This window comes from Amycolatopsis sp. NPDC114503 (genome assembly GCF_055633655.1).
Genome location: NZ_JBVKDT010000020.1, coordinates 1 through 57,671, shown reverse-complemented (window position 1 = coordinate 57,671; position 57,671 = coordinate 1). Strand labels below are relative to the sequence as shown.

The 57,671-nt window shown below is 70.4% G+C and carries 46 protein-coding genes and 1 rRNA gene (1 of these 47 running past the window's edge); 14 read left to right on the top strand and 33 right to left on the bottom strand.

Annotated features, from left to right (window positions below; translation table 11 throughout):
* The 4 genes from ACZ7OI_RS45980 to ACZ7OI_RS45965 form a co-directional block, all read right to left on the bottom strand.
* Positions 1-80: the 5' portion of a hypothetical protein gene (locus ACZ7OI_RS45980; RefSeq protein ID WP_470270414.1), read on the bottom strand. 46 nt of this gene lie to the left of the window's left edge; 80 of the gene's 126 nt are visible here — the first part of the coding sequence; the start codon lies at positions 78-80; its stop codon lies beyond the left edge, outside the window.
* A gap of 151 nt (positions 81-231) precedes the next feature.
* A complete protein-coding gene (locus tag ACZ7OI_RS45975) occupies positions 232-1,380 on the bottom strand; it encodes a cupin domain-containing protein (RefSeq protein ID WP_470270413.1) in 1,149 nt (382 codons plus the stop codon).
* A 4-nt stretch (positions 1,381-1,384) separates the two neighbouring features.
* The gene (locus ACZ7OI_RS45970) at positions 1,385-2,641 is read right to left on the bottom strand and encodes a glucarate dehydratase family protein (RefSeq protein WP_470270412.1); all 1,257 of its coding nucleotides are present in this window, start codon (positions 2,639-2,641) and stop codon (positions 1,385-1,387) included.
* Positions 2,641-3,573 (bottom strand): 5-dehydro-4-deoxyglucarate dehydratase, encoded by a 933-nt coding sequence (locus tag ACZ7OI_RS45965; protein WP_470270411.1) that lies wholly within the window; start codon positions 3,571-3,573, stop codon positions 2,641-2,643. Before ACZ7OI_RS45965 ends, ACZ7OI_RS45970 begins: the two co-directional genes overlap by 1 nt.
* A 129-nt stretch (positions 3,574-3,702) precedes the next feature.
* On the opposite strand from ACZ7OI_RS45965, the gene ACZ7OI_RS45960 reads away from it, so the two are divergent.
* The 5 genes from ACZ7OI_RS45960 to ACZ7OI_RS45940 all read left to right on the top strand — a co-directional run bounded on the left by ACZ7OI_RS45960 (position 3,703) and on the right by ACZ7OI_RS45940 (position 10,071).
* Complete coding sequence (locus tag ACZ7OI_RS45960) at positions 3,703-4,500, top strand: IclR family transcriptional regulator (protein WP_116199354.1); 798 nt, start codon at positions 3,703-3,705, stop codon at positions 4,498-4,500.
* Positions 4,501-4,584: 84 nt separating this feature from the next.
* Positions 4,585-5,409 (top strand): NAD-dependent epimerase/dehydratase family protein, encoded by an 825-nt coding sequence (locus tag ACZ7OI_RS45955; protein WP_470270410.1) that lies wholly within the window; start codon positions 4,585-4,587, stop codon positions 5,407-5,409.
* Between the two features lie 42 nt (positions 5,410-5,451).
* Positions 5,452-6,333 (top strand): AraC family transcriptional regulator, encoded by an 882-nt coding sequence (locus tag ACZ7OI_RS45950; RefSeq protein ID WP_470270409.1) that lies wholly within the window; start codon positions 5,452-5,454, stop codon positions 6,331-6,333.
* Between the two features lie 94 nt (positions 6,334-6,427).
* Positions 6,428-8,344, top strand: a complete 1,917-nt coding sequence (locus ACZ7OI_RS45945; RefSeq protein ID WP_470270408.1) for a maleylacetate reductase and hydroxyquinol 1,2-dioxygenase domain-containing protein — start codon at positions 6,428-6,430, stop codon at positions 8,342-8,344.
* Positions 8,341-10,071, top strand: coding sequence for an FAD-dependent oxidoreductase (locus tag ACZ7OI_RS45940; RefSeq protein WP_470270407.1), 1,731 nt, complete (start codon positions 8,341-8,343; stop codon positions 10,069-10,071). Before ACZ7OI_RS45945 ends, ACZ7OI_RS45940 begins: the two co-directional genes overlap by 4 nt.
* A gap of 1 nt (position 10,072) precedes the next feature.
* Here the strand turns inward: ACZ7OI_RS45940 and ACZ7OI_RS45935 are convergent, their stop codons facing one another.
* Together ACZ7OI_RS45935 and ACZ7OI_RS45930 are read right to left on the bottom strand one after the other, a co-directional pair.
* Complete coding sequence (locus ACZ7OI_RS45935; RefSeq protein ID WP_470270406.1) at positions 10,073-12,361, bottom strand: glycosyl hydrolase family 95 catalytic domain-containing protein; 2,289 nt, start codon at positions 12,359-12,361, stop codon at positions 10,073-10,075.
* A gap of 20 nt (positions 12,362-12,381) precedes the next feature.
* The gene (locus ACZ7OI_RS45930; protein WP_470270405.1) at positions 12,382-14,676 is read right to left on the bottom strand and encodes a glycosyl hydrolase family 95 catalytic domain-containing protein; all 2,295 of its coding nucleotides are present in this window, start codon (positions 14,674-14,676) and stop codon (positions 12,382-12,384) included.
* A gap of 224 nt (positions 14,677-14,900) precedes the next feature.
* Between ACZ7OI_RS45930 and ACZ7OI_RS45925 the strand changes: the two genes are divergently transcribed.
* Together ACZ7OI_RS45925 and ACZ7OI_RS45920 are read left to right on the top strand one after the other, a co-directional pair.
* The gene (locus ACZ7OI_RS45925; RefSeq protein ID WP_470270404.1) at positions 14,901-15,647 is read left to right on the top strand and encodes a hypothetical protein; all 747 of its coding nucleotides are present in this window, start codon (positions 14,901-14,903) and stop codon (positions 15,645-15,647) included.
* A gap of 94 nt (positions 15,648-15,741) precedes the next feature.
* Positions 15,742-16,923 carry a glycosyltransferase gene (locus ACZ7OI_RS45920; RefSeq protein WP_470270403.1) on the top strand — a complete coding sequence of 394 codons (1,182 nt, stop codon included), beginning with the start codon at positions 15,742-15,744 and terminating at the stop codon, positions 16,921-16,923.
* Between the two features lie 10 nt (positions 16,924-16,933).
* Here the strand turns inward: ACZ7OI_RS45920 and ACZ7OI_RS45915 are convergent, their stop codons facing one another.
* From ACZ7OI_RS45915 to cmk, 5 genes are all read right to left on the bottom strand, one after another.
* Positions 16,934-18,289 (bottom strand): M1 family metallopeptidase, encoded by a 1,356-nt coding sequence (locus tag ACZ7OI_RS45915; protein WP_470270465.1) that lies wholly within the window; start codon positions 18,287-18,289, stop codon positions 16,934-16,936.
* An 82-nt stretch (positions 18,290-18,371) separates the two neighbouring features.
* The gene (locus ACZ7OI_RS45910; protein WP_470270402.1) at positions 18,372-22,259 is read right to left on the bottom strand and encodes a Pls/PosA family non-ribosomal peptide synthetase; all 3,888 of its coding nucleotides are present in this window, start codon (positions 22,257-22,259) and stop codon (positions 18,372-18,374) included.
* Between the two features lie 273 nt (positions 22,260-22,532).
* A complete protein-coding gene (gene der / locus ACZ7OI_RS45905) occupies positions 22,533-24,053 on the bottom strand; it encodes a ribosome biogenesis GTPase Der (RefSeq protein ID WP_470270401.1) in 1,521 nt (506 codons plus the stop codon).
* A 16-nt stretch (positions 24,054-24,069) separates the two neighbouring features.
* Positions 24,070-24,726 (bottom strand): lysophospholipid acyltransferase family protein, encoded by a 657-nt coding sequence (locus ACZ7OI_RS45900; RefSeq protein ID WP_470270400.1) that lies wholly within the window; start codon positions 24,724-24,726, stop codon positions 24,070-24,072.
* Entirely contained in the window at positions 24,723-25,448 is a 726-nt protein-coding gene (gene cmk, locus ACZ7OI_RS45895) for a (d)CMP kinase (protein ID WP_470270464.1), read from the bottom strand. The genes ACZ7OI_RS45900 and cmk overlap by 4 nt, the downstream gene beginning before the upstream one ends.
* A 196-nt stretch (positions 25,449-25,644) precedes the next feature.
* On the opposite strand from cmk, the gene ACZ7OI_RS45890 reads away from it, so the two are divergent.
* From ACZ7OI_RS45890 to ACZ7OI_RS45880, 3 genes are read left to right on the top strand one after another with little or no spacing between them, the layout of a single operon-like run.
* Entirely contained in the window at positions 25,645-26,013 is a 369-nt protein-coding gene (locus ACZ7OI_RS45890) for a DUF4267 domain-containing protein (protein WP_470270399.1), read from the top strand.
* Positions 26,014-26,049: 36 nt separating this feature from the next.
* Positions 26,050-26,532: a cation:proton antiporter regulatory subunit gene (locus tag ACZ7OI_RS45885; RefSeq protein WP_009079551.1), complete on the top strand. Its 483-nt coding sequence runs from the start codon at positions 26,050-26,052 to the stop codon at positions 26,530-26,532.
* Complete coding sequence (locus ACZ7OI_RS45880) at positions 26,532-27,722, top strand: cation:proton antiporter (protein WP_470270398.1); 1,191 nt, start codon at positions 26,532-26,534, stop codon at positions 27,720-27,722. Before ACZ7OI_RS45885 ends, ACZ7OI_RS45880 begins: the two co-directional genes overlap by 1 nt.
* A gap of 289 nt (positions 27,723-28,011) precedes the next feature.
* Here the strand turns inward: ACZ7OI_RS45880 and ACZ7OI_RS45875 are convergent, their stop codons facing one another.
* The 9 genes from ACZ7OI_RS45875 to ACZ7OI_RS45835 form a co-directional block, all read right to left on the bottom strand.
* The gene (locus ACZ7OI_RS45875; protein ID WP_470270397.1) at positions 28,012-29,913 is read right to left on the bottom strand and encodes a Xaa-Pro dipeptidyl-peptidase; all 1,902 of its coding nucleotides are present in this window, start codon (positions 29,911-29,913) and stop codon (positions 28,012-28,014) included.
* Between the two features lie 87 nt (positions 29,914-30,000).
* Positions 30,001-30,753: a pseudouridine synthase gene (locus ACZ7OI_RS45870; protein ID WP_182896874.1), complete on the bottom strand. Its 753-nt coding sequence runs from the start codon at positions 30,751-30,753 to the stop codon at positions 30,001-30,003.
* The gene (scpB, locus tag ACZ7OI_RS45865; RefSeq protein WP_470270396.1) at positions 30,743-31,558 is read right to left on the bottom strand and encodes an SMC-Scp complex subunit ScpB; all 816 of its coding nucleotides are present in this window, start codon (positions 31,556-31,558) and stop codon (positions 30,743-30,745) included. Before scpB ends, ACZ7OI_RS45870 begins: the two co-directional genes overlap by 11 nt.
* Complete coding sequence (locus tag ACZ7OI_RS45860; RefSeq protein ID WP_470270395.1) at positions 31,555-32,556, bottom strand: segregation and condensation protein A; 1,002 nt, start codon at positions 32,554-32,556, stop codon at positions 31,555-31,557. The genes scpB and ACZ7OI_RS45860 overlap by 4 nt, the downstream gene beginning before the upstream one ends.
* Positions 32,556-32,972 carry a cobyrinic acid a,c-diamide synthase gene (locus ACZ7OI_RS45855; RefSeq protein WP_470270394.1) on the bottom strand — a complete coding sequence of 139 codons (417 nt, stop codon included), beginning with the start codon at positions 32,970-32,972 and terminating at the stop codon, positions 32,556-32,558. The genes ACZ7OI_RS45860 and ACZ7OI_RS45855 overlap by 1 nt, the downstream gene beginning before the upstream one ends.
* Positions 32,969-34,027 (bottom strand): ParA family protein, encoded by a 1,059-nt coding sequence (locus ACZ7OI_RS45850; protein WP_470270393.1) that lies wholly within the window; start codon positions 34,025-34,027, stop codon positions 32,969-32,971. The genes ACZ7OI_RS45855 and ACZ7OI_RS45850 overlap by 4 nt, the downstream gene beginning before the upstream one ends.
* A 132-nt stretch (positions 34,028-34,159) precedes the next feature.
* Positions 34,160-35,092 carry a site-specific tyrosine recombinase XerD gene (gene xerD / locus ACZ7OI_RS45845; RefSeq protein WP_470270392.1) on the bottom strand — a complete coding sequence of 311 codons (933 nt, stop codon included), beginning with the start codon at positions 35,090-35,092 and terminating at the stop codon, positions 34,160-34,162.
* Positions 35,093-35,132: 40 nt separating this feature from the next.
* Positions 35,133-35,765: an NUDIX domain-containing protein gene (locus tag ACZ7OI_RS45840; protein WP_470270391.1), complete on the bottom strand. Its 633-nt coding sequence runs from the start codon at positions 35,763-35,765 to the stop codon at positions 35,133-35,135.
* Positions 35,762-37,462: a CTP synthase gene (locus ACZ7OI_RS45835; RefSeq protein ID WP_470270390.1), complete on the bottom strand. Its 1,701-nt coding sequence runs from the start codon at positions 37,460-37,462 to the stop codon at positions 35,762-35,764. The genes ACZ7OI_RS45840 and ACZ7OI_RS45835 overlap by 4 nt, the downstream gene beginning before the upstream one ends.
* A gap of 97 nt (positions 37,463-37,559) precedes the next feature.
* Here ACZ7OI_RS45835 and aroA point away from each other — a divergent pair, with 97 nt between their 5' ends.
* Positions 37,560-38,846 carry a 3-phosphoshikimate 1-carboxyvinyltransferase gene (gene aroA, locus ACZ7OI_RS45830; RefSeq protein ID WP_470270389.1) on the top strand — a complete coding sequence of 429 codons (1,287 nt, stop codon included), beginning with the start codon at positions 37,560-37,562 and terminating at the stop codon, positions 38,844-38,846.
* Here the strand turns inward: aroA and ACZ7OI_RS45825 are convergent.
* Together ACZ7OI_RS45825 and ACZ7OI_RS45820 are read right to left on the bottom strand one after the other, a co-directional pair.
* Positions 38,839-39,684, bottom strand: a complete 846-nt coding sequence (locus ACZ7OI_RS45825) for an alpha/beta fold hydrolase (RefSeq protein WP_470270388.1) — start codon at positions 39,682-39,684, stop codon at positions 38,839-38,841. The two genes, aroA and ACZ7OI_RS45825, sit on opposite strands and share 8 nt — an antisense overlap.
* Before the next feature lie 153 nt (positions 39,685-39,837).
* The gene (locus ACZ7OI_RS45820; RefSeq protein WP_470270387.1) at positions 39,838-40,518 is read right to left on the bottom strand and encodes a GntR family transcriptional regulator; all 681 of its coding nucleotides are present in this window, start codon (positions 40,516-40,518) and stop codon (positions 39,838-39,840) included.
* 147 nt (positions 40,519-40,665) lie between these two features.
* On the opposite strand from ACZ7OI_RS45820, the gene ACZ7OI_RS45815 reads away from it, so the two are divergent.
* Together ACZ7OI_RS45815 and ACZ7OI_RS45810 are read left to right on the top strand one after the other, a co-directional pair.
* Positions 40,666-42,093, top strand: a complete 1,428-nt coding sequence (locus ACZ7OI_RS45815) for an NCS1 family nucleobase:cation symporter-1 (RefSeq protein ID WP_470270386.1) — start codon at positions 40,666-40,668, stop codon at positions 42,091-42,093.
* Complete coding sequence (locus tag ACZ7OI_RS45810; RefSeq protein ID WP_470270385.1) at positions 42,093-42,803, top strand: aspartate/glutamate racemase family protein; 711 nt, start codon at positions 42,093-42,095, stop codon at positions 42,801-42,803. The genes ACZ7OI_RS45815 and ACZ7OI_RS45810 overlap by 1 nt, the downstream gene beginning before the upstream one ends.
* An 87-nt stretch (positions 42,804-42,890) precedes the next feature.
* On the opposite strand, the gene ACZ7OI_RS45805 is transcribed toward ACZ7OI_RS45810, so the two are convergent.
* Complete coding sequence (locus ACZ7OI_RS45805; protein ID WP_470270384.1) at positions 42,891-44,027, bottom strand: acyltransferase; 1,137 nt, start codon at positions 44,025-44,027, stop codon at positions 42,891-42,893.
* Between the two features lie 393 nt (positions 44,028-44,420).
* Here ACZ7OI_RS45805 and ACZ7OI_RS45800 point away from each other — a divergent pair, with 393 nt between their 5' ends.
* Positions 44,421-46,322 (top strand): glycosyl hydrolase family 18 protein, encoded by a 1,902-nt coding sequence (locus ACZ7OI_RS45800; RefSeq protein WP_470270383.1) that lies wholly within the window; start codon positions 44,421-44,423, stop codon positions 46,320-46,322.
* A gap of 211 nt (positions 46,323-46,533) precedes the next feature.
* On the opposite strand, the gene ACZ7OI_RS45795 is transcribed toward ACZ7OI_RS45800, so the two are convergent.
* The 10 genes from ACZ7OI_RS45795 to rrf form a co-directional block, all read right to left on the bottom strand.
* Positions 46,534-47,481 carry a copper transporter gene (locus ACZ7OI_RS45795; protein WP_470270382.1) on the bottom strand — a complete coding sequence of 316 codons (948 nt, stop codon included), beginning with the start codon at positions 47,479-47,481 and terminating at the stop codon, positions 46,534-46,536.
* Complete coding sequence (gene steA / locus ACZ7OI_RS45790; protein ID WP_370936331.1) at positions 47,478-48,662, bottom strand: putative cytokinetic ring protein SteA; 1,185 nt, start codon at positions 48,660-48,662, stop codon at positions 47,478-47,480. The genes ACZ7OI_RS45795 and steA overlap by 4 nt, the downstream gene beginning before the upstream one ends.
* Before the next feature lie 102 nt (positions 48,663-48,764).
* The gene (locus ACZ7OI_RS45785; protein ID WP_470270381.1) at positions 48,765-49,913 is read right to left on the bottom strand and encodes a DUF1266 domain-containing protein; all 1,149 of its coding nucleotides are present in this window, start codon (positions 49,911-49,913) and stop codon (positions 48,765-48,767) included.
* 10 nt (positions 49,914-49,923) lie between these two features.
* Positions 49,924-51,708 carry a DNA repair protein RecN gene (gene recN, locus ACZ7OI_RS45780; protein WP_470270380.1) on the bottom strand — a complete coding sequence of 595 codons (1,785 nt, stop codon included), beginning with the start codon at positions 51,706-51,708 and terminating at the stop codon, positions 49,924-49,926.
* Positions 51,709-51,805: 97 nt separating this feature from the next.
* Positions 51,806-52,735: an NAD kinase gene (locus ACZ7OI_RS45775; protein ID WP_470270379.1), complete on the bottom strand. Its 930-nt coding sequence runs from the start codon at positions 52,733-52,735 to the stop codon at positions 51,806-51,808.
* Complete coding sequence (locus ACZ7OI_RS45770) at positions 52,732-53,559, bottom strand: TlyA family RNA methyltransferase (RefSeq protein ID WP_470270378.1); 828 nt, start codon at positions 53,557-53,559, stop codon at positions 52,732-52,734. Before ACZ7OI_RS45770 ends, ACZ7OI_RS45775 begins: the two co-directional genes overlap by 4 nt.
* A gap of 5 nt (positions 53,560-53,564) precedes the next feature.
* Positions 53,565-53,771 (bottom strand): hypothetical protein, encoded by a 207-nt coding sequence (locus tag ACZ7OI_RS45765; RefSeq protein WP_009079580.1) that lies wholly within the window; start codon positions 53,769-53,771, stop codon positions 53,565-53,567.
* A gap of 16 nt (positions 53,772-53,787) precedes the next feature.
* On the bottom strand, positions 53,788-54,765 hold the full coding sequence (locus ACZ7OI_RS45760) for an HAD-IIA family hydrolase (protein ID WP_470270377.1): 978 nt from the start codon (positions 54,763-54,765) through the stop codon (positions 53,788-53,790).
* On the bottom strand, positions 54,758-57,373 hold the full coding sequence (locus tag ACZ7OI_RS45755) for a tetratricopeptide repeat protein (RefSeq protein WP_470270376.1): 2,616 nt from the start codon (positions 57,371-57,373) through the stop codon (positions 54,758-54,760). Before ACZ7OI_RS45755 ends, ACZ7OI_RS45760 begins: the two co-directional genes overlap by 8 nt.
* Positions 57,374-57,579: 206 nt before the next feature.
* Positions 57,580-57,671: ribosomal RNA gene (gene rrf / locus ACZ7OI_RS45750) — 5S ribosomal RNA — on the bottom strand; the annotation flags it as partial.

Here is a 57,671-nt window from a genome sequence, read left to right as displayed (position 1 = left end):
TCAGCCGGAGTGCTTTCGACGATCCGCCGGGCGGCCGCCAGCACGCTTGCCCCTTCCGGGACAGAGATTTCGCGGCTCAATGCGTCTCCTACTCAAACAGGTTCAGGACACCGCGTGCACGGCAACGGCCAGCCACTCGCCCGATCCGGCCAACGACCCGGCAGCCGCCAGCACGCTTTCCAGTTCCATAGCGGAAGTTTCGCGGCTCAATGGATCTCCTCGTCAAACAGTTCAGGACGCCGAGTGCGCGGCGGCGGTGGCGGCGTGCAGGTCCGGCCAGCGTGCAGGCCCGGCGAGGCCCAGGTGGTACAGGTGCAGTTCGGTCGCGCCGGCCTTGGCCAGCTCGAGCACGTACGCCTCGATGTCCGGCACCGCGCTCGCCGCGACCGCGGTGATGTAGCTGCCGATCGCGACCCGTTCCGGCAACGCCTGCCGAGCGGCGGCAACCGCGTCGACACTGCCCTGACCGGGTGCCCAGTTCTGCAGCACCACCGTCTCGGCGTCGTCGGCGGCCGTCGGGGTCAGGCCGGGCAGCGCGCCGGTGACCCACGGGTCGAGCGCGCCGTGCAGCACGATCCGCGTCCCCGGCTCCAGCACCGCCAGAACCGCAGCACGCAACGCATCGGTCGCGTGCTGCCGCCCGGAAAGCAGCTTTTCCTTCAACTCAGCCGGAAGTCTATCCTCGGCCACCGACAAATCCGCCGTCGCGATCAGCCGCTGCACCTCGGCACGCAGGGTCTCGCGGACGTCCGACGGGTCGAGACCGGTCCAGCCCTCCGTGCAAGCGTCACAGCAGCAGATCGACAACAGTCGTGCGGTCGCAGGAGCCCACACGCCGTCGGTCTTCTCGTGCTGGTGCTGGTGCACGCTGCCGAGCGGGCCGCACGCCTCCAGCAGCACCGACGAAAGCTTCAGCCCCGCAACGGATTCCGCAGTCAGCGTCGCCGCGTACTCGCGTACCGCGGGCTGCGCCGGACACAGCGCCCACGGGTACGTCTCGCCGAAGCAGTTGCGCACGGCGTACTGCGGGAATTCGGTGCCCAGCTGAGAGTTATGCGTGAGCACGATCCACGCAGCAGCCGGGATTCCGGCGTCGTTGAGCCGCCGGGCCGCCTCGCCGCCGCTGTCCTCCCCCGAGACCCAGTCCGGCGTGGCCGGGACAAGCTCGCGGCCCTCCCACGCCTCCGCGCGGACGGGCCGGTAGAGCGCGGCCGTCCGCGCCACGACCGACGTCTGGTCCGTCGACCACGGCGTCGCGGCGCGGGCGCTGTGGTAGGCCAAAGCCACCGCGACCTCGTCCACGCCGAGGTCCCGCACCCGCTCCGCGAACGCGGTCTCGCCGAGCACGTCCCACGGATACGCGTATCCGGTCACCTTCACCGGCTCACCACCTCGCCGTGTTCGGCTCGAAGCCCGGCGTGTACTTGCGCATGTACGTCACATCGTCCCGTTTGGTCAGTCCACATCGGACATAGTCCTCGTGCGCCCTGGCGAGCGCGTCCTGGTCCAGCGCGATCCCGAGCCCGGGCCGGTCCGGCACCGCCACCGCTCCGTCGACGAAGTTCAGCACGCCCGGCTCGATCACGTCGGCAGTCTTCCACGGCCAGTGCGTGTCGCAGGCGTACGTCAGGTGCGGGGTCGCCGCGGCGACGTGCACCATCGCGGCGAGGCTGATGCCGAGGTGGCTGTTGGAGTGCATGGACAGCCCGACGCCGAAGCTCGCGCAGGCCACCGACAACGCCTGGGTGTCGCGCATTCCGCCCCAGAAGTGGTGGTCGGACAACAGAACGCCGATCGCGCGCGCCCGGAAGGCGGGCTCCACGTCGCCGAAGTTCACGACGCACATGTTGGTGGCCAACGGCATGCTCGCCTCGCGTGCGACCTGCGCCATGCCCTCGATGCCCGGCGTCGGGTCTTCGAGGTACTCCAGCACGCCGTCGAGTTCGGCGGCGACGCGGATGCTCGTCTCGGGCGTCCAGGCCGCGTTCGGGTCGATGCGCAGCGGATGCCCGGGGAAAGCTTCGGCGAGCGCGCGAATCCCCCAGATCTCTTGCTCCGGCGCGAAAACCCCGCCCTTGAGCTTGATCGAGCGAAACCCGTACTCGTCGACCATCCGCTTCGCCGAGCCGACCAGCGCTTGCGGGGTGAGGATGTCGCCCCAGCTGTCCTCCTCGGCCCCGATGTGCGCGCCGTACTTGTAGAACAGGTACGCGGAGAAGTCGACCGCATCGCGGGCTTTGCCGCCGAGCAGGTCGGCGACCGGACGGCCGAGGAGGTGTCCTTGCGCGTCCAGGCAGGCGACCTCGAACAGCGAGTACACGCTGGCGATTGTCTTGCGGATGGAGAACCCGCCGATCAGGCCGTGCTCGTCGGTCAGCACCGTTCCGGCCAGCGTTCGCGCGACGATCCGTTTGAGGCCCGGCAGGTCGAAAATGTCGTGTCCGGCCAGTTCCGGCAGCACCTTGCGCACCTCGCCGAGGAACGCCGCGTCGCCGTACGACTCGCCGAGGCCGACCACGCCGTCGTCGCACACCACTTGCACGACGCTGCGCAACGCGAACGGCTCGTGCACGCCCATCACGTTGAGCAGCGGCGCGTCCGCGAAGGCGACCGGGGTCAGCACCACGTCCCGGATCTTCATCAGAGGCCTTTCAGCACGGCGAAACCGTTCTCGACGACCTTGCCCAGCCGGTCGATCTGCTCGGGCGTCGGCTCGATCAGCGGCGGCCGGACGGTGCCGACCTTGTCGCCGCGCAGCCGGGCAGCGGCCTTGACCAGCGACACCGCGAAGCCGGGCGTCTCGTCGCGCAACGCCACCAGCGGCAGGTAGAACCCGGCGAGCAGCGCATCCATCGTCGCGTTGTCTTCCTCCGCGAGCGCGCGGTGGAATCGGTGCGCGATCTCCGGCGCGAAGCAGTGCACCGCCGAGGAGTAGCGCGCGACGCCGACCGCCGCGTACGCCTTCGCGGACACCTCGGCGGTCGGCAAACCGTTGAAGAACAAGAAGTCCGCGGAACGCTGCGTGCCGAGCGCGCGGATCGTGGTGACGATCCGGGTCATCGCTTCGACGTCGCCGTAGCCGTCCTTGATCCCGACCACCGACGGGATGTCCAGCAGCTTCGCCGCCGCCGGCGCGGTGAAGACGCCGGTGCTGCGGTGGTAGACGATCACCGGCACGGAAGTGTCGCCGACCGCGTAGCGCACGTAGTCGACCAGCCCCTCCTGCGGCCCGGTGACCAGGTACGGCGGAAGCAGCAGCACGCCGTCGGCTTTCCCCGCCTGCGCCGCCGCGACGCCCGCGCGCGCAGTGGCCGCGCCGCCGCCCGCGCCCACCCACACCGGCACGCGACCGTTCGCGACCTCGCGCGCCTTCGCCAGCAGCGCGGCGACCTCGTCGACCGACAGCGAGCTGAACTCCCCGGTGCCGCACGCGACGAACAGCGCGCCCGCACCGGCGGCGATGTGGCTCTCCACGTTCTCCGCGAACCCGTCGAGGTTGAGCTCGAGGTCTTCGGTGAAGGGGGTCAGCGGGAACGCCAGCAAGCCGTCCAGCTCGATTTCGGTCTGTGCCATCAGTTTCTGCTCCAATGTTCACATTCTTGAATGGAGTCTGTTATCGTGACTATGTTCACCCACAAGAACGCTGTTCGGGACGCTAATATGGCCGGACTCACAAGTCAACGGCCCGGTTGGAGGACGCGCATGGCGCAGAAGACAGACCCCGCCACCGCTCCCGCGGAGTCCGCGGGCGTGAAGTCGGCGCGGCGCGCCATCGACCTGATCGAGACGTTCGCCGCGAACGACGTGTGGCTGTCGCTGTCTGATCTCCATGCGCGCACCGGATTCCCTCGCTCCAGTCTGCACGGACTCCTGCGCACTCTGCTGGACGCGGGCTGGCTGGAGGCCGACGCGAACTCCGCGCGCTACCGGCTCGGCGTGCGCGCGCTGATCTGCGGCACGGCGTACCTCGACCGCGACGCGATCGTCCCCTACGCCACCGAAGCTTTAGAGCGCATCCGCGAGAAGACGGGCTTCACCGCACATTTCGCGCGCCGCAACCGCACCGAGGTCGTCTACCTGGAGACGCGCGAATCGCAGCACTCCACGCACCTGATCTCGCGCGTCGGCCGCACCCTGCCCACGCACGCGACCGCGCTGGGTAAGGCGCTGCTCGCCGAGCTGACCCACGAAGAGGTCGAGGCGCTCATGCCCGAGGAACTGGTCGCGCTCACCCCGAACACCATCACCACGCTCGACGCGCTGCACGCCGACCTCGCGCGCACCCGGGAACGCGGGTACGCCGCCGAGATCGAAGAGGGCACCCTCGGCGTGCGCTGCGTGGCCGCGGTGATCCCGTACCGCATTCCCGGCACCGACGCGATGAGCTGCTCGATGCCGCTGGGCAAGGTCACCGACGCCGACGTCGAACGCGTCGGCGAACTGCTGGCCGAGACCACCGCCGAGCTCGGCCAGCAGCTGCGCCGCGCCGGAATCCGCTGACCGCCGCCACCCGTGCGTCTCGTGAGTGTTCGTGCCGGTTAGAACCGGCATCGGCACGCACGAGGCTTTCGTGAGAGGAAATCCATGCCAGACCAGCGTGTGCTGATCACCGGATCGGCCGGCGTCGTCGGCACCCTGATGCGGCCGCGGCTGCGCCGTGAAGGCCGAGTGCTGCGGCTGCTCGACCTCGCCGAGCAGCCCGCCGCCGAGGACGGCGAAGCGGTCGAAATCGTGACCGGCTCGGTCACCGACCCCGAAGCGATGGCCGGGGCCTGCGCGGGCGCGGACGCGGTGATCCACCTGGGCGGGCTCAGCCGCGAAGCGTCGTGGGACGCCACCCTCGACGTCAACATCAACGGCACCCACACCGTCCTCGAAGCCGCCCGCGAAGCCGGCGTCCGCCGGGTCGTGCTCGCGTCGAGCAACCACGCCGTCGGCTTCCGCCGGAACGCCGACGCGGGCGAGAGCGGGCTGCCCGCCGATTCCAGCACCCGCCCGGACACTTATTACGGCGTAAGCAAAGCCGCCATCGAAGCGCTGGGCAGCCTGTACGCCTCGCGGTTCGGCATGGACGTGATCGTCATCCGCATCGGCTCGTGCTTCGAGACCCCGCTGCCGCTGGGCATCCGCGGCCTGACCAGCTGGTTGTCGCCGGACGACGGGGCCCGGCTTTTCGAAGCGTGCCTGAGCGCGCCGTCGCCGGGCTACCGGATGATCTGGGGCGTCTCGGACAACACCCGCCGCGTCTACTCGCTAGCCGAGGCCGAGGCGCTCGGCTACAAGTCCCACGACAACGCCGAGGTCTACGCCGACCAGCTGGCGGACAAGCCCGCGCCGACCGGGGCGGCCGCCGAGTACGTCGGCGGGCCGTTCTGCACCGCGCCGCTGGGCGTGTTCAACCCGCTCTGAGAGGTACCCTCGCCCACGGGGACCCTCGAAGAGGAGGAAGCCGTGGGCGAGCTGGGGCGTGGCGACACGAACGGCATCCTTTCCCTGCCGTGGATCCGCCCGGAACGCACCAGCGCGGGTCTCGGCTGGGACCGGATCTACCTGTCCAAACAGCGCGAACGGCCGTACCGCGCGGAGTTCGGGCCTGCCCGCACGCACCAGCTGATCCTGCACCTGGCCGGTCCGGTCACCGTCCGCCGCGGCGTCGGATCGCCCGGCGAGCGCAGCAGGCGGATCCCGGCGGGCGGGCTCTTTCTCCAGCCGTCGCACCAGGAACTGTCGGTGGAACTCGGCGGCGAACTGGACACGCTGCACGTCTACCTGCCGGATTCGGCGGTGCAGGAGGCCGCCGGGTCGGACGCTCCGATCCAGCTGGCCGACGAACTCGGCTGTGTTGATCCCCTGCTCGAACAGCTCGTTCTCACGCTCGACCGCGTCGTGCGGGACTGGGAGCCCGGCGCTCGCGCGTACGCCGACCAGCTCAGCACTCTCGTCGCCGCGCAGCTCGCGCGGCAGCACCGTTCTGGGCGGAGCGTGCCCGCAGCGGCGCGGCCGGTCGAGGCTTTGACGGACCGGCAGTTCGCCCAGGTGCGCGAGCTGATGGACGAACGCCTGGCCGAACCGCTCGGGCTGGCCGAACTGGCCGCGGCGGCCGGGTTGAGCGTCAGCCGGTTCGCCCGCCGTTTCAAGGCGCGCACCGGCCTTCCGCCGCACCGGTATCTCCTGCGGCTGCGCGTCGATCAGGCCGGGTTGCTGCTGCGGACCGGCACCGAACCGATCGCGGACATCGCCGTGCGCTGCGGTTTCTCCCATCAGGAACACCTCACCCGAGTGCTGCGCGCGCACCTGGGCACCACGCCCGCCGCGCTTCGCCGGGACGGCTGACGCGCGCGTTTCGTGCAGCCCGCTCAGCACGTCTGTGCAGGCGCGGTCTCCCCTCCGCCCGGATACTCGACGTACTCGCGTGGAAGGACCGTCGATGTTCACCTACACCGCCAACCCGGCCCGGGTCGTGTTCGGCAGCGGCACGCTCGCCGTCGTCCCCGACGAGGTGCAGCGGCTCGATGCCAGGCGTGTGCTGCTGGTAGCCGGAAAGTCCGCGACCGCCGCTGCCGACCGGACCGCCGCCGCCCTCGGCCCGCTGCTCGCCTCCCGCTTCGGCGAGCCCGCCATGCACACCCCGGTCGAGGTCACCGAACGCGCGCTCGCCCTGGTCACTGAGCATTCCGTGGACTGTGTCGTCGCGATCGGCGGCGGGTCCGCGACGGGGCTCGCCAAGGCGCTCGCACTGCGCACCGACCTCCCGCAGATCATCGTGCCGACCACCTACGCCGGGTCGGAGATGACGCCGGTGGTCGGCCAAACCGAGAACGGCCGCAAGACCACCCAGTCGTCGCCGAAGGTGCTGCCCGAGGTGGTCGTGTACGACGTCGACCTCACGCTCGGCCTGCCCGTACCGACTTCGCTGACCAGCGGCGTCAACGCGATGGCGCACGCGGTCGAGGCGCTCTATTCGGCGCAGGCCAACCCGATCGTCGACCAGTTCGCGCTGGAAGCCATCCGGCTGCTCGCGGCCGCGCTGCCGAAAATCGCCGCTGATCCGTCCGATGTGGACGCTAGGACCGACGCGTTGCGCGCCGCCTGGCTGGCCGGTTCGTGCCTCGGTTCGGTCGGGATGGGCCTGCACCACAAGCTCTGCCACACGCTCGGCGGCAGTTTCGGTTTGCCGCACGCGGAAACGCACACGATCGTCCTCCCGCACGCCATGGCGTACAACGCGCCGAACGCCGCCGACGCGATGCGGCGGATCTCCGAAGCACTCGGTGCCCCGGACGCTCCGACTGCGGTGTTCGACCTGATCGCCAGCCTGCCGGTACCGCGTTCGCTGGCCGAAATCGGTCTTGCCGAAGGAGATCTCGCCAAGGCCGCCGAGCTGGCCACCGCCGCGCCGTATCCGAATCCGCGCGAGCTCACTCGCGAAGGCATCGAAGACTTGCTGCGGCACGCGTGGTCCGGCACCCGCCCGACAGCCGTTGAAGGCACGCCACCTGATCTGCGCGGGCTCACGCAGGAAGTGGTGGACAGCTTCGCCAGCACACCGGACCCTCGGTTGCGCGAGCTGCTGTCCGAGCTGGTCCGCACGCTGCATTCCTATGTCGTGCGCACCGATCTCACTCAGGAGGAGTGGGAGTACGCGATCGGATTCCTCACCCGCACCGGGCAGATCAGCTCGGACACGCGGCAGGAGTTCATTCTGCTGTCGGACACCCTCGGCGTTTCGAGCGTGGTCGACGTGCTCACGAACTCACGCACGCCGGACACCACGCCGTCGGCCGTGCTGGGCCCGTTCTACGTCGAGGGCCCGCCGGAAACCGAGCAGGGCGCGGATCTCGCCGAAGGACTGCCGGGGACTCCACTGTGGACGGATGTCCAGGTGACTGAACCGGACGGAACCCCGGTGCCGGACGCGGTCGTGGACGTCTGGCAGTCCAATGAGGACGGTTTCTACGACGTCCAGCTGCCCGATCTGGACGGTCCGGTGCTGCGCGCCCGGTTCCGCACCGACGCCGAAGGCAGGCTGCGGTTCTGGACGATCGTGCCGTCGGCGTACCCGATCCCGGACGACGGCCCGGTCGGCCAGATGCTCGCCGCCGTCGAGCGGCATCCGTTCCGCGCTCCGCACGTGCATTTCATGATCGCCAAACCCGGCTACCGCACGCTCGTGACGCAGCTGTTCGTGCGCGGCGGCGACTACCTCGACTCGGACACCGTGTTCGGCGTGAAGGACGGCCTCATCGTCGACTTCGCCGAGCAGACCGGACCCGCGCCGGACGGGCGCGAACCCTGGCGCCGTCTCGATTTCGCCTTCCGCATCTCCCCCGGGAACCCGGCATGACCGGTTATGACACCGATGTCCTCGTGGTCGGCAGCGGCCCGGCAGGCGGTTCCGCCGCGCTGCTGCTCGCGACCTACGGCGTCCGCACCGTGCTCGCGACCAAATACGGCTGGACGGCGCACACCCCGCGCGCGCACATCACCAACCAGCGGACGATGGAGGTCCTGCGCGACCTCGGCATCGAAGACCAAGCGCTCGCGCAAGGCACTCCCCCGGAACTCATGGGCGACACCGTGCTGTGCACGTCGCTCGCCGGGGAAGAAATCGGCCGGATCTCCAGCTGGGGCACCGCCGATCGCTCCGCGACCGAGTACGCCGCGGCGAGCCCCTGCCACATGATCGACCTGCCGCAGACCTATCTGGAACCGATCCTGGTCACGAACGCCGCCGCTCGCGGGGCGAAACTGCGCCTGGACACGGAATTCCTCGACTTCACCCAGGACGCGGACGGCGTGACCGCGCGCTTGCTGGACCGGGTTCGCGGCGACGAGTTCACGCTTCGCGCCCGCTATCTGATCGGCGCGGACGGCGCCCGCAGCCGCGTCGCCGAGCAGGCCGGGCTGCCGATCGACGGCCAGTCCGGCAAGGCCGGCAGCATGAACATCACCTTCACCGCCGATCTCGCCGAGCACGTCGCGCACCGGCCGAGCGTGCTGTATTGGGTGATGCGGCCGGGCGCGCATCTCGGCGGCATCGGGATGGGCCTGGTGCGGATGGTCCGGCCGTGGAACGAATGGCTGCTGACCTGGGGTTACGACATCGCGCAGCCGCCGCCCGACGTCGATGGCGCGGAGGCGGCGCGGATCGTCCGGGACCTCGTCGGCGATCCGCGCCTGCCGGTGGAGATCACCTCGACTTCACTGTGGACGGTCAACCACAGCTACGCCACGCAGTACTCGTCCGGCCGCGTTTTCTGCGCGGGCGACGCGGTGCACCGGCATCCGCCGTCCAACGGGCTCGGGTCGAACACGTCGGTACAGGACGCGTACAACTTGGCGTGGAAGCTCGCGATGGTCGTCCGCGGCGAGGCGGGCGAAGGACTTCTCGACAGCTACAGCGCCGAACGCGCCCCGGTCGGCAAGCAGATCGTGGACCGGGCGAACCTCAGCCGCGACCAGTTCGGGCCGATCTTCGCCGCGCTCGGCGTCGACGGCGACACCGACTCGGACGCCATCACCGCCGGTCTCGCCGCTTGTACCGCCGCGACCGAGGACGGGTCGTTGCGGCGGAAGCAGTTGCGGGCGGCGATCGAGCTGAAGAACTACGAGTTCAACGCGCACGGCGTGGAGATGGATCAGCGATACGTCTCTGCAGCGGTGCTCCCGGATGGCGCCGAGCCCGGGGTGGAACGAGATCCCGAGCTGTACCACCGGCCGACGACCACGCCTGGCGCGAAACTGCCGCATGTCTGGCTTGTCAACGAAGACGGTCGCCGAGTGTCCACACTGGACCTTGTCGGCCGCGGCCGGTGGACTGTCCTCACTGGACTCACCGGCGACGCCTGGCGTGACGCCGCCGCGAAAGCAGCTGCGGACCTCGGACTGGACTTGAGGGTCGTCACCATCGGTTCGCCCGAGGCCCGCGATTCCTACGGAGACTGGGCGCGGATCAGCGGTGTCGAGGAAGGCGGCTGCCTCCTGATCCGTCCGGACGGCTACATCGCCTGGCGTCACGCCACCTCCGGAACCGGATTGCCGGACGCACTCCGCAGCCTCCTCGACCGTTAGCTCACGGCATCCCCCACGGATCGCTCGCCCCGCCCGGCGCGACCGGTCGGACCGTAAAGTCCGGCCTGTCGCCGCGGCGGTACACATACGCGTCCTGACCACGCCCAAGGTCAACCTGCACATCTCCATTGGCCAACCGCCGCCACCGTCGAGGACGGCCATAAGCGTCCGTCACGGTCAGCTCGCCGTCGATCCCCGGCCGCACGACACACGGCGCTCCAGCCTCGCTGTGCACCTTCAGCCAGCGCGTTTTCCCGCCGGCGCGGGAGGCGCTCAGCAGGAACGCGCCTTCGGTCCGGAAGTCGCGCAGCGCGATGTCGCCCCACGCGGCCGGTACCGCCGGGAACAGCCGGAGCACGCCGCCCCAGCTCTGCACCAGCATGTCCTGCACGGATTTCGCCGCCGACAACGGCGTTTCGATGACCGGGCCGGATTCCTTGTACATCGTATTCGGCTGGATGTAACGCTTCTGCAGTTCGCCGAGGTAATACGCGGCTTTCTCGCCTCGGAGCATCTGGGCGGAGATCGATGCGGCGCCGGTGAAGGTGTAGCCCTGCAACGCGCCTTCGAAGCCGACCCAGTGGTTGAGCGAGGTTTCGATGATCTCGCGATGCTCCGGCTGTTCCCAGGTGATCTCGTACAGCGGATAGATCTGCAGCAGATGCGAGTAATGCCGGTGCGATTTCGCGAACGGGACGCCCGCGCCGATCATGTAGCCGTTCTCGTCGGCCGGGTAGTCGGTGAGCGTCGCGAGGACCTGCTGCCACTTTCCCGCGAGCGGATCGGCGATGCGCAACTCGCGCGCGGTGTCCAGCAACGTCTTGCAGCCCCAGCGGATCAGGGCGAGGTCGTAGTTGGTGTCCGGTGCGTTCACGCCGTACTCGGGCGAGAAGGTCGCGGGGAGATGCAGTCGCCCGTCGGGGCCTGGGGCGAGGAAGTGGAGGTAGTAGTTGATTGCCTTGCGCAGCAACGGGAACAACGTGTCGCGCAGCAGCTGGCGATCCATGGTGTGCCGGTAGGTCAGCCAGACGTTGTGCAGCGCCCAGGTGAGGTTGCCGACCTCGGGCGTCGGGGTGTCCTGGCCGGGAATGCCGACCGGGTAGCCGCTGGTCGAATCGGCGAGTCCGTTGAGCAGCGTCATGTCGGTCGTGCGCGGGATGCCCGCGGAATCGGACTGGTAGGGCTTCGCGACCTGGCTGGTCAAGCGATCCCGGTACTTGCCGAGCGCGTAGCTGACCGCGTCGAGTTCGAGATGGTTGGAGCCCTGGATGAGCCAGTACTCCAGTTGCACGTTGAGGTTCCACCACGTCGCGGGCCACGGCGTGTTTTCCAGCCAGGGACCGGAGGTCGCCATCACCGGCGCTTCCCGGCGGGCCGCCGACGCCACTTTGTACAGCTGGATCCAGTAGAAGCTCTGCAACCGGGTGTCCGGAATGGACAGGAAGCTGCGCCGGTAGTAGTCGTGCCACCAACGGCGGTGGTCCCAGGCCAGCACGTCCAGCGCGGGGGCTCGCCGCACCGTGTGCAATGCCCGGGCCGTCGAGGTCTTCTCCGGATGCGACCACGCGACCGACGTGTACAGCGTCCGCGCGCTGCCCCGGGCGACCTCACGCCACGCCGTCACGTGCTCGCCGCCAGCCAGCAGCGGCTGTACCGCGAGATGCGCGTCGCCTGCCTGCTGCAATTGGACCGGCGGATTCTCCAGATATCCGTCCGGCGGCGGTTTCTTCCACACCGGATCAGCTCGCGGGCTGATCGCCTTCGCCGGATGGAACACCCACTGGAACCCGCGCTCGCCCTCCGACGGCCGCACCTCCACCGCCAGCAACGACTGTCCGGTGTGGACGATCGCGCGCAGCTCCAGGCTGCCCGCCGCAGTGGTGATCGTGCCGGCCAGTTCGGCGTTCCAGACGTCGAGCCGCCAGTCGAGACCGGTGATCGCGCCGACCGGTTCGAGCGTGAAGTACCCGATCGGCAGCCGCGCCAGGCCGAACAGCGACCCGAACTGCGGCCGGTGGTCCTGGACCTGACTGTGCTGGACGTTGAAGCGGACCGCGTTGCGGCCGGGTTCGGCGTAGATGCCGGAGCCGAGGAAACCGTTGCCCAGGAACGGTCCCTCGTACCAGGTCTTCGGCATCCGCCGCCAGCGCAGGTCCGCGGTCGCCAGGAAACCCGCCCAGTCGACGCTGTCGCCGCTCGTCTCCGCCGCGCCGGCCGGGGACAGCCCGACCGCTCCGGCGGCGATCCCCGCGAGTGCTCCGCCGAGCACTGTCCGGCGCGAGATGTCCATGTCCGCCAACCTCCTCGTTTCTAGTCAGGCAAACCCCACGCCGGAACGGTGCCGAGTGAGGGAACGTCACGCGGCCCGAAGTCCGGCCGGGCGCCGCGCGGGGTGACGGTGACCGTGCCGCCCCTCCGCAACGCCAGCGTGATCCGCCGCGGCCCCACCGGACGCCACGACAACCGCCGGCCCCATTCGTCGCGCACGTCGATGTCCCCGTCGATACCGTGGTCCAGCACCAGCGGCGCACCCGCTTCGCTGTGCACCCGCACGAACTCCGTCGCTCCCCGCCGCCGCGACGCGTCCACCAGGAACGCGCCCTCGGTGCGCAGCCCGGCGATCGACGCGTCAGGCCACTTCGCCGACACCGACGGGAACGCCTTCACCACTCCCCCGGAACCCTGCAGCACCATGTCCACAACGGACTGTGCCGCGGTGATCGGGCTTTCGATGGCGAAGTTCGATCCCTCGCGGTACATCGTGTTCGCGGTCAGCTCGGTGTCCGCGACGACGTTCCGGTCGAGGAAGAACTTCAGGTACCGCAACGCTTCCTCGGGCTGGTCCATCACCGAGTTCATCGACGACGCGGCCGCGTAGCTGTAGCCGTGCCAGGCCGACTGGTCCGCTGACCAATGCCGGAAGGTGCGGGTCATGATGTCCCGGTCGGCAGGCCGCTCCCAGTTCCGCTCCCGCAACGGGTACAGCCAGAGCAGATGCGAGAAATGCCGGTGCGAATCAGCGAGCCGCACACCGTCGCCGATCAGCACGCCGTCGGCCGGATCCTCGTGGTAAGGAACGAGTTTCGCCGCGATCTCCCGCCACATCGGCACCCGCGGCTCGTTCAGCCGCAGGATCCGCGCGGAGTCGACCAACGTCGTCGCGGCCCAGCGGATCAACGACAGGTCATAGGTGCAGTCGGACGCGTCGGCGTACTCCGGCGATCGGGTGAGCGGCAGATGCAGGAGCCCGTCCGGCCCGGTGAAGAGGAAGTGCCGGTAGAAGTTGAGCGCCTTCGCGAGCGTCGGGTACAGCACGTCGCGCAGCACCGACTGGTCGAGGTGGTGCCGGTACGCGAGCCAGACATTGTGCAAGCCCCACAACAGGTTCCCGGTCTGGTCCGTTTTGGACGTCGTCCCCGGAACGCCGACCGTCCGGACGCCGCCAGGCCGCAGCCGCCAGTCCCCCGGATGCGAAAGCGCGTACGTGTCTCCGTCCCGGTAAGCAGGCGGGACCGACACCTCCAAGTTCGCGTGGTCGCGGCGGAACGTCTCGGTGACCGCGTCCAGCTCGGGATGGTTGGCGCTGTTCACGATGGGATAGGTGACCTGGACGTTCAGGTTCCACCACACCGCCGTCCAGCTGTTGCCGACCTCCGGGAACCACGGCCCCCATTCGGCGGTCACCGGGCCGTCCCTGCGGGTCGCCGAGGCGATCTTGTACAGCTGGATCCAGTAGAAGCGCTGCACCTGCTTGTCCGGCACGGATACGAAGCTGCGCTGGTGGAAGTCGTTCCACCAGCGGCGATGCCAGGCGAGCAGCAGATCCGGGTTCATCGCGAGCGTGCGCCCGACCAGCGACACGGCGTCGCGCGTGTGCGTGGAACGCGGGAAGGAATACGCGACCGCCGCCGCGAACAACCGCTTCGTGCCGACTCGCTTCTCCCGCCACGCCGTCGTATACCCGCCACCAGCGGTCAACGGCTGCGCGCAGTAGCCGTCGGTCTGCTCGGGCTCCGGATTCGCGGTGTACTCCGGCGGCTTGCGCACGGTCCGGGTCGTCGCCGACACCAACGGCGCGAAGCCCCACGTGGCCCCTGACTCGCCCGCACTCGGATCGAGCGAGACGAGCAGAACGCCGAGATCGTTGTGCACCACCGCGGAAAACGCGACCTGCCCGCGCGTGGTGGTGATCGTGCCGCCGAGTTCGGCGTTGTACAGATCGAGGGTCCAGTCGACGCCGGTGATCGCTCCCGCGAAGGTGAGCGTGATCGCGCCGATCGGCAGCCGCGACAGCCCGATTCCCGCTTCCCACTGAATGCGCTGGTCCTGGACCTGGGTGTGGCTGAGCATGAACTTCAGCACCTGTGGTGTCTGCCCGGCGTAGGCCTGGACACCGAGGTAGCCGTTGGCCAGGAACGGCGCTTCCTGCCAGTTCTTCGGCAGCCGCTGCCAGCGCATCCGCGCGTCCATGGCGACATCTCGATGCGGGCTGCGCTGCGCGGCCGATCCGGGCGGCGCACCCTGCGCCCAAAGCCCGCCGAACGCCGCCGCCCCGGCGGCGATCGATACGGAGCGAAGCACCGTCCGCCGCGACACCCCGACCATGACGCCTCCGGATTCATATTACGTTTCGCCCCGCTGAGCGCGAGGTGAGCGGAATATATCCAGACAGGACAGGCAAAAGCCAGGGTTGTTCACTCAGAAAGCCGCACAGACATCCGATGACTGGGATCCGACCGGTGCGCGTTCACGTATGTGACGTCGCGGAAGCCGATCCGCCGGAGCGGACAGTCCGTTTGCCGGCGGCCGGGGAAGAGCGCGCAACCCCCATGAGCAACAGCGAGAGCGGGAACCGGGAAGCAGCATCAGAGACAGCACCCGAAATCCGAACCGCAAAGGGCGCGGCCGACCTGCGCCCGCGTGAACGCTCGACCGAGCCCCAGCATCGCCACAGCGACGAAGCGGATCGGGCCCCCTCCTCGAGCACCTGGACCGAAGTTCTCCAAGAAACAGAAGAAAAGCGCGGAAAATTGGAGGTACAGGCGATCCGCGTTTCCGTCTACCTTGACAGAAAGCAGGGCGCCCCGCGCGTCGAGAAGTCGGTCGAAGAATTCGTCAACCGCCTGAACGGCCAGATCTTCGACCGGGGCAACCCCGTCGTCAAGTCCTGGTTCCGGCAAATGCGCGCGAAACTCGTCTACTTCTCCCAGTCTCCGGCAGGCCAGGACATCCAGGAACTCGCGACGCACGCGGCGGCGGCCAGGCTGGTTCACGCCACCGATGCCAACGTCACCTCGACCATGATGTCGAATCTGGCACCCGTATTGAGCTCGCTGTCGCCGTATTCCAACGCCGTGCTCAGAATTGGCGCGCTGCTCATCGTGAAGACGGACGGAGTGCTGGTCGTCCAGCAACTGAGCCCCGCTCAGCAGCTTGTCCTTCTCCGCCGTCCGGACTTGCTGACCAGCCCGGCGACCGTCCTCGACGAGATTCGTGCCAAGAGCGAGATCGAGGAAACGGATTCCGCGCTTCCCGCTCCCGGCGAGACCTCAACCGCAAGAAACGAAGTCCGTTAGGCCGGGTCCTTGGCCCGCTCCGTACAAGGAGAATCGGCGATTCGTCCGCTTCACGATTCGGTACGCTGGAGCCACCGCTGACCGGAGGGGCTCGATGCGCGTTCTTCTCACGACCCAGCCAGGACACGGGCATTTCGATCCGATGGTCCCCTACGCCGCGGCGTTCCGCCGGGCCGGGCACGAGGTGCGAGTCGCGAGCAGCGCGGCGTTCGCCGGGGCGGTCGAGGACGCCGGGTTCGGCTTCACCGCCGTCGGCGAGAACTTCACCTGGGAGAAGGTGGACGCAACCTTCCCCGAATTCGTCGATTTCGCCCGCCGGGGCCAAGGTTTGGAGTACGCGAACGAAGTCAGCTGGACACGGTGGAATCCGGCCGCGACCCGCGATCTGCTGGCGTCGTTCGAGACGTGGCGGCCGGACGTGCTGATCCGCGAGTTCGCGGAGAACGGGGCCACGCTCGCCGGCCGGGTCGCGGGCATTCCGGTGATCTGCGCGTCGTGGTCGGCCCTGCCCGCCGACGCTCGAAGCTGGGGAACGGTGATCGACTGGCCGCGGACGCTCGACCGCTGCCGGACGGCGGCGAAGACCTTCGGTCTCGAACTCGACGACGCCGAGACAGTGTGGAAGCAGCAGCTGACGCTCACCGGCCTGCCCCCGTCGTGGTTCGCCGGGGCCGGGAAGGGCACGAATCTGCGGCACTTCCGTCTTCCGCTGGCCGAGCAGCCGGACGGCCCGGGCCCGGCGTGGCTGGACGCGCTCGGCCGCGACCGTCCGCTCGTCTACGCGACATTCGGAACAGTCTTCAACCGCAGCCGCAAACCGCGCCAGGCGGTGATCGACGGGCTCGCCGGGCTCGACGCGGATGTCCTGCTGACTGTCGGGAACACCGTCGATCCGGACACTATCGGCCCGGTCTCGCCCACGATGCGCGTCGAGCGTTTCGTGCCGCAGGCCTACGCCTTGGCCAAAGCGTCGCTCGTCGTGAGCCATGCCGGTCTGGGCACGATGCTCGGCGCGATCTACCGGGGCGTGCCGATGGTGTCCCTCGTCCTCGGCGCCGAGCATCCCCTCAACGCCGCGAGCGCGGCAGCGGCCGGACTGACAATCCCGCTCGGCGGGGACGAGATCACCGCCGACCAGGTCGCCGCCGCGGCACTGCGGGCGTTGCACGATCCCGCGCGCCGGGCCGCGTCCGAAACGGTCCGGCAGGAGTGCGCAGGCATGGAAGCCGTCGACGGAGTCGTGCCGCTCGCCGAGGCCTACGCGAAGACCGGCTAGCCCTGAGGACTCAGAGCGGCGGCAACTCCACCCGCTCCAGCCAAGCAGCGAAAAACCCCCGCAAAGACCGCCCCGCATAGGACTCCGCCAGCGACACGAACTGCTCCGTCGTCACCGCGGCATGCCGGTTCTCCACCGCCCACGCCTTCACCAGCGCGAAAAACGCCGGATCGCCGATCTCCCCGCGCAGCGCGTGCAATGTCAGCCCGCCGCGCTTGTACACCCGCTCGTCGAACATCCGCGCCACGCCGGGATCACCGATCGTCACGTCCGCCGGCTTGGCCCGCACCCGCGCGTACCACGCCCGGGCCAACACTTCCGCCGATTCGCCGCCGGACTGCTCCGACCACAGCCACTCGGTGTAGGTGGCGAAGCCTTCGTTGAGCCAAATGTGCTGCCAGTCCGCCACAGTCAGGCTGTTGCCGAACCACTGGTGCGCCAGTTCGTGCACCACGAGACGCTCGTGGGTGCGCTTGCCGTCCACGTGGTTGGCGCCGAAGATCGCCATCCCCTGCGCTTCGATCGGGTCGTCGAGGTCGTCGTCGGTCACGACCACCACGTACTCGCCGAACGGGTACGGACCGAACCAGTCCTCCAGCGCGTCCATCATCCGGCCCTGGCGGCCGAAGTCCCGCGCGAACGCCCGCCGCAGCCGGGGCGGCACGGCGGCCCGTTGCACGACGCCGCCCGGACGGTCGGCGGTGAGCTCCGGAACCCAGGCGCCGCCGGACAGTTCGAGGTCCTCGTAGCGGCCGATCTGGACGCTCATCAGGTACGTCGAGGTCGGCTCCGGCCTTTCGAACACCCACTTCGTGGTGCTCGCCGACTGGTAGCGCGACACGAGATTTCCCGTCGCCGCAACGAGATACGGCGACGACGTGGCCACCGCGATCCGGTAGCTCGCCTTGTCCGCCGGATGATCGTTGCACGGGAACCACGACGGCGCGCCCACCGGCTGGCTCGCCACCAGCGCGCCGTCGGTCAGTTCGTCCCAGCCGATGTCACCCCATCGGCTGGCCACCGGGCGAGGGTTGCCCGCGTAGCGGATCTCCACCTCGAACTCAGTGCCGGCGGGCACCGACCGCGCCGGTTTGACCTGCAGTTTCAGCCCACGCCGCACGTACTTGGCCGGTTTGCCCTCCACCAGCACACGCGACACCCGGAACTCACCGAAGTCGAGCGTCAGCCGCGAAAGCGCCTGGGTGGCCTCACAGGTCAGCACCGCGGTGGCGGACAGCCGGTTCGGCCCGATGCGGTAATCGAGATCGAGGTCGTAGTGCCGGACCCGGTAGCCGCCGTTCCCGTGCGCGGGGAGGTACCCGTCGCCCGAGGTCTCCGCTCCGGGCGCGGCCGCTTTCCCGTTCACCCGCACCGAAACCCGCCTTCGCCCGCCGCCGTGATCTTTTCCAGGATGAGGCGCCGCGACGGGTCCCGCAACGGTCGTGCCCTCACCGCCGCCAGGCCGAGATCGGATTGCCGAGCCAGCGCGAGTCCGCGGGGACCGCGTCGCCGCGCGTCACGAGCGAGCCCGGGCCCACCGTGGTGCGCGCGCCGATGCTCGCGCCCGGCAGCACGATCCCGTGCGGGCCGAGCGTCGCGCCCTCTTCGAGCGTCACCCGCGACATGGTCATGATCCGGTCGTGGAACAGGTGCGTCTGGACCACGCAGCCGCGGTTGATCGTCGCGCCGTCGCCCAGTGCGACCAGGTCGGACTCGGGCAGCCAGTAGGTGTCGAGCCACACGCCGCGGCCGATCTTGACGCCCATCGTGCGCAGCCACGCGGGCAGCAGCGGCGTGCCGCCGAGCGACCCGATCAGCCACGGCACCGCGAGCGCCTCGACGAACGTGTCGGCCAGTTCGTTGCGCCACACGAACGAACTCCACAGCGGGTGGTCGATCTCGCGGAACTTGCCGACCAGCAGCCACTTCGCCGCGGTCGCGGTGAGCGCCGCGACGATCCCGGCGGCCAGCAGCACCGGCCCGGCCAGCAGCGCGGCGGCCCAGAAGCCGCCCCACGCCGCCAGCGCCAGCAGCGCGAACGCGACGCCGACGGTCAGCGCGACCGCGCACATCACCGGCAGGATCCGGCACAGCTCGACCAGCGCGCGGGCCGCCTTGAGGTGCAGCGGCGGCGTGTACGTGCGGCTGGTGTCGCTCTCCCCCACCGCGCGGCGCACCGGCAGCGGCGGCATGCCCAGGTACGAGGAGCCCTTCTTCGCCTTCGCCGGCGTCGAGGACAGCACCCCGACCAGCCCGCGCTTCGGCACCGAACGGCCCGGCGCGGTCATCCCCGAGTTGCCGAGGAACGCCTGCTTGCCGATCCGCGCCGGGGCGGCGTGCAGCCAGCCGTGGCCGAGTTCGTAGGTGGCGACCATGGTGTCGTCGGCCAGGAACGCGCCACTGTCCACTTTGGTCATCTTCGGCAGCGCGAGGACGGTGGACGCCTCCACGTTGCGGCCGACCTTCGCGCCGAGCAACCGCAGCCACACCGGCGTGAACAGGCTGGCGTACAACGGGAACAGGCCTTCGCGGGCCATCCCCATCAGCCGCTCGGTGGCCCAGACCTGCCACGCGACGCGGCCGTGCACCGGGTGGTACCCCTCGACCATGCCGACGCCGAGCGCACGGACACCGGCCAGCACGAGCAGCGCGTAGGTCAGGAAGTAAGCGACGGTCGCGACCGGCACGAACAGCAGCGCCTGGCCGAGCGCGGCGCTCACATCAGAGGTGCCGGCGATCGCGTAACCGATCACCGCGACACCGGGCAGCGCGGCGATCCCGGGCAGCAGCCCGAGGAACACCGAGGTGACGCCGTACACCGACGCCCAGAACCGCGACCGCGGCGGGCGGCTCGACGGCCACTTCAGCGCGTCCTTGACGTCCGAGCGCACCGCGGGCGAACCGGCCCAGCGCTGGCCCGCCGGGACCGCGCCGCGCACGGTCGAACCGGCGGCGATCTCCGAGCCCTTGCCGATCCGGGCGCCGGGGAACAGCGTGCTGCGCGCGCCGACCCGGGCCTCGGCCCCGATCCGCATCTTGCCGATGTGCACGACGTCGCCGTCCACCCAGTGGCCGGACAGATCGACCTCGGGCTCCACCGCGGCGCCGCGGCCCAGCTTGAGGAAACCGGTGACCGGCGGCGGCGAGTGCAGGTCGACGTCCTTGCCGATGCGCGCGCCCAGCGCCTTCGCGTACGTGGTCATCCACGACGCTCCGGCGACGCTGTCCGCACCGCTGAACTCGGCCAGCTTCTCGGCGGTCCACAGTCGCAAGTGGACACTGCCGCCGCGCGGGTAGGTGCCCGGGCGCACCCCGGACAGCAGCACGCGCGCACCGCCCGCGGCGATGGCGATCCGGCCCGCCGGGGTGAACAGCACGAGCCAGGCGAGGACCAGCCACGCCCAGTTCAGCGTCGGCGCCCAGGAAACGCCCAGCAGCGCCAGCACGTTCGAGCAGGCGGCGGCCAGCGTGGTCCAGCGCAGCCCGACGAGGCCCATCAGCGGCACCATCAGCAGCGACTGCACGAGCCCGGCGCGGCGCGGCGTCGGCGCGATCTCGCGGCGCTCGGTCTCCTCGCCGCGGAGCGCGTCCAGCTTCGCGGCCAGCGCGCCGAGCTTCGGGTGCTGGTAGATGTCGCTGACCGACACCTCGGGGTGGCGGGTGCGGATGCGCGCGATGAGCTGCGCCGCGGTGAGGCTGCCGCCGCCGTTGGTGAAGAAGTCGGCGCCGGCGTTGCTCACCGACACGCCGAGGATCTCGCTCCAGCCTTCGGCCAGCCACGCCTCGGTGGGCGACAGCCCGGCCGCGCTCGCGTCCACAGTGGACAGCGGCCACGGCAGCGCGGCGCGGTCGACCTTGCCGGACGTGCGGGTCGGCAGGTCCTCGATCGTCGCGAGCAGCGGCACCAGCGCGGCGGGCAGCTGCGCGCGCAGCCGGGTCGCGGCGTCGTCGGTGTCGAGAGTTTCGCCGTCCTCGGGGACGATGTACCCGACCAGGACCTGATTGCCCGCCTTGGTGCGGCGGACGGCCGCGGCCGCGCCGCGCACGCCGGGCAGCGCCTGCAGCGCCGCGTCGACCTCGCCCAGCTCGATCCGGCGTCCGCCGAGCTTGATCTGCTCGTCCAGCCTGCCGAGGAACAGCAGGCCTTCCGGCTCCGCGCGGACCATGTCGCCGCTGCGGTAGGCGCGCTCCCAGCCCATCGACGGCAGCGGCGCGAACTTCTGCGCGTCCTTCTCCGCGTCGAGGTACCGGGCCAGCCCGGCGCCGCCGATGACCAGCTCGCCGGTCTCGCCCATGGCGACCGGCTCGCCCTCTTCGTTGACCACGACGAGCTGCCAGCCGACCAGCGGTAGGCCGATCCGCACCGGGCCCTCGCCGGTCATCTGCGCGGCGCAGGCGACGACGGTCGCCTCAGTGGGGCCGTAGGTGTTCCACACTTCGCGGCCTTCGACGGCCACGCGCTCGGCCAGCTCGGGCGGGCAGGCTTCGCCGCCGAAGATGAGCAGGCGCACGTCTTCCAGCGCGTCCGCCGGCCACAGCGCGGCCAGCGTCGGCACCGTCGACACGACAGTGATGCCTTGCGCGACGAGCCACGGGCCGAGGTCGACGCCGGTGCGCACCAGCGCGCGCGGCGCGGGCACCAGGCAGGCGCCGTGCCGCCAGGCCAGCCACATCTCTTCGCAGGAGGCGTCGAACGCGACGCTCAGCCCGGCCAGCACCCGGTCTCCGGGGCCGATCGGTTCGTCGGTCAGGAAAAGCTGTGCCTCGGCGTCCACGAAAGCCGCCGCCGAGGCGTGCGTGACCGCGACGCCCTTCGGCTTGCCGGTGGAGCCGGAGGTGAAGATGATCCACGCATCGTCGGCCGGGCCGGGACGGCCTTCGCGGCCGTTCGGGGTCCCGGCGACGGTGATCTCGCCATCCGTCGCGATCGCGGCGACGCCCGCCTCGCCGAACACCAGCTCGGCGCGCTCGTCGGGGTCGTCCGCATCGACCGGCACGTACGCCGCGCCGACCGACAGCGTCGCCAGGATCGCGATGTACAGCTCGGCACTGCCGGAGGAGATCCGGATGCCGACGCGGTCGCCGAGGCCGACGCCGTGCTCGCGCAGCTTGCGGGCGTAGGAGTCGATCTCTTCCCTGAGCCGGCGGTAGCTCAGCGGGCCGGTGCCGTCGTCGAGCGCCGCGGCGTTCGGGTGCTTCTCCGCGGTGGCGGTGAGGATGTCCAGGAGGGTGCGCTCGGCGGCCGGGGCGGCGGTCTCGAACAGAGCGGGCGAGAGCGCGGCCTCGACGGCGAGAGTCAGGGCTTCGGTGCTGCCGGAATCGGCGGTCAGCGTCACCGGGCCACCTCGGCGGCCGGGCGCGCTCCGGTATTCCGGAACGACGTGAACAGGATCGAACTCTGGGCGCGCAAGCCCATCACTCACCTTTCGCGAGCGTCATTCGGGCTTGCCGTCCGAATGAGGCGCCCGTAGCGACCGTCCACCTTACGCGGTATTCAAGCCCAGGTCGCGTCTGGGTAACGGCCGCGTGTCGGACGTCACCGCAGGCAGGTCCGGCCAGGGAATCCCCGGGAATCGGATTCGCCGGGAATTCCCTGGCCGGGAAAGAAATCAGCGGTTGCGAGCCGCTTTTCCGCCCGCCTTGGGCTTCTGCTTCTTTTCGCGGACGCGCACATTCACCCGGACGGGACTTCCCGCGAAGCCGAACTGCTCGCGGAATTTCCGCTCGATGAACCGGCGGTAGCCCGCCTCGAGGAACCCGGTGGTGAACAGCACCAGCGTCGGCGGACGGATGCCCGCTTGCGTCGCGAACAGCACCTTCGGCTGCTTGCCGCCGCGCACCGGCGGCGGCGTGGCCGCGACGAGGTCGGACAGCCAGCCGTTGAGCTGACCGGTCGACACACGCTGGTCCCACGACGACAGCGCCGTGCGCAGGGCGGGCGCGAGCTTGCGCACCGCGCGCCCGGTGAGCGCGGAGACGTTGACCTTCTCCGCCCACGGCACCCGCACGAGGCCGCGGTCCAGCTCGCGCACCATGGCGTACCGGCGGTCCTCGTCGACCAGGTCCCATTTGTTGAACACGAGCACGCACGCGCGGCCCGCCTCGACCACCATCGTCAGCACCCGCAGGTCCTGTTCGGACAGCGGTTCCGAGGCGTCCAGCAGCACGAGCGCGACCTCGGCCGCGTCGATCGCGGTCTTGGTGCGCAGCGAGGCGTAGTACTCCGCGCCGTCGGCGAAGTTGACGCGCTTGCGCAGGCCCGCGGTGTCCACGAACCGCCAGACCTCGCCGTCCAGCTCGACCAGCGAGTCGACCGGGTCGACCGTGGTGCCCGCGACCGAGTCGACCACCGAGCGCTCCTCGCCGGAAAGCCGGTTGAGCAGGCTGGACTTGCCGACGTTCGGCTTGCCGACCAGCGCGACGCGGCGCGGCCCGGCGGTCACCGCGCCGGCTTCGCGCGGCGCCTCGGGCAGCGCGGCCATGATGGCGTCGAGCAGGTCGCCCGAGCTGCGCCCGTGCAGCGCGCTGACCGGGTGCGGCTCGCCGAGGCCCAGCGACCACAGCGAGGCGGTGTCGGCCAGCAGCCGGTCGTCGTCCACCTTGTTCGCGGCCAGCAGCACCGGCTTCTTCGAACGGCGCAGCACGCGCGCGACGGCCTCGTCGGTGGCCGTGGCCCCGACCGTCGCGTCGACCACCAGCAGCACCGCGTCCGCGGTCTGCATGGCCATCTCGGCCTGCACCGCGACCGAGGCCTGCAGGCCGGTGGCGTCGGGCTCCCAGCCGCCGGTGTCGACGAGCGTGAACCGGCGACCGGCCCAGAACGCGTCGTAGGCGACGCGGTCGCGCGTCACGCCCGGCACGTCCTGCACGACCGCCTCCCGGCGGCCGAGGATGCGGTTGACCAGCGTGGACTTGCCCACGTTCGGCCTGCCGACCACGGCGAGCACCGGCTGCGCGGCGGCCGCCCGGCCGTCGGCCTCCTCGGCCTCGATCTTCGCGTCGAGCGCGGCGAACTCGGACTCGTCGGACCAGCTTCCGTCGACCTCGCCGAGACCGTCCACCGCACTGTCGGCGGCGTCAAACCCCGCCGACGTGCTTCCTCCCGCGGAGGCGGCGTCAAACCCTGTCATCGTTTCCCAACTTCACCTACGGCGTGGCGAACCCGTGTTCGCCGCGCCAATCGTCCAAAGACTGCACGAGCGCCGCGAGCTGCGCGCGGAGCTCTTCGGTGCCCTGGTCCAGGCCCTTGCGGCCCGGACCGACCTTCATCGCGAACGGCTCCCCGAAGAGGAGGTCCACGCGCGGGCGCCAGCGGCGCTTGCCGTCGGCGGGCTTGCGCGTCCCGCGGATCGCGATCGGCAGCACGGTGGCTCCCGAAGCGCGCACGAGCCACGCCGCGCCGCGTTCGGCCGCCCCGACATCGCCCTCGCCGCGAGTGCCCTCCGGGAAGATCCCGACCGCCCCGCCCGCCTTGAGCACCCCGACCGCCGTGGTCAGCGGCGTCCGGTCGATCTCGCCCCGGCGGACCGGGATCTGGCCGATCGCCCGCAGGAACCGGCCTCCGATCCCGGTGAACAGCTCGGCCTTGGCCAAGAACGCGCTGCGCCGCGGAAGCATTCCGATCACGAGCTGCGGATCGACGTTCGAGCTGTGGTTCGAGATCACCACGAGGGGCCCGTCGGCGGGCACCCGGTCGCGGCCGTGCACCCGGATCCGGAACGCCGGACGCAGATAATACCGGCCGGAGATCCGGCCGATGTCGTGCAGGAGGCCGTTCGCCCCCTCGGGGAGGGCGCCGCTCACCGGCTGACCCCCGCCTCGGCGGCGGCCGGTTCGGCCGGGCAGTCGCCCAGCAGTCCCCGTCCGCGGGCGAGTTCGGCCAGCGCGACGATCACCTGGTCGATCGTCAGCTCCGAGGTGTCCACCTGGACCGCGTCCCCGGCCGCGCGCAGCGGCGAGGCGGCGCGGGTGGAGTCGATCCGGTCGCGGCGCTCCACCGATTCGCGGGCGGACTCGACGCTCGAGGCCCGGCCCGCCGCGGAGTCCTGGGTGTTCCGCCGCGCGGCGCGGACCTCGGCCGAGGCGGTGAGGTAGATCTTGAGCGGCGAGTCCGGCGCGACAGTGGTGCCGATGTCGCGGCCCTCCACGACGATCCCGCCTTCGTCCTCGATCGCGTCGGCGATGATCCGGCGCTGGCGGGCGACGAGCACCTCGCGCACCTGCGGCACGGCCGACACCGGCGACACCGCGCCGGTCACCTCGGGGCCGCGGATCTCGGCGGCCACGTCCTCGCCGCGCAGCCGGACGTCCGGCCGTTCCGGGTCGGTGCCGAGCGCGAAGTCGACGTCGTGCGCGAGCGCGCCGATCGCGTGGTCGTCGGCGAGGTCGACCCCGGCCCGCAGCACGGCCAGCGTGACGACGCGGTACATCGCTCCGGTGTCGAGGTAGCGGGCGCTCAGCCGCCGGGCGAGCTTGCGCGCGACCGTGGTCTTGCCGGTTCCCGACGGGCCGTCCAGCGCGACCACCCCACGTAGGGCTCCCGTCACCGATGTTCTCCTCACGTTCGTCCCGCACACCCAGTCCGGTTCATTCTGCCGGTAGCCGGTCTCGGCACTTCAGGCGGTGTCCGCGGCGCAAGTTCAGGCAGTGCTAGACAAGCTAGCGTCGCTAAGTTAGCGTTGCACTTGTTCCTAGCGCTGCTAACTCCTCCGGAGGGTCCCCATGCTGATCGCCGCTTACGTCCTCGCCGCCATCCCCGTCCTCGGCATCATCTACGTCGGCTTCACCTACCTCTTCGCCCCGGCGAAGACCGCCGCGACGTTCGGCCTGCGGGAGATCCCGACCGGATCGACGGCGTTCTTCGAGATCAAGGGCGACCGCGACCTCGGCACCGGGCTGATCCTCGGCGTCGCGATGCTGACGGGCAGCCCGCAGCTGGTCGGCTGGCTGCTGCTGGCCGCGACCGTCATGCCGGCCTGCGACATGCTGATCATCCTGCGGCACAAGGGGAAGAAGGGAATGGCCTACGGCGTGCACGGCGCGACCGCCGCGTTCATGGCCGGCACGGCGGTTCTGTTCCTGCTGGGCTGAACTCCGCGAATCGGACAATGAGTTACCGTGGCTGACGTGAACGTCGAAGTCACCCCTCTTCCCGGAATCGGTGTCCGCAAGGACTTCGCCACCCGCGCGGGACGTCGCATCGGCGTCGTCACCCAGCGGGACGGCAAGATCGAGCTGATCGTCTCCAAATCGGACGATCCGGACGCCTGCCTTGCGTCGCTGCCGCTGACCGCCGACGAGGCGGGCGCGCTCTCGAACCTGCTGGGCGCGCCGCAGCTGGTGGCGCAGCTGAACGAGGAGCACCGCGAACTGCCGGGCATCAACACGAAGCAGCTGCCGATCACCGCGGACAGCCCGTTCGACGGCCGTTCGCTCGGCGACACCGCGATGCGCACGCGCACCAGCGTCTCGATCGTCGCGGTGATGCGGGCCGGCCAGGTGCACCCGTCGCCGACGCCGGACTTCCTCTTCACCGCAGGCGACCTGCTCGTCGTGGTCGGCACGTCCGAGGGCCTGGAAGCCGCCGCCAAGATCCTCAAGCACGGCTGATGGACCACACCGCTCTTTCGCTGATCGAACTCGGCGCGGTCTTCTTCGTGCTCGGCGCGCTCGGCAGGCTCGCCGGCCGGATCGGCCTCTCCCCCATCCCCCTGTACCTCCTCGGCGGCCTGTGCTTCGGCTCCGGCGGCCTGATCCCGCTCGCCGACATCGGCGATTTCGCCCACCTCGCCAGCGAAATCGGCGTGGTGCTGCTGCTTTTGCTGCTCGGCCTGGAGTACTCCGCGGCCGAACTGTTCACCGGCATGCGGCGGTCGTGGACCGCGGGCCTGGTGGACATCGTGCTCAACGCCGCCCCCGGCGCGGCGGTCGCGCTGATCCTGGGCTGGGGCCCGATCGGCGCGTTCGTCATGGCGGGCGTCACGTACATCTCGTCGTCCGGGATCATCGCGAAGGTTCTCGGCGATTTGGGACGGCTGGGCAACCGCGAGACGCCGGTGGTGCTGTCGATCCTCGTGTTCGAGGACCTCGTGATGGCGTTGTATTTGCCTATTCTGACCGCGATCCTGGGCGGCGTGAGCCTGCTCGGCGGGCTCGAGGCGGTCGGGATTTCGCTGCTGGTGATCACTGTGGTGCTGGTGATCGCGCTGAAGTTCGGGCGGTATGTGTCGGCGCTGGTGGACAGTGGCGATCGGGAAGTTTTTCTGCTCAAGATCCTTGGTGCTGCCTTGCTGGTGGCTGGGCTTGCGTCGGCGCTGCAGGTGTCTGCTGCGGTGGGGGCGTTCTTGTTGGGGATCGCGGTGTCCGGATCTACCGCGCATAACGCGACTCGGTTGCTGGAGCCGTTGCGGGATCTCTTTGCGGCGATGTTCTTTGTGGTGTTCGGGTTGAACACGAATCCGGCGTCTATTCCGCCGGTGCTCGGGTGGGCTGCGGTGCTTGCTGTGGTGACGACGCTGACGAAGGTGGCTACCGGGTGGTGGGCTGCTCGGCGGCAGAAGATCGGGCGGTTGGGCCGGGCTCGGGCTGGGGCGGCTTTGGTTGCTCGGGGGGAGTTTTCGATCGTTATCGCTGGGTTGGCGGTTGCTGCTGGTGCTGTCGACGGCGAGTTGGCCGCGTTGGCGACGGCTTATGTGTTGTTGATGGCGATTCTTGGGCCTACTGCGGCTCGGGTGGTGGAGCCGATCGCTAAGGCGTTGCAGCGGAAGGTCGCGGGTAAGGAGACTGTTGCTGCTGGTTAGGCGGTGGCGGTTTTGCCTCGCGACTAGCGTTGCGTGGGGCACCCCGAAGCTTGATTGTGCTGACGGTTCGGGGGTGCGAGGGAGGGGCTGGGTGCCTCGATCGTTGGGTGCATCGGCTGCGGTTTTTGCGGGTGGGGCTGGGTGCATCGGCCGCGGGTGCTGTGGTGGTCCGTGAAGGGGCCCTTGAGGGAATCTAAGTCCGTGAAGGGGTCCCTCACGACCGGCTGACGTCTGTGAGGGGAACCCTGGGGGAATCAGAGTTCCTCAGGGTTCCCCTCACAGACCTTTGTCAGCGCAGGTCGAAGCGTGCGGCGGCGGGGACGTGCGCCAGCGGAGCGGCGGGGACGGATTCAGTCCACGGGCGCGCGGGGATCGTGCCTGCCAGTGGGACCTGGGCCGAGGTTTTGGCCAGGTCGATGGTCAGCTTCGGCGGGTTCGCGGGGGCGGTGACGAAACCGTTGTCCGTTCCGCCGATCACCAGTGCCAGCCGGTGTCCGGCGGGGACGATGTGGTCCGTGCTCGCTAGGCGGAACGTCATCGTGTACGCCTTGCCTGGCGTGAGCCGCGCTTCGCGGCTCAGGGACTGGTAGTTCGCCAGGTCCGCCCAGCCTCGGCTGATGATCGTGTAGTCCACCTTCTTCGTGTCCGCGCTGGTCACCTTGTAGCAAGCGCTGTCGCCGTCGGTGCTCGAACCCCAGCACGTGCGGTCCGTGCCGGTCACGATTCCCTCGCCGGGGCCCGAGAAGTTGCGGATCGTCGCCGGGCCGTAGTCCACCAGCGTCGCCGACAAGCGCGCGGTCGAGGTGCTCGGCGTGGCTGTCACGGTGATCGACGAGGTGCCCGAGACCTGCACCGGCGAGGTGAGCGCGGCGGTGCTGTAGAGAACGCGGTTCGCCGACGTGGCCGACGGGTTCGCCGCCCACTCGTTCTCCCCCACCTGCGGGTTGTCGGTGAACGACGCGGTGCCCCGGCTGCCTGCGGTGCCGAGCGTGCCGACGCCTGGCGTACGGCCCGGCTGCGGGCGCAGGACCGTGGCCTTCGTGCCCGGAGCCGGGTAGGTCGCTTCGTTCGCCCACTGGTCCGGCTGGCGCTCGACAGTCGCCTGCGGTTCCTTCTCGATGCCGTTGTCGATGCCCATCAGGTAGTGGTCGAACCACCGGTGCAGGGTGTCGACCCACTCGGTGCGGCGGTAGTCGAACGGGTCGACGTGGCCGGTCTGGGCGAGCCAGATCTTGCGCTGCACGCCCTTCGCGGCGAGCGCGTCCCACCATTGGCCGTAGTTGATCGGCATGACGTTCAGGTCGTTGACGCCGTGCGAGATGAACACGCTGGCGCGCACGTTCTTCGCGTTCGCCACGTAGTCGCGCTCCGCCCACAGCGGACCGTAGTCGCCGTTCTCGGTCGCGCCCTCGGCGAGTTTCCGGTTCTGCGCCGAGCAATCCTGGCCGCCGTTGCGGCGCTCGACAGTCTGCGCGAGGCCGTCCGGGTTGAAGCCGAACGAGGCGCCGTCCGAGCGGTAGTAGTCGTACCAGGAGCTGATCGCGGAGATCGGCACAATCGTCTTGAGCCCCTCGACGCCGGTCGAGGCGACGCCATTCGCAATGGTGCCGTCGTAGGACTTGCCGATCATGCCGACGCCGCCGTCGCTCCAGCCCGCCGACATCTTCGTGCCGCCGGTTTTCGCGGTGTAGCCGGTCGCGCGGCCGTTGAGCCAGTCGACGACCTTCTTGGCCGACTGGACGTCCGAGTTGCCGCCGACGTCGACACACCCGGTCGACCGGTTGGTGCCCGCCAGGTCCACGAGCACCGTCGCGTATCCGCGCGGCACGAAGTAGTTGTCGTAGAACAGCGGGAAACCGACCGGGCGGCCCTGCGCGTCGTACGTCTTGAACTGGGTTTCGTTGCCGCGCCCCACCGAGGAGTAGTACGGGCTGGCGTCCATGATCACCGGGATCTTCTTGCCCGCCTCGGCCGGTTCCTTCGGCCGCACGATGTCCGCGGCGACCCGGTCCGGGACGCCGTCCCCGTCGCCGTCCCGGCCGAGGTCGACCCACACTGTCTCGCGGATCGCCCCGGCGTAGTCGTACTGCGGTTCCGTCGCGGTTCTCGCCGGTGCGGCCGTCGCGGCCGCCGGCACCACCACTCCCGCGGCCAGCACCGCGGCGGCGCACAGCCCTGTCAGCACACGCATTCCCGTCGCCCTCCAGCGTCGTCGTCGGGTCCCGACAACTCAACCGGGCGGGCAAGCCCCGCAGCAGGGCCGAAAGTGGGGAACCGGTCAGAGTCCCACGGTGCGGTACAGCGTGCCGACCTCGCCGCGGTTGAGCCTGCGGATCGTGCCCTGGCGCTGGTTGCCCAGCTGCACGTCGCCGACCGCGGTCCGCACGAGCTTGCGGACCGGATGCCCGGTGGCCGCCATCAGCCTGCGCACGATGTGCTTGCGGCCCTCGTGGATCACCAGCTCGATCATGCTCCGGCCGGAATGCATGTCCTTGACCCGGAACTGGTCGACCTTGACGATCCCGTCCGGCAGCTCCCAGCCCGCGCGCAGCTCCTTGCCCAGCCCGCGCGGCACCAGGCCCTCGACCTCCGCGAAATAGGTCTTGAGCACCCGGTACGACGGGTGCATCAGCCGGTGCCCGAGGTCGCCGTCGTTGGTCAGCAGCAGCAGGCCCTCGGTGTTCTCGTCGAGCCGCCCGACGTGCACGACGCCCGGGGTCTCCTCCCACCGGCCGCGCAGGTAGTCGCCGACGCACGGGCGGCCGCGGTCGTCCGACATCGTGGAGTGCACGCCCTTGGGCTTGTTGAACGCGAGGTACACGAGGTCGTCGCGGAGGTTGACCCGCGTGCCGTCGACGTGGATCACCGCCTCGTCCGGGTGCACGCGGCGGCCCAGCTCGGTGACGACCTCGCCGTCCACCTCCACGCGGCCGGCCGCGATCAGGTCCTCGGCCGCCCGGCGCGACGCCACGCCGGCCTGCGACAGGACCTTCTGCAGGCGGATGCCGTCGGGGTGTTCGTCAGATGTCATCGATGGTGTCCACTTCGGGTAGCAGCGGAGCGATCGGGGGAAGGTCGTTCAGCGACGACAGCCCCAGTCGCTCCAGGAACAGCTCGGTCGTCACGTACAGCGTGCCCGTGGTCTCCGGGTCGGTGCCCATCTCCTCGATGAGCCCCCGCGCCAGCAGGGTCCGGATCACGCCGTCCACGTTCACCCCGCGCACCGCGGCGATCCGGGCACGGGTGACCGGCTGCCGGTACGCGATCACGGCGAGGCTCTCCAGCGCGGCCCTGGTCAGCTTCGACCGCTGGCCGTCCAGCAGGAGCTTCTCCACGAACGGGGCGTAGGTGTCCCTAGTGTAGAACCGCCACCCTTCGCCCACGCGCCGCAGGTCGATCCCGCTGGCCCGCTCGGTGAACTTCTGCGCCATCGTCCGCAGCGCGACGGTCACCCTGGCGACCGGCTGCTGCAGCGTTTCGGCGAGGGAATCCTCCGCGATCGGCGAATCCACGACGAGCAGCAGAGCCTCGAGGGCGGCTTCGAGCGCCTCGTCCGACTCGACACTCGGCAGGCCGCTGTCGACGGCGACCAGGCCTTCGTCGTCTGGTTCCGCCGCTTCGGGTTCCGGTGCGGCTCCGGCTTCGGCGGATTCCGGTTCGGCTTCAGCGGGCTCCGGCTCAGTTTCGGCCGGCTCCGCGGCTTCGGCCTCCGGCGCGGGTTCCGGCTCGACGGCGTCAACGGGCTCCGCCTCGGCCTCGTTTTCCGGCTGCGGCGCGGTTTCCGGCTCAGTCTCCGCAGCCTGTTCGACCGGTGCGCGGTCGTCTTCGGTGCTCACCCGTATTCCTCCTCATCGGCCGCCGCGCGGTCGTGCTCGGCGGCGACGGACGCCTCGGCCACGCTGCCGCCGGTCCAGCGGACGTGCAGGTCCGCCAGTGCCTCCAGCTGGTCGAACTGCACCGACGATTCGCGGTACAGCTCCAGCAGCGCGAGGAACCGGGCCACGATCTCGACCGTGTGCTCGCAGTCCGAGGTCAGTTCCTTGAACGTCGCCTGCCCGGCTTCGGCGAGCTTCAGCCGCAGCAGCGCGGCGTGCTCGCGCACGGACACGCGTCCCATGTGGATGTGCGCGATCGACACCTGCGGCGGCGGCTTCGGCCGGAACACCGCGACCGCGATCTCCGCGAACCGCTCCGGCGTGACGCCCAGCATCACCTCCGGCAGCAGCCCGAGGTAGCGCTCCTCCAGCGCCACCGATCGCGGATACCGCCGCAGCGCGCCCTCTTCCAGCTCGCCGAACAGCGCGGCGACCTGCTTGTACGCGCGGTACTGCAGCATCCGCGCGAACAGCACGTCGCGGGCTTCCAGCAGGGCCAGGTCGTCCTCGTTCTCGACCTCGGCCGCGGGCAGCAGCCGGGCGGCCTTGAGGTCGAGCAGGGTCGCCGCGATCACCAGGAACTCGGTGGTCTCGTCGAGGTTCCAGTCCGGGCCGAGCGCGCGGGTGTAGGCGATGAAGTCGTCGGTGACCGTGTGCAGGGCGACCTCGGTGACGTCCAGCTGGTGCTGCGAGATCAGCTGCAGCAGCAGGTCGAACGGGCCCTCGAAGTTCTGCAGACGCACCTTGAACTTCGAGGAGCTCTCCTCGGCGGCGGCGTATCCCTCGGGGATGGTGCCGCCGTGCACCGTCTCGTGCTCGGCCGCAGCGGCGGCCTCCTCCGGAACTTCCGGGACCGCGGAGCCGGATTCCTCTGTGCCGCCCGTGCTTTCGGAGCTCGCAGTGCTTTCGGTGGCTGCCGCTTCCGGCTCCGGCAGCTCGGCCGATGCCGGTTCGTCCATCAGCCCTCGGTTCCGCCGTCCTCGCCGCCGGACCGCAATCGCTGCACCAGCACGGATTCCTCGCCGCGCTGGTCGAAGTCGGCGAGCAGCACGGCGACCGCCTCGCGGACCAGCCTGCCGCGGTCGACGACCAGATCGTGCTTGGCGCGGAGGTTCAGCCGGGCCTGCTCCATCGCGAGCAGTTCCTCGCCGGACACGTAGACGGTGATCTTCGCGTCGTGCTTGGTGCGCCCGGATCCGCTGCGCGCCGCGTTGCGGGCCAGCTGGTCGGTGTCCGGCGGAGCGCTCGGCTTGCCGCGCGGGGCCACCGGTTCCGCCGGGGCGGGCACGGAGGGGCGTTCTAACGCGGGGGTCGCCGGGCTGGAGGTGAGGCGGAAGAGTTCCGACGCTCCGGGCAGGGAAGCGCGCCTGCTCACCGAGCGATCACCTCGCGGGCCAGCGCGCGGTAAGCCGCGGCGCCGGCGGATTTGGGGGCCCAGGTCGTGATGGGCTCGCCCGCGACCGTCGTCTCGGGGAACCGCACGGTGCGGTTGATCACCGTGTCGAACACGGTGTCGCCGAATGCCTCGACCACGCGAGCCATGACCTCCTTCGAGTGCAGGGTTCTCGGGTCGTACATCGTGGCGAGAATCCCCGTGATGTCCAGTTTGGGGTTGAGGCGTTCCTGCACCTTCTCGATCGTGTCGATCAGGAGCGCGACGCCTCGCAGACTGAAGAACTCGCACTCCAGGGGGATGATCACACCGTCCGCGGCGGTCAATGCGTTCACCGTCAACAGGCCGAGCGAGGGCTGGCAGTCGACAAGAACATAGTCGTAGTCGTTCATCACCGGACGAAGGACCCGTAACAACGTGTGCTCGCGCCCTACCTCTGCGACGAGCTGGACCTCCGCCGCGGACAGGTCGATGTTGCTCGGCAGCAGGTCAACGCCGTCGACGCGGGTTTTGCGGAGCACGTCCTCGATCTGCACCGAGCGCTCCATGATGACGTTGTAGACCGTCTGGTCCAGTTCGTGCGGCTGGATGCCGAGCCCGACCGACAGCGCGCCCTGCGGGTCGAAGTCGACCAGCAGCACGCGGCGGCCGCATTCGGCGAGCGCGGCCCCGAGGTTGATCGTGGACGTGGTCTTGCCGACCCCGCCCTTCTGGTTGCACATCGCGAGCACCTTCGCCGGGCCGTGGCGCTCCAGCGGCGGCGGCTCGGGGATCTCGCGCAGCGGGCGGCCGGTCGGCCCGATCCCGCTCTCCGCGCGCTCTTTCGCCCGCATCCGGGCGCGTTCGGCGCGGGTCAGCGGCCGTTCCGGCTCGTCGCCCTCGTGGTCCGCCGGGGTGGCGATCCGCGCGTGCTCGAGGTTCGCCGCGGCCGAACCGGAGGTCCCGGCGGACCCAGCGGACCCGGAGGACACTGCCGGCCCAGCTGGCCCGGCGGACGCTGCCGGGTCCTCCGGCTGGTTCGGGGTCGGTGTCGACATGGCGCGAAAGCTCCTTGTTCGGCGGGGTCTCCGGCAGCCTATGCGGATTTCCGGAGCCCCGGCAAAGCGCCGCGCCGGGCCGCACGGGCCGAGTCACCGCAGCGTGGGAAGGCTCTAGGACGCGTCGAGCGTTCAGCCGAGCGCGCGCGGATGCGCGGTGGCGTAGACCTCTCGCAGCGTCGTGACCGTGACGAGCGTGTACACCTGGGTCGTGGTCACCGACGCGTGGCCGAGCAGTTCCTGCACCACGCGGACGTCCGCGCCGCCCTCCAGCAGGTGGGTGGCGAACGAGTGGCGCAGGGTGTGCGGCGAGACCGCGGCGGTGATCCCGGCTCGCTCGGCGGTGTCCTTGAGGACCTGCCACGCGCTTTGGCGGGAAAGCCTGCTGCCTCGGGCGTTGAGGAAGATCGCCGAGGTGCCGCGTCCGTTCGCGGCCAGCGCGGGACGGGCGCGGACCAGATACGCGTCGAGTGCTTCGAGCGCGGGACGGCCGATCGGCACCAGCCGTTGCTTGCCGCCCTTGCCATCGAGCAGGACAGTCCGCTCGGTGTCGTCCACATCGTCCACATCGAGCCCGACCGCCTCGGAAATCCGGGCTCCGGTCGAGTACAGCAGCTCCAGCAGCGCCCGGTCGCGCAAGGCGCGCTCCCCGTCCGGCGGCGGAGTGTCGAGCAGCTTGAGGACGTCCGCGACCGGCAACGCCTTGGGCAGCCGTTTCGCCGCGGCCGGCGGGCGGACGTCGCGCGCCGGGTCGTGTTCGGTGAGACCGTCCGCGTGGGCGAACTTGTGCAGCCCCCGCACCGCGACCAGCGCTCGCGCGGCCGACGACGCCGCCAGCGGCTGGTGTTCTCCGTCGCCCTCGCGCAACGCGGCGCCGAACGACGTGACGTGCGCGGGCGTGACCTCGGTCAGCCGCGCGACCCCCGCCGCTTCCAGATGAGCGGCGTAACGGCGGAGGTCGCGGGAGTAGCTGTCGAGGGTGTTGCGGGCGGTGCCGCGTTCGACGACGAGGTGGTCGAGGTACGTGGCGATCGCGCCCCGCACCTCGACACCCGCATCATTCACGCCGCCACTCTAGGACGGCGCACGGACAGAATCCGGAAATTCAGCCCTCGGCCAGTCGGCGAGCGAACCGCGAGGGCCGGTCCTGCCACGGCGCGTCGGCCGGGCGCGTCTTCGCCGCCCCGGTCAGCACCGCGTGCGCCGACAGCACTCCCGAGACGGTCGCCCCGTTGACCAGCTCGCCGGAAAGGGCCATCCGGACCGCCTCGTCGAGCGGGAATTTCCGCACCACCAGGTCGGCCTCCTCCTCGCCGAGCACGTCACGGTCCACTTCGGACAGATCGCGCGCGAGGAAGACCCGCACCACCTCGTCGGTGAACCCAGGCGAAGCCGCGACGTCGACCAGCGTCTCCCAGCTGGCCGCCGCGAGCCCGGATTCCTCGGCCAGCTCGCGCTTCGCCGCCTCGACCGGCTCCTCCCCCGGGTGGTCGATCAGCCCGGCCGGCAGCTCCCACAGCCTGCGCCCGAGCGGATGCCGGTACTGGTGCACGAGCGTGACGTTGTCCTCGCTGTCCAGCGCGGCGATCACCACCGCGCCGAGGTGTTCGACCACCTCGCGCTTGGCGGTTTCCCCGCCGGGCATCACGACGTCGTCGACCCGGAGGCCGACGACGCGTCCCACGTGGACGACCGTGCTGCCGGCCACGGAGAACTCGTGCGTGCCGGGCGCGCTCACCGAGCCGCCACGGGCGTCTCGGGCAGTTCGACCGGGAGCCGCTCGGCGACCTTGCGGTCCACGACCGCCTTCACGAACGCGCTGAACAGCGGGTGCGGCCGGGTCGGGCGGCTCTTCAGCTCGGGGTGCGCCTGGGTGCCCACGAAGAACGGGTGCACGTCCGCGGGCAGTTCGACGAACTCGACGAGCCGGTCGTCCGGCGAGGTGCCGGAGAACACGAGTCCGGCGTCGCCGATCTGCTTGCGGTAGGCGTTGTTCACCTCGTAGCGGTGCCGGTGGCGCTCGGATACCTCGGTGGAGCCGTACGCCTTGGCCACCTGCGAACCCGCCTTGAGCTTCGCCGGGTACGCGCCGAGCCGCATCGTGCCGCCCATGTCGCGCTCGCCCGCGACGACGTCGCGCTGGTCGGCCATGGTCGAGATCACCGCGTGCTTGGTGTTCTCGTCGAACTCCGCAGAGTTCGCGTCCTCGATGCCCGCCAGGTTCCGGGCGCTCTCGATGACCATGCACTGCAGGCCGAGGCACAGCCCGAGCAGCGGCACGCCGTGCGTGCGCGCGTACTGGATCGCGCCGACCTTGCCCTCGATGCCGCGGATGCCGAACCCGCCCGGGATCAGCACACCGTCCACATCGGACAGCACCGACGCCGCACCGGACTCGGTTTGCGCGTCGTCCGAAGCGACCCAGACGATCTCGACCTTGGCGCGGTGCGCGAACCCGCCCGCGCGCAGCGCCTCGGTGACCGAGAGGTACGCGTCGGGCAGGTCGATGTACTTGCCCACCACCGCGACCCGGACGATCTCGCTCGGGTTGTGCACCCGGTCGAGCAGGTCGCCCCACACCGTCCAGTCGACGTCGCGGAACGGCAGGCCCAGCCGGCGCACCACGTACGCGTCGAGCGCCTCGCCGTGCAGCACCTTCGGGATGTCGTAGATCGAGCGCGCGTCCGGGCAGGCGATGACCGCCTCGGTGTCGACGTCGCACATCAGGCCGATCTTGCGCTTGAGGTCGTCCGGGATCTCCCGGTCCGCGCGGCACACGAGCGCGTCCGGCTGGATGCCGATGTTGCGCAGCGCGGCGACCGAGTGCTGGGTCGGCTTGGTCTTGAGCTCGCCCGAGGGGGCGAGGTACGGCACCAGCGACACGTGCAGGAAGAAGCACTGGTCGCGGCCGACGTCGTGGCGCACCTGGCGGCACGCCTCGAGGAACGGCAGCGACTCGATGTCGCCGACCGTGCCGCCGACCTCGGTGATCACCACGTCCGGCGCCACGCCGTTCTCGTCCGGCCCGGCCGCGGCGGTGATCCGCGCCTTGATCTCGTCGGTGATGTGCGGAATCACCTGGACGGTGTCGCCGAGGTACTCGCCGCGGCGTTCCTTGGCGATCACCTCCGAGTACACCTGTCCGGTGGTGACGTTCGCCTTGCCGTCGAGAGAGCGGTCGAGGAAGCGCTCGTAGTGCCCGATGTCGAGATCGGTCTCGGCGCCGTCGTCGGTGACGAACACCTCGCCGTGCTGGAACGGGTTCATCGTCCCGGGGTCGACATTGAGGTACGGGTCGAGCTTCTGCATCGTGACGCGCAACCCGCGCGAAGTGAGCAGCTGTCCGAGGCTGGACGCCGTCAGACCCTTACCCAGAGAGGAGGCAACGCCTCCGGTGACAAAGACATACTTGGTAGCCCGCGACTGAAGTCCCACGGGCCGCCAGCATATCCCACTCCGGCGAGATCGCTCGCCGACGCCTCTTCCCGGCGCGGCGGAATCGGTTCACCCGCGCCGCGCTAGGCTTCGCGGCGTGACGGATATCCGCGATGACCACTGGACCGCCCCGGTGGCGGGCGCCTCTCTGGACGCCGCGGTGCGCGTCCCCGGATCGAAGTCGATCACCAACCGGGCCTACGTGCTCGCCGCGCTCGCGAGCGCGCCCACCCGGGTGCGCCATCCGCTCGATTCGCGCGACACCCGGCTGATGCTCGGCGCGCTCGCCTCGCTGGGCGCGCGTTCGGAAGAGACCATCGACGGCTTCCTCGTGCACCCGCTCGGCACCATCAGCGGACGCGGCGACGAGGCGACCGTCACCCTCGGCAACGCCGGCACCGTCGCCCGGTTCACGCCCGCTCTCGCCACGCTCGGCGACGCCTCGGTGCAGTTCGACGGCGACGAGGCGATCCGCCGCCGTCCGATCGATCCGTTGCTGGCCGCGCTGCGCAAGCTCGGCGCGCGGATCGACGACGGCGGACGCGGCGCGCCGCCGTTCACCGTGCACGGCACCGGCGGGCTGCGCGGCGGCCGGGTCGACCTCGATTCGTCGGCCTCCAGCCAGTTCTTGTCCGCTCTGCTGCTCGCCGGTCCGGCGTTCGAGCAGGGCGTGACGGTGCGGCTGGTCGGCGGTGCCCCGCCGAGCGAACCGCACATCGCGATGACGCTGGACATGCTGCGCCGGTTCGGGGCCACTGTGGACCGTTCCGGCACGGAATTCCATGTGGAGCCGGCGAAACTGTCGTGCCCGGAGTACGTGGTGGAGCCCGATCTGTCCACCGCGGCCCCGTTCGTGGCCGCCGCGATGGTCGGCGGCGGGACGGTCCGCGTGCACGGCTGGCCGAAGCAGACCACGCAGCCGGGCGACTGGCTGCGCGGCCTGGTCACCGAACTGGGCGCGAAGGCGACGCTGGACGGCGACGGCCTGTCCGTCACCGGCGGCGGCGCGTTCCCCGGCATCGACCTCGACCTGCACGAGGTCGGCGAGCTGACGCCGGTCATCGCGGCGATGCTGTGCTTCGCCGAGAGCCCGTCGAGCATCACCGGCGTCGCGCACCTGCGCGGCCACGAGACCGACCGGCTCACCGCGCTGGCCACCGAGCTGTCCGGCCTGGGCGCGGGCGTCACCGAGCTTGAAGACGGCCTGGAAATCACCCCGGCCCCGATGCACGGCGGCGTTTTCCACACCTATGAGGACCACCGCTTGGTGATGGCCGCGGCGGTGCTGGGGCTGCGCGTGCCCGGCGTGCTGGTCGAGAACCCGGACACCGTCGGCAAGACGTTCCCGAAGTTCGTCGAGACGTGGAGCGACGCCGTCAGCTGAGCAGCCGGCGGATTTCGTCCGCCACCGCTTCGGGTTCGGTGACCGGCACCAGATGCCCGGACCTCTCCGCGATCCGATGCCGCCCGCCCGGCGAAACCCGTTGTGCGTGCGCGGCATTCGCCTCCTCGCGCACCGCGGCGTTCATCCCGTCCCCCGCACGCCCGCCGGACACGACTGTCACCGGATAGTCGCCCGACGCAGGCGGATCTGTCCGCCAGGCAGCCAACTCGTCGAGGAACGTCCGCGCCTGCTCGGTCTGCGTGCGCAATACCTGCGGCGTAAAGCCTTCGCGCACCAGATCGCGCCGGACGTCGTCGGGAGCGGCCCGCAGCATGGGGCGGTACAAGAACTTCAGCAAACCCGTCGCCGCCAGAATCCGGCCAGTACGCAGAAAAACCCTTTCAGCACTGCGGAATCGGGGCGAGAACAGGACGTCCGCCGCTTCGTCGGTCGGATCGACCAGGACGACACCCGCGATTTTCGCCGCGGTCCGGGACGCGGCGAGCCGCACGATCGGTCCCCCGGCGCTGTGCCCGACGAGCACGTACGGCCCCGGCCCGAAATGACTCAGCACGTCGACGAGGTCGCCGGCCATCCGGTCCAGCGTCCGCCCGGACGGATCCGGCGCGCTGCGGCCGAGCCCGGACCGGTCGTAGACCACCGCCCGCGCGAACTCGCCGACCAGCGGCTGCACGAGCCCCCACGACGACCGGCTCGCGCCCGCCCCGGCCTCGAACACGACCGTCGGCCCGGATCCGGGACCGGGCAGCACCATCGCGTACAGCCGCCGTCCGTCCCTCGTGGACACCCACTCCGGCTCGCCCTGCACGTGCGCCACCAGCGACCCCCTCCGCGTGAAGTTAGGGTCACCTTACCCACGACGGCTCGTGAGTGCCGGCACCGGTTCTCACCGGCATGAACACTCACGAGACCCAGCCATTGACGAACGCGACGGCGCGCCTCAGGGAAGGCGTCCGAGGCTCGTGCCCGTTCAGCCCGCCGGACGCTCGTCCTGCTCGTCGTCGCCGAACAGATCGCGCAACGTCACCGCGCGGTTGACCCGTACGTGCTCGGCGGCGTACTCGCGCGCCCGCTCCACGTCGCCGGACCCGATCGCTTCCACCAGACGGCGGTGCTCGTCGAGCAGTTCGTCCCAGTGCTCGTTCTGGCTGGTCAGCCACCGCAGCTGGCCTTCGAGCGGATGCAGCATCGTGGTCAGCAGCCGGTTGCCCGAGACGGCCACGATCTCGTCGTGCAGCCTGCTGTTGACCTCGGAGATCCGCGCGCCGTCGCCGCCCTGGGTGACCCGCGCGGACTCGGCGAGCAACCGCTCCAGCCGCCGCATCTCCGGCTTCCCGGCCCGTTCCGCGGCTCGCGCGGCGGCGAGGCTTTCCAGCGCCTCCCGGACGTCGAACAGCTCCTCGACATCCACCCGCGCCAGCTGCCGCACGACCACTCGCCGGGGCGAGGGCACGACGACGAACCCCTCGGATTCCAGACTGCGGATCGCCTCGCGCACCGGCACCCGCGACACCCCGAGATCCTCGGCCAGCTCGCGCTCGACCAGCCGGTCTCCCGGCCGCAGCCGCCCGGTCAGGATCCGCTCGCGCAGCTCGTCGAGCACCCGGGCGCGCGTCGCCGCCAGCGGCTGCCGGTCCTCCGTGGCGCCCACCTGTCCCCCTCTCCCTCCGACGCCGGCCGGCATCGGACATCGCCGAGTTTATCGGGAAGGGGGTTGACTCAGCAGCCACGCGGAGCGATATTTGGGATCCCAAGTTTGGGATACCAAAGCTGCCGGCACGTCGACCGGAGGTCTGCAATGACGCACGCCCCGTCCACCGAAACCAGCGCGAAGATCCAGCCGGAACCCGATCCCCGGCTGTGGAACGAGGATCTCGCGCCCGCCGAGGAGCGCCGCTGGAAGGTGTACGACATCTTCGCGCTCTGGATGTCGGACGTGCACAACCTCGGCAACTACACCTTCGCCGCCGGGCTGTTCGTGCTCGGACTGTCGGCCTGGCAGGTGTTCACCGCGCTGCTGTTCGGGTTCGTGATCATCTTCTTCGGGATGAACCTGATGGGCCGGATCGGGCAGCGCACCGGCGTCCCGTTCCCGGTGGTGGCGCGGATCAGCTTCGGCACCTTCGGCGCGAACCTCCCCGCGCTGATCCGCGCGGTGATCGCGATCTTCTGGTACGGCATCCAGACCTATCTCGCGAGCGTCGCCATCACGCTGCTCGTGCTGGCCATCGACCCCGGCTTGAAACCGTTGACCGAGCACAGTTTCCTCGGCCTGCACGCGCTCGGCTGGATGTGTTTCGTGGCGCTGTGGCTGGTGCAGGCATTCGTGCTGACCCGCGGCATGGAGGCGGTGCGGAAGTTCCAGGACTGGTGCGGCCCGCTGATCTGGGTCGTGATGATCGCGCTCGCCGTCTGGATCCTCGCCGCGAGCCACTGGCACCTCTCGTTCACCAGCAGCCCGCGGCACCTGTCCGGCGGCGAGCAGGTGCGGCAGTGGTTCGGCGCGGCCGGGCTGATCCTGTCCACCTACGGCACGCTGATGCTCAACTTCTGCGATTTCTCCCGCAACGCCCCGGACCAGAAAACGGTGCGGCGCGGCAACTTCTGGGGCCTTCCGGTGAACTCGACGGCGTTCGCGCTGCTGTCGGTGATCGTCACCGCGGGCAGCCTGCAGGTGTTCGGCGAGGCGATCACCGACCCGGCCGAACTGCTCGCCAAGGTGCACAACACACCGGTGCTGATCGTCGGCGCGCTCACCTTCGCCATCGCCACCATGGGCGTCAACATCGTCGCGAACTTCGTCTCCCCCGCCTACGACCTGGCCAACATCTGGCCCAAGCGGATCTCGTTCACCGTCGGCGGCATGATCAGCGCCGTCGCCGCGCTGTGCGTGCTGCCGTGGAAGCTGTATTCGTCGCCGGTGGTGGTCAACTACTTCCTCGGCGGGCTCGGCGCGTTCCTCGGGCCGCTGTTCGGGATCATGATCGTCGACTACTACCTGATCCGCCGCGGCAAGGTCGACGTCGAGCAGCTGTTCGTCCGCGACGGCAAGTACCCCAAGGTGAATCCGCGCGCGATGGCCGCGTTCTTCCCGTGCGCCGTGCTGGCCGCGGTGATCGCGCTGGTGCCGTTCTTCGCACCGGCCGCGCCGTACTCCTGGTTCCTCGGCACCGCCAGCGCCGGGTTGCTCTACTACGCCGTTTCGTACCGCCATCGGAGGGCTTGATGCGGATCCTCGTCACCAACTGCAACACCACCGAGGCCATGACGAAGGAGATCGAGACCGGAGCGCGAGCCGCAGCCAGCCCTGGTACCGAAATCGTCGCGCTGACGCCGAAGTGGGGCCCGGAATCGGCCGAGGGCTGGCTGGACAGCTTCCTCTCCGCGGCTGCCGTGCTGGACCTGTTGCGCACCACAGAAGAATCGTTCGACGCGGTCGTCCTCGCCGGTTTCGGCGAGCACGGCCGCGAGGGCGCGCGGGAACTGCTGGACGTGCCGGTGGTCGACATCACCGAGGCCGCGGCACATCTCGCCGGGCTGCTCGGGCGCCGGTACGGAGTGGTGACGACGCTGGACCGCACGTGCGGGCTGATCGAGGACAGCCTGCATTCGGCCGGAGTGGACTCCAATTGCGTCGCGGTCGTCGGCACCGGGCTGAGCGTGCTGGAGCTGCGCGACGAGGAACGGACCGAATCCGCCCTGCTCACCGCGGGTCTGCGGGCGCGCGACGCCGGGGCCGAGGTGCTCGTGCTCGGCTGCGCCGGGATGACCGGGCTGGACCGCAAGATGTCGGCGATGCTCGACGTCCCGGTGGTCGACGGCGTCGCCGCCGCGGTCCGGCTCGCGGAATCCCTGGTGGCGCTGGGATTGCGCACCAGCCGGGCCGGGTCTTACGCCCGTCCGCTCGACAAACACCGGACCTGGCCCAGCTCCTGAAGCAGTTTCGCGGTCCGTGAGGGCCACCTTCACGGACGCTGATTCCCTCAGGGTTCCCCTCACGGCTCTCGCGGGCGAGGCCGCGCCTCAGGCCCGCACCGGCACCCGGGCGCGCCCGGTCAGCGCCTTGCTCCACGGCAGCCGACGCAGCACCTCGACGATCCCGAAGGTCAGCGCGATCGTCGCCGGGTACGCCACCAGCGTCGTCCACGGCGCGCCGAACCGGTCGCCGACGAAGACGAACAGCGGGTCCAGCAAGGCGATCGCGATCGGGTGGGTCAGGAACACCGCGAACGACCGGTTCACCGCCCAGGACACGAACCGCCCGCCGCGCTGCCTGCTCTCCGCCCACCGCGCGCCCGCCAGGTAGATCCCGGCGATCGCCGCGACGAACCACGGGATCAGGTACGGGCGGAAGGCGTCCGACGCCATCTCCGGCCACTCTCCGAAGTGGACACTCACGAAGTAGCCGGTCTCCCCGATCACGAGCCCGCCCGCCATCGCCAGCAGCACCCAGCGCGAATGCGTGCGCAGCCAGGCGTGCACCGCCTCGAAGTGGAGCGCCGCCGCGGTGCCGAGCAGCATGTAGAACTGGTACACGACGAAAGTCGCGAAGAACTGGCTCACAAAACCGTAGCCCAGCACTGCGGGCGGGTAGCTCATGAAGACCGCCACGGCCGCCTGGATCGCGCCGGAAACCGCGAGCACCGTCCACGGACGCCGCCGGATCAGGTCGAACAGCTTGGCCAGCAACGGGAAGAGCAGGTACACCTGCAGCGTCACCAGCATGAAATACATGTGGTACCAGGCGTTCCCGGTGAGCAGGTCGAGCCCGAGCGTGCGCAGCTGCGCGCCGACCGACCCGAACGGCTGGTCCGAGGTGATCACCGAATAGACCCGGTAGATGACCGTCCACACCACGTACGGCACAGCGACCAGAGGGAACCGCCTGCGCCAGAATTTCCCGGCCGCCACTGGGCGGTCCCGGTAGCCGAACACGAGCACGAACGCGGTCAGCGCGAAGAACGCCTCGCGGGTCAGGTGCAGCGGCGTCTGGAACGCGTCGGCGACGACGTCCTGCGGGAACGTCGTGGAGCCGATCACGTGGATGAGGATGACCAGAGCGAACGTGACGACGCGGTACAAATCGAGCTGCCGCAGGTGCGGCGATCTGGCGGGCGCCGGCTCGTCCGCGCGGACGAGCGGGATCTCGGTAGTGGTCATCGTTCGGCCGTGCTCCCGGGGTCGTTGGCGCTCATGGTGCCAGGCTCTCGTGCGCAGCTGTGAGCCACCCATGATCTTCCTGAGACTCGCCTGATGCCGCGCGGAACGGGTGTCGGGTCAGCCACACCCGTACGGGTGAATCGGCGCCACCCCGCGGCACCGGACCACTCGCCCCGCTTGGAACAGGCCGTTCGTCGGGCGTTTCCGGACACTTCACCACAAAACGCCCCGGCCTGGAAATTGGTCTAGTCCACAGTATTGACTCCGGCTGTGCCCTGGTTCACATTCGAATGCGGGCCGGCCCCCGCTCCTGCAGTGATCACCCGTTGTCCGACGCTTGCCGCGCATTCCGGTGCGGCGGGCGGGCTTCGCTTGTGCGAGGGAGAAACGCTTATGCCCCACCGGACCTTGAGACCGCTGGCCGTGGCCTGCGCCGCCGTGGCCGCCGTGGTCGTGGCCGGTCTCACCATCCTGGCCCGGCCCGCCCCGGCCACCGCGACGCCCGCGCCCTCCTCGGGAGGGACGCGCATCGCCTACTTCGACCAATGGAGCATTTACCAGAACGCTTACTACCTCAAGAACGTCGACAAGATCGCCGACAACATCGACTACCTGCTCTACGACTTCGAGAACATCGACCCGAACAACCTCACCTGCTTCGAGACGACCAAGGCGACGACCCCCGACCCCGGCGGCGAGGACGACCCGAACGCGGGCGACGGCGCGGGAGACCAGTTCGCCGACTACCAGAAGTCGTTCGGCTCGGACATCAGCGTCGACGGCTCCGCCGACACCTACAACATGCCGATCGTCGGCAACTTCCACCAGCTGCAGGAACTCAAGGCCCGGCACCCGAACCTGAAGGTGCTGCTGTCGCTCGGCGGCTGGACGTATTCGAAGTACTTCTCCGACGCCGCCGCTTCGGACTCTTCCCGCAAGAAGTTCGTCAGCTCCTGCATCGACATGTTCATCAAGGGCAACATCCCGAACGCCGGCGGCTTCGGCGGCCCCGGCACCGCCGCGAACATCTTCGACGGGTTCGACATCGACTGGGAGTACCCGGCGCACCCCGGCGGGCACACGGGCAACCACTACAGCCCCAACGACACCCAGAACTTCACCGCGCTGCTGGCCGAGTTCCGCAGCCAGATGGACGCGCTGGGCAAGCACTACGCGCTCTCGGCCGCCCTGCCCGGCGGCCAGGACAAGATCGCGAAGATCCAGACCGACAAGATCCACCAGTACATGGACTTCGCCGACCCGATGACCTACGACATGCACGGCGCGTGGGACAAGACCGGTCCGACGAACTTCCAGGACCCGCTCTACCCCTCGCCGAACGACCCGTCCACGCCCATCCCGCCGGGCACCGAGAAATACACCATCGATCAGGTGATGAAGGCGTACACGCAAGGCGATCCGGCGTACGGCATCCCCGGCGGGTTCCCGGCGTCGAAGCTGACCTTGGGCATTCCGTTCTACTATCGCGGCTGGACCGGCGTGCCCGCGGGCTCGAACCACGGGCTGTACCAGACAGCCACCGGCCCGTCCGCGCCGCATCCGTTGAGCGGCAACGTTCCCGGCGTGGCGATGTACAAGGAACTCTCCGGCGTGGTCGACAACCCGTCGACGACGTTCTGGGACCCGACAACGCAATCCGCGTGGTTCTACGACGGGACGAGCTTCTACGGCGGTTCGTCGAAACAGTCGATCAAGGCGCGCACCGACTACATCCATTGCAACGGCCTCGGCGGCGCGATGATGTTCTCGCTGTATGACCTCGACCCCGATTCGACGCTGTTCCACGCCGTCGTGGACGGGCTCGCCGCGCCGACGGAGGGCTGTTCCGGCCCGCCGCCGACCACCCCGACGACCCCCACCACGCCGACCACTCCGACAACGCCCACGACTCCGACCACTCCCACGACCCCGACCACGCCCACCACTCCGACCACTCCCACGACTCCGCCGGGCGGCCAGTGCACGGCGGCGGCCTGGGACTCCGGCAAGGTGTACAACGGCGGCGCGGTCGTGTCGTACAACAACCACACCTGGACGGCGAAGTGGTGGACGCAGGGCGAACAGCCCGGCAGCGCCGACGTCTGGACGGACAACGGAGCCTGCTCCGGCGGCGGCGGTCCCACGACCGCGTGCCCGGCGGCGTGGAACACCTCCCAGTCCTACAACGCCGGCGCGGTCGTGTCCTTCAACGGCCACCGCTGGTCCGCCAAGTGGTGGACGCGAGGCGAACAGCCCGGCAGTGCGGCGGTCTGGGCCGACAACGGCACCTGCTGACCCCGCAGTAGGCGCATGAATACCGGCGGCGGTGCCGGATTCCCTCCCCGAAGGGAATCCGGTGCCGCCGCCGATTTCTGTCTCCAGGCGGTCGCCGGAATCTTTTTGCACGGCAGACGCATGAATCGGCGGCGGCACCGGGTTTCCTCGCCCTCGAAGGGAAACCCCGTGCCGCCGCCGATTTTTGTGCGGGAGGCGGAAAGTCTTCGGCTCAGTTCCCCGACGTGGCCACACCAGGCGCGATCGCCTGCGCGTTGCCCGCGATCCCGTAACGGCCCGAACCGCCGTTGAGCTGTTCCTGCAACGCCAGCACCGTCGCCACCCGGCCGGCCGCCGAATCCGCGTTGTCCACAGTGGACAGGATCGACGTCGCCGAAGTGTCCGCGCGCACGACCCCGATCGGACCGGACCCCTCCGCCGAGCCCGGGTCGCCCGCGAGCACAGTGCCCGCGCCGGAACGGTCCATCTGCGCCGCGAACCGCGCGATCGTCGCGGCCCGGTCCCCAGCTCCGTCACCAGTCTCCTGAGCCCCGGTCAGCACGATCGCCAGCTGTGCGGGCTGCACGCCCTGGCTCGGCTTCACGAAACCGCCGTCGGTCAGCCCGCCGAGCGCGGCGGCCAATTCGTCGCCGCTCGACTGCGGTTTCGCGCTCGCCTTGTCCAGCAGCAGCGTCGAACCGAGCAGCGCGCCGGCGAGCGTGCCGGAGTCGCCCGCGGTCGGGAACTTCGCCCCGGCCGGCTGCAGCCGCGTGACGACGTCGCGCAGCTGGTCGGCCTTCGCCGGGTCGGTGAACGCGTTGGTGAGCTGCAGTTCGCCGGTCACCGAAGCGCCGGACTGGCCGACGAGCTTCTTGAGCGCGTCGCGGTCGGCCGGGCGCGCGTCCTGCGTGGTGACGATGACGACGCTGCGCTTGTCCAGCGCGCCCGCGACGACCTTCGGGCCCATGGTCCCGGCGAACGCGTCCGCGTCGGACAGCCGCGCGTTGAGCGCGTTGCGCTGCGCCTGGAGATCCGACACCTGCGTGCCGAGGTCTTTCTTCTGGTCCGAGAGCCCGGACAGCAGCGAACCGTTGAGCGCGGTCGAGCCCAGCACCACGCCGACGGCCAGCGCCAGGAAGCACGCGGTGATGGAAACGATGTGGTACCGCAGGGAAATCACGTGAAGAGACCCTTCACCCAGGCGACGAACGTGGACCAGGTGTGCTGGATCCACTCGAGATAGACGGAGCCGACGTCGGAGACCAGCAGCGCGGCCACGACGACGACGATGGCGGCGAGGACGAGCAGGGCGACCGCGCCGAGCGACACCCGGCTGCGGTGCAGCGTCGCGACGGCCTTGCCGTCGACCAGCTTGGTGCCGAGCTTGAGCCGCGTGAGGAACGTGGACGGGTTCGACCCGGACCGGCCGTGGTCGAGGAATTCCCGCAGCGTGGCCTGGAACCCGACGGTGACGACGAGGCTCGCCCCGTGCGCGTCGGCCAGCAGCAGGGCGAGGTCCTCGGCGTTGCCGGTCGCGGGGAAGGTGACCGCGCCGATGCCGAGGTCCTGGATCCGCTCGACGCCCGGCGCGTGCCCGTCCGGCTGCGCGGGGACGACGACCTCGCCGCCGCTGCGCAGCGTCGCGGTGCCGATCCCGGTCGGGTCGCCGACCATGACGTCCGGCTGGTAACCCTGCGCGCGCAGGGTGTCCGCGCCGGCGTCGACGCCGACCAGCACCGGCCGGTGCTCGCCGATGTACTTCTTGAGCTTCTTGAGGTCCTCGGCGTGCCCGGTCCCCGCGGCGACGACCAGCACGTGCCGGTCGCGCACCGGGACCTTCAGCTCGGGCACGCCGACGCCGTCGAGGATCAGCGTCCGCTCGCGGCGCAGGAACTCGATCGTGTTGGCGGAGAAGGCTTCCAGCTGGGTCGACATCCCGGCCTTGGCCTCGATCATCTGGTCGGCGACGCTTTCTGGGGTCTGCTCGACCCCGGTCGCCAGCTGCCGCTCCCCCAGGTAGACCGCGCCCTCGTGCACGCGCAGCTTCGTGCCGTCCTTGACGGTGCGCAGCAGTTCGCCGCCGACCGAGTCGATCAGCGGAACGCCCGCCGCCACCAGGATTTCCGGGCCGAGGTTGGGGAACCGGCCGGAAATCGACGGGGACGCGTTGACCACCGCGGCGACCTCGGCGGCGACCAGCGCGTCCGCGGTGGCCCGGTCGAGGTCGAGCTGGTCGAGCACGACGATGTCGCCCGCGCTGACCCGGCGCAGCAGCTCCCGCGTGCGCCGGTCGACCCGCGCGACACCGATGACGCCGGGAAGGGCTTCGTGGTTCCGCGCGAGAAGACCGGTGAGCTTCATGTGGCTGATGGTGACAAATTTGTGCCTGGGGACAGAGCCGACGCGCCGAAGCGGACATGACTCGTTGTGGTGAGCCATGTCGCGCGGGGCGCGGAGCCGGGGTTAACTGTGCGGTCCGCCCGCTCCGAAATCGAGGTTGGACCAGGGGCTCGCGGGATCGTTCAGCAGGCGGTGGCGGACCCGGGCGGCGCAGGCGTACTCCGGCCCGAATTCCTCGCCGTCGAGCGCGAGCAGCCTGCCCAGCACGTAACCGGTGGACAATTCCGCCCACGATCCGTGGTAGCGGCGGGCGATCGCGCCGGCCTCCAGCACCATCAGTTCCGCGGTGAGCGCGTCGCAATAGCCGACTGCCAACCCCCAGCGGGCCAGTTCGACCGCGCGCCCGACGTCCCAGCCGATGATGCTGTCCACCACGCCGTCCGGAGCGAGCAGGCCGTCGGCGCGGAACCGCTGCTCGTACCGCACGATCCGGCGCACGGCGTCGACGAGCGGCTCGGCCTGGTCCTCGGCGTCGTTGTCGGCGCACCACTGCCGGACCAGCTCGACCCAGCCGTAGACGTCCAGCGCCAGCCCGCTTCGAGCGCGCAGCACGAGCACGAGGTTTCCCGTGGTGAGCTGGTAGGAATCGCCGAGCAGCCGGTCCATCGCGGCTCGCCAGCTCGCCGCGTCCGCGACGCCCCACCAATCGCGCAGGCCGCGGACTTCGGCGACGTAATCGTGGTAGCGCGCGTCGAGGACGTTCCACGGCTCGGCCGACAGCACCGCCTGGTGCGCGCCGCACGCGAGCGCGTGCGCGACCGGACCGTCGAGAAGCCCGTACCGTGCCGTGTAAAGCCGCTCGACCTGCTGCTCCACCGCGGTGACCCGGTGCGGGTTCGCGTCGACCCACGGCAGCACAGCGTTCGCGCTCACCCGCCATTCGGCGAGCGTGCCGCGGTTGAACACGACCTGTTCCCCCAGGCCGAGACCGTGCGTGGCCCAGTCGAGATCGCCGCTGAGAAACACCACGTCCGCGCCGAAATCCGGCAGCGCGCCGCGGGTGAACACCTGCAGCGACGGTTCGCCGCCGTGCGCGCAGCAGGCTTTCGCGGGCGACCAGGTCCGCTCCTGCGCGAGCCGCTGCGCCTCGTCCCGGTGGATCGGCACGAACAGCTCCTCGTCGCCGAGGAGTTCGAGGAAGCGGTCGAGATCGTCCTCCCGCCGCGCGCGGGCGAGTTCGGCTTCGACGTCGGCCAGCGTGGCCCAGGTCATGGAATCCGCCTCAGCCCTTCTTCGCGCGCTTGCGCTTCGCGCCGGTGTTCTTCGCCTTGTCTTTCTCCGCGGTGGCAAGCAATTCCTCGGCGTGCGCGCGGCCGGTCTCGGTGCCGTCCATGCCCGCGAGCATCCGCGCCAGCTCGCGCACCCGGTCGCTCTGGTCGAGCGTCTTCACGCCGCTGCGCGTGACGCCGCCGCTGGTTCCCTTGTCCACCACCAAATGCTGGTCCGCGAACGCGGCGACCTGCGGAAGGTGCGTGACCACCAGGACCTGGTGGGTGCGCGCGAGCCGCGCGAGCCGCCGTCCGATCTCCACCGCGGCCCGGCCGCCGACCCCGGCGTCGACCTCGTCGAACACCAGCGTCTGCACGGTGTCCGCGTGCGCCAGCACGACCTCGATCGCGAGCATCACGCGCGACAGCTCACCGCCCGAGGCGGCCTTGTGCACCGGCAGCGGCGGCGCGCCGTTGTGCGCCCGCAGCAGCAGTTCCACCTCGTCGACGCCGTCCGGGCCCGCGTGCACCGCGTGCCCGTCGATCGCGAGCGCCTGCCGGTCGCCGTGCTCGGCCGGACGCTGTTCGACGGTGATCTCCAGCTCCGCCTGTCCCATCGCGAGACCGGACAGTTCCTTGGTGATCGCGGTCGCGAGTTCAGCGGCCGCCTTGCCGCGCGCGGCGGACACTTCGGTCGCGTGCGCGACCAGCTGCACGGCCAGCTCGTCGCGGCGCAAAGCCAGTGCCCCTAGAGCTTCTTCGGAGGTGTCCATCGACTCGAGCCTGCGCCGGGCGTCCTCGGCCCACGCCAGCACTCCGTCGACGTCCGCGGCGTACTTGCGGGTCAGCCGTTTGAGATCGGCCTGGCGCGAAAGCACCTTCTCCAGCAGCGCCGGGTCCGCGTCGAGGTTCTCGACGTAGCTGCCCAGCTCCGCGCCGACGTCGCTGAGCAGCGTGGAGGCTTCCTCCAGCCGCGGCACGAGGTCGCTCAGCGCGGAATCCTCCGCCGACACCAGCCGTCGCACCGCCTCGCCGACCAGGCCGAGCGCGCCCGGTGCGTCCGGGTCGCCGTCCTGCGCGCCGGACACCGCCGCGTGCGCCTCGGTGGCCGTCGCGCGGAGTTCGTCGACCGCGGCGAGCCGCTTGATCTGCTCGGTGAGCTCGACGTCCTCGCCCGGTTCGGGCGCGACCGCGTCGATCTCGTTCAGCCCGTGCTTCAGCAGGTCCGCCTGCTGCGCCATCTCGCGGGAGCGGTTGGAGCGCTCGCTCAGCTCGGTGAGCACGGCCAGCCATTCCTCGCGGACCTGGCGGTACAGCGCGAGCGGGCCGCCGACGTCCTCGCCGGCGAACCGGTCGATCACCGCGCGCTGCTCGGCCGGGCGCAGCAGCCGCAGCTGGTCGTTCTGCCCGTGCACGGCGATCACCTGCTCGGACAGCTCCGCCAGCACCCCGACCGGCACGGACCGGCCGCCGAGGTGCGCCCGCGAGCGCCCGTCGGCCGCGACCGTGCGCAGCGCGATGACGCTGCCGTCCTCGTCGACGTCGGCCCCCGAATCGGTGACGATGCGGGCGGCCGCGTCGTCCTTGCCCACGGTGAAGCGGCCCTCGACGAATGCCTTCAGCATCCCGTTCCGGACCTTCGACGCCTCGGCCCGTCCGCCCGAAAGCAGATGCAGCCCGGTGACGACCATGGTTTTGCCCGCACCCGTCTCACCGGTGACCACGGTGAAGCCCGCGTGCAGTTCCAGCAGGGCTTCCTCGATGACTCCGAGGCCCTGGATGCGCATCTCGGCCAGCACGACGCATACGGTAGCGGCCCGCACCGACCTTCTGTGCGTCCGAGGTCCGCTAACTCTTCTTTTCGCTGGTCGAACACTTGTGCGGGCGCGTCGCGAATCAGCTGCCCGGACGCTCCCCGCCGCGCCGGTCGCGCCAGCTGCGCACCGGCAGGCCGAACTTGTACACCAGCCGGTCGGTGAACACGCCGTCCCACAGCCGCACCAGCCGCACCGGCTGCCTGCCGCACACGACGCGCACGAGCGCGCCGGGAGGCAGGTCGAACGACCGCAGCCCGTCGCAGGTCAGCGCCGCTTTCGGGCCGGTCGGGTCGATGCCGACGGTGATCACCGACTCGGGCGACACGACCAGCGGCCGGGAGAACATCGCGTGCGCGTTGCTCGGCACCACGAGCAGCGCCTCGACGTCCGGCCACAGCACCGGCCCGCCCGCGGAGAAGGCGTACGCGGTGGAACCGGTCGGCGTCGCGCACAACACGCCGTCGCAGCCGAAAGACGACACCGGGCGGCCGTCGACCTCGATCAGCGCGTCGAGCACCCGCTCGCGGCTGAACTTCTCGACGCTGGCCTCGTTGAGCGCCCAGGTCCGGTAGATCTCGGCGCCGTCGGCGGTGACCGTGACGTCGACCGTCATCCGGTCCTCGACGTGGTACTCGCGGTCGACCACGCGCTGCACGGCGTCGGCGAGCGCGTCCGAATCGGCCTCGGCGAGGAAGCCGACGCGGCCGAGGTTGACGCCGAGCACCGGAACCTCGGCCGGACGGGCGAGTTCCGCCGCGCGCAGCAGGGTTCCGTCGCCGCCGAGCACGAACACGAGTTCGGCTCCCTCGGCCGGATTGTGCTCGGGCGCGACCACGGTGCACGGCTTGGCCATGCAGCCGTCCGGGTCGATCAGCCGGAGAACGTCCTCGTCGAGCACGCGAAGCCGGATCCCGGCCTTCGCGAATCGCTGGGACACCTCGCGGGCGGCCTCCCGGGTGGTGTCCCGGTCGGGGTGCACCACGAGGAGCACTTCACGTTCGGCGGTCACTGGGGTCCTTCCTGGACTGCGGCGCGAACGAGCCGCTCGGCATCCTCGGGGTCTCGGACACCGGCTTCTTCCGGCCCCGTTTTCCGGAGCCACACAAAGTATTCGACGTTCCCGGACGGCCCCGGCAACGGACTCGCGACGACCCCGCGCAGCGACAGGCCGAGCTTCGCGGCTTCGGCGAGCACGCTCAGCACGGATTCGGCGCGCAGTTCCGGATCGCGGACCACGCCGCCGCTGCCGAGCCGGTCCTTGCCGACCTCGAACTGCGGTTTGACCATCGGCAGCAGATCCGCGCCGTCGCGCGCGCATTCGGCGAGCGCGGGAAGCACGAGCTTCAGCGAGATGAAGGAAAGATCGCCGACGACGAGATCGACCTGGCCGCCGAGGACGTCCGGCGTCAGGTTGCGGGCGTTCGTGCGGTCGAGGACCACGACGCGATCGTCGGTCTGCAGCTTCCAGACAAGCAGCCCGCGCCCGACGTCCGCGGCGATGACCTTCTCCGCGCCGCCCCGCAGCAACACATCCGTGAACCCGCCAGTGGATGCGCCGGCGTCGAGACAGCGGCGGCCTTCGACGGTCAGCCCTTCCGGACCGAAACGTTCAAGCGCGCCAAGGAGTTTGTGCGCGCCGCGCGACGCCCAGCCCGGGTCGTCCTCGTCCTTCACGACGATCGGCGCGTCGTTTTCCACGCCGGTGGCGGGTTTCGTGGCGACCATGCCGCGCACGGTGACTTTGCCGCCGGTGATGAGCGCGGAGGCTTGTTCGCGGGAGCGGGCGAGTCCGCGCCGCACGAGTTCCGCGTCGAGCCTGGCCCGTTTGGCCACGCCGGTCAGACCTTGTCGATGCTGGACAGGGCCACGGTCAGCTCGGTGTGCACGGCCTCGAAGCGGTCCACGTGCTCGGCGGGCGGCAGCGTGTCGAGGTCGTCGAGCCCGGCGACGGCCTCGTCGATGCCCGCTCGCGGGTCAGTCTGCTGCGGGCCGGGTCCGGGGATCGGCGGGGGTCCGGGAACCGGCCGCGGAACGTTCGGGTGCACAGGCCCAAACTACCAGTCAGGCCAGCCCGAGCCCGGTCACTGCCGCCGCGGCCGCGTCGCCTTCCGCGCGCACCTGCACAACGCCGGTGCGCCACGCCGAATCGCACAGCGCGCGCAGCAGGTCGAGCTTGTCGCCTTCGCCGCGAACGGTCAGTACATCGCCCTCGCTGATCTCCCAGCCGGGCCGCTTGCCGACGCGCAATTCGTCCACCGGCTGCGCGAGCGCGGTGAGATCGGCGCCGAGATGAGTCGGCCGTTCCGCCGGAATCGCGGTGAGCAGCGTCGCCGGAGTCGCGATGCCGGTGAGAACGCACAACGAGTCCAACCCTGCCGCGACCGCGCCCGCGATGTCGGTGTCCAGCCGGTCCCCGACCACCAGCGGACGCTTCGCCTTCGCCGAGCGCGCCGCCGTTTCGAACAGCAACGGCTCCGGTTTCCCGGCGACCACCGGCTCCGCGCCGGTAGCGATCCGCAACGCTCCCACCATCGACCCGTTGCCCGGCATCAGCCCGCGCTCGGTGGGCAGCGTGGTGTCGGTGTTCGTCGCGACCCACAGCCCGCCCGCCCGGATCACGATGCTCGCCTCGGCGAGGTCCGCCCATCCGGTTTCCGGCGAATGTCCTTGCACCACCGCGGAAACGTCATCGCCCGCGGCCCGCACCGGCTCCAGCCCCGCCGCGGCGACCTGGTCGCCGAGCGAGGCCGTGCCGACAATCAGCACCTTCGCGCCGGCCGGCAGCCGGTCCCGCAGGAGCGCGGCTGCCGCCTGGGCGCTCGTGTGCACCTCTTCGGTGTCCGCGGTGATGCCGAGGTCCCGGAGGTGCTCGGCGACCGCGGACGGGGCCTTTGACGCATTGTTGGTCACGAACCGGACCGCCGTGCCTTGCTCGCGCACGGCGGCCACGGTTTCCGCGGCCCCGTCGATCACCTGCGGCCCGTGGTACACGGTGCCGTCGAGATCGAACAGCAGCGCGTCGTAGGCCACGTCAGTCATCCGACCCGTTCGGCTCGCCCGACTCGCTCGGCTCGCCTGAGTCGTTCGCCGCGTTCGATGCGTTCGCCTCGTTCGAGAGGTCCGCGGCGCGCTCGGCGGCGTCGGTCTCGTCCTCGGCGTCGGCCTCAGCGGCGTTCAGGAACCACTGGACGGCCTCTTCCTTGCGTCCGGCAGCCTCGAGGTTGTCGGCGTAGGCGTAGAACAGGCGCGCGCTCCACGGGTCGCGCTTGGCCGCTGCGAGGTCCGGCCCCTGCAGGGACACGACCGCCGCGTCCAGCTGCCCGAGGTCGCGCCGCGCACCCGCCGCGACGATCGCCAGCTCGACCTGAGTCGCCTTGGTGAGCCGTTCCTTGTCGGTCTCCTTGGCGAGGTCCAGGGCGCGCTCCGGACGGCCCAGCGCGCGCTCGGCGTCCGCGATGATCGCGATGTGCTCGTCGCTGCGCGTCATCCGCCGGACGGCGCGCAGTTCGGACAGCGCTTCCTGCCAGTTGCCCGCGTGGTAGGCGACCAGCCCGAGCCCTTCGCGCACGATCGGCACCCGCGACGCCTTGGTCTTCGCGTACCGGGCGTGCTCGAGTGCGGCCTCGGGGTCGTCGTCGACCAGCCCGCCCGCGGCGACCAGGTGCTTCCCGACGGTCTCCGCGAGCCCCTTCGGCAAGGTCCGCAGCTCCCGGCGGACCTCTTCGTCGAGGTCGGAGAACTCGATGTCCTCGGGCAGTTCGGGTGCTTCGAGCAGCTCGCGGGCGAGAGCGGCGTCCTGCTCCTCGACGGTCACCGGCCGCTTGGTGCGGGGACGGTCGTCCCTGCGGTCGCGCCGGTCGCGGCTGTCGCGGTTGTCCCGGCCGCCGCGGTCGCTGCGGTTGTCGCGCTCCCGACGGTCCTGCCGCTCGCCCCGGTCGTCGCGGTTGTCGCGGTTGTCCCGCTCGCCGCGGTCGTCCGCCTCGCGCCGTTCCTGGCCCTCAGCGGCCTCGGCAGTCTCGACGCGGTCCGCCGAACCCGACTCGACGCCAGCGCCGCCCGAGCCCGCAGTCACCTCGTCGACCACCGCCGATTCCCCGGCCGCAGCCGACGCGGTCTCCTCGGCCTCGTCCCGACGCCCGCGGAACCCGTCGTCCTGACGGTCCTTGCGGAAACCACTGTCGCGCTGGTCCTTCCGGAACCCGCCGGACTCGCCGTCCCGATCACGCCGGAACCCGCCCGGCCGCTCGTCCCGACGGTCCCCGCCCGGCCGCTTGCCGCCGGACCGGTCGTCACGCCGGTCGTTGCGGAACCCGCCGGAGCGGTCGTCTCGACGATCCCCGCGATAACCGCCCTCGTCCCGCCGGTCGTTGCGGAACCCGCCCGAACGGTCGTCCCGACGATCCCCGCGAGGACCGCTTTCATCGCGCCGGTCGTTGCGGAACCCACCCGGCCGGTCGTCCCGACGGTTGTCGCGGAACCCGCCGGAGCGGTCGTCCCGACGTTCCCCGCGGTAGCCGCCTTCGTCACGCCGGTCGCTGCGGAAGCCGCCCGAACGGTTGTCCCGACGGTCGTCGCGGTCGTTGCGGAACCCGCGGTCGTCGCGCCGATCTCCTCGGTTCGCGCCGGACCGATCGTCCCGGAATCCCCCGGTTCCCCGGTTCCCGCCACGGAATCCGCCGTCGCGCGGACCGCGGTCGTCCCGGTCCCGGTATCCGCCGGGCTTGCCGCCGCGGTCGTCGCGGAAACCGCCGGGCTTGCTTCCCCGGTCGTCGCGGAAACCGCCGGGCTTGCTTCCCCGGTCGTCACGGTAGCCGCCGCGCGCATCGCGATCGCCGGGCTTGCCGCCGCGGTTGTCGCGGTCGCCGTAGCCGCCGCGCCGGTCGTTGTCACGCCGGTCGTTGTCGCGGAATCCGCCGGACCCGCGCCGATCGTCGCGGAAACCGCCGCCCTGGGAGTCCTTGCCGCGGTATCCGCCCGAACTGCGCCGGTCGTCGCCGCCCGAGTACCCGCCACGACGGTCGTCGCCACCGCGACGGTCGTCGTTCCAGCGCCCGCCGGACCGCTCCCCGTACGAGGACTTGCCCTGCGGCCGTCCGCCGCGGTCGCCGTAGCCGGACTTCCCTTCCGGACGGCCCGAACGGTCACCGTAAGACTTGCCGGGCCCGCCGGAGCGCTCGCCGTACGAGGACCGGCCCTCCGAACGTTCGCCGTACGAGGACCGCCCCTCGGAACGATTGCCGTAGGACGAGCCTCGTTCCGGACGCCCGGAGCGGTCGCCGTAGGAGGACTTGCCGCCGGGTCCGCCGGAGCGCTCGCCGTAGGATTTGCCCTGCGGACGGTCGAAATCGCGCTTGCCGCGGGGGCGGAAGTCGCGGTCGTCGTCGCGTTTGCCGGCGTATCCGCCGCGCTGTTCGCGGGGACCGTCGCCGTGGCCGGGGCGGCCGGCGAAGCCGCCGGAACCGCGAGCACCGCGGTCGTCTCGGCGGGGCTTGCCCTGGTGAGCGTTGTCCCGCCCGCCGCGGTCCTGCCGCGCGCCGCGCCGGTCTCCCCGGGGCGCGTCGGACCTGCCGCCGCGGGAGTCCTGGTCGCGGCGTCCCGACCGACCGGACCCCTCATCCGCTGAGTCACGTCGACCGAACTCGGACACCTGGCCTCCTGCCATAGACAACTCTGGAATTCTGAGGACGGCCCCCGGTACGAGGGCCAATTGACTATCGTACGGGCCCGTTCGGAGCAACCTCGCGCGGGCGGACCTGAGGCCGCCGGCGCGCTGCTCGAGCGGACGCGAACATGAGTCTGGGCCCCGGGAGAACCGCGTGGGTTCTCGACCGGGGCCCAGACCATTCAAAGTAAGTTCGGCGGTGTCCTACTCTCCCACAACCCTTCGGTTGCAGTACCATCGGCGCAGTCAGGCTTAGCTTCCGGGTTCGGAATGGGACCGGGCG

What these genes read in the sequence shown, in the direction of transcription:
- ACZ7OI_RS45970 (WP_470270412.1), bottom strand. Translation starts at nt 2,641, where the DNA reads ATGAAGATCCGGGACGTGGTGCTGACCCCGGTCGCCTTCGCGGACGCG.
- ACZ7OI_RS45965 (WP_470270411.1), bottom strand. Translation starts at nt 3,573, where the DNA reads ATGGCACAGACCGAAATCGAGCTGGACGGCTTGCTGGCGTTCCCGCTG.
- ACZ7OI_RS45960 (WP_116199354.1), top strand. Translation starts at nt 3,703, where the DNA reads ATGGCGCAGAAGACAGACCCCGCCACCGCTCCCGCGGAGTCCGCGGGC.
- ACZ7OI_RS45955 (WP_470270410.1), top strand. Translation starts at nt 4,585, where the DNA reads ATGCCAGACCAGCGTGTGCTGATCACCGGATCGGCCGGCGTCGTCGGC.
- ACZ7OI_RS45945 (WP_470270408.1), top strand. Translation starts at nt 6,428, where the DNA reads ATGTTCACCTACACCGCCAACCCGGCCCGGGTCGTGTTCGGCAGCGGC.
- ACZ7OI_RS45940 (WP_470270407.1), top strand. Translation starts at nt 8,341, where the DNA reads ATGACCGGTTATGACACCGATGTCCTCGTGGTCGGCAGCGGCCCGGCA.
- ACZ7OI_RS45935 (WP_470270406.1), bottom strand. Translation starts at nt 12,361, where the DNA reads ATGGACATCTCGCGCCGGACAGTGCTCGGCGGAGCACTCGCGGGGATC.
- ACZ7OI_RS45930 (WP_470270405.1), bottom strand. Translation starts at nt 14,676, where the DNA reads ATGGTCGGGGTGTCGCGGCGGACGGTGCTTCGCTCCGTATCGATCGCC.
- ACZ7OI_RS45925 (WP_470270404.1), top strand. Translation starts at nt 14,901, where the DNA reads ATGAGCAACAGCGAGAGCGGGAACCGGGAAGCAGCATCAGAGACAGCA.
- ACZ7OI_RS45920 (WP_470270403.1), top strand. Translation starts at nt 15,742, where the DNA reads ATGCGCGTTCTTCTCACGACCCAGCCAGGACACGGGCATTTCGATCCG.
- der (WP_470270401.1), bottom strand. Translation starts at nt 24,053, where the DNA reads ATGACAGGGTTTGACGCCGCCTCCGCGGGAGGAAGCACGTCGGCGGGG.
- ACZ7OI_RS45890 (WP_470270399.1), top strand. Translation starts at nt 25,645, where the DNA reads ATGCTGATCGCCGCTTACGTCCTCGCCGCCATCCCCGTCCTCGGCATC.
- ACZ7OI_RS45880 (WP_470270398.1), top strand. Translation starts at nt 26,532, where the DNA reads ATGGACCACACCGCTCTTTCGCTGATCGAACTCGGCGCGGTCTTCTTC.
- ACZ7OI_RS45875 (WP_470270397.1), bottom strand. Translation starts at nt 29,913, where the DNA reads ATGCGTGTGCTGACAGGGCTGTGCGCCGCCGCGGTGCTGGCCGCGGGA.
- ACZ7OI_RS45870 (WP_182896874.1), bottom strand. Translation starts at nt 30,753, where the DNA reads ATGACATCTGACGAACACCCCGACGGCATCCGCCTGCAGAAGGTCCTG.
- ACZ7OI_RS45860 (WP_470270395.1), bottom strand. Translation starts at nt 32,556, where the DNA reads ATGGACGAACCGGCATCGGCCGAGCTGCCGGAGCCGGAAGCGGCAGCC.
- ACZ7OI_RS45850 (WP_470270393.1), bottom strand. Translation starts at nt 34,027, where the DNA reads ATGTCGACACCGACCCCGAACCAGCCGGAGGACCCGGCAGCGTCCGCC.
- ACZ7OI_RS45815 (WP_470270386.1), top strand. Translation starts at nt 40,666, where the DNA reads ATGACGCACGCCCCGTCCACCGAAACCAGCGCGAAGATCCAGCCGGAA.
- ACZ7OI_RS45810 (WP_470270385.1), top strand. Translation starts at nt 42,093, where the DNA reads ATGCGGATCCTCGTCACCAACTGCAACACCACCGAGGCCATGACGAAG.
- ACZ7OI_RS45805 (WP_470270384.1), bottom strand. Translation starts at nt 44,027, where the DNA reads ATGACCACTACCGAGATCCCGCTCGTCCGCGCGGACGAGCCGGCGCCC.
- ACZ7OI_RS45800 (WP_470270383.1), top strand. Translation starts at nt 44,421, where the DNA reads ATGCCCCACCGGACCTTGAGACCGCTGGCCGTGGCCTGCGCCGCCGTG.
- steA (WP_370936331.1), bottom strand. Translation starts at nt 48,662, where the DNA reads ATGAAGCTCACCGGTCTTCTCGCGCGGAACCACGAAGCCCTTCCCGGC.
- ACZ7OI_RS45785 (WP_470270381.1), bottom strand. Translation starts at nt 49,913, where the DNA reads ATGACCTGGGCCACGCTGGCCGACGTCGAAGCCGAACTCGCCCGCGCG.
- ACZ7OI_RS45760 (WP_470270377.1), bottom strand. Translation starts at nt 54,765, where the DNA reads ATGACTGACGTGGCCTACGACGCGCTGCTGTTCGATCTCGACGGCACC.